Raw genomic sequence first — 57671 nt, forward strand, 5'->3', positions numbered from 1 at the left:
GTGGTCATGATCGAGGACTTCGGCAACGACACGGCCAAGGTCGTCCCGCTCATTGATCTGGCGGTGGCGGATGATCGCTCGCTGCAGCTCTGGACGCTGCCATCGGCCGACACCGGCCCGGTCTCGCTCGGGGTGCTCGATGGCTGGGAGACTGCGACGGTGTCAGGTCCAGATCTGCCACGGCCGGCGGAAGAGCAGCTTTACGAGATCACGGTGGAACCGTTCGGAGGTTCGCCCACGGGCAAACCAACAGGGCCGATCGTCGGCAAGGGCTTCGCCAAGGCGCCGCGTCCCTGACAATGAAAGGTCCGGCATCCGTCGGGCTGACGCGCGGGGGGGCTGAGCAGCAATTGTAGTTCGGTGCTGTCAACGGTCGATGGCAGTCTCGCGGACCCGTGACCGAACCCTTCAGAAGGCAAAGAAACAGGGCCGCGTTTGACCGCGACCCTGTTTGCCATGAAGCGACGGAGACGTCAGAAGAGAACGCTGGCGCCCTGATCTGCCGGACCCGCAATGCGACGGAAGCTGGCGAAAAGTTCCCGGCCCATGCCGAACTCGTTGTCGTCGAGATTGGTCGTGGCAAGCGGCCTTGCGTTGAACTCGGCAGCATCGACCAGAACTTCCAGTGTTCCGGCTATGGCATCGAGACGGACAATGTCGCCGTTCTTGATCTTCGCGATCGGGCCGCCATCAACGGCTTCTGGCGTCAGGTGGATCGCCGCCGGGATCTTGCCCGATGCGCCGGACATGCGACCGTCCGTCACCAGAGCGACCTTGAAGCCGCGATCCTGCAAAACGCCCAGTGGCGGGGTCAGGCGATGCAGTTCCGGCATGCCGTTGGCCTTGGGGCCCTGGAAGCGAACAACGGCGATGAAGTCGCGCTCCAGCTTGCCGGCCTTGAAGGCGTCCTGCAATTCCTGCTGGTCGTTGAAGACGATCGCCGGCGCCTCGACGACGTGACGTTCCGGTTTGACGGCAGAAATCTTGATGACCGCCTTGCCAAGATTGCCGGTCAGCATCTTCAACCCGCCATTCGCCTGGAACGGCTTGTCGATGGTGGTCAGGACCTTCGGATCGGCACTGACCTCTGCTGAGGGTTCGCGATGCACGGTGCCATCGTCGGCCAGCTTCGGATCGATCGTATAGGAAGCGAGACCCTGGCCATAAACGGTGCGCACGTCGTCATGCACGTAACCGGCCTTGAGCAGCTGCTTGATCAGAAAGCCCATGCCGCCGGCGGCGTGGAAGTGGTTCACGTCGGCAAGTCCGTTCGGATAGACGCGGGCGAGCAGCGGCACGATGTCGGAGAGTTCCGAAATGTCCTGCCAGGTGAGCTGGATGCCGCCGGCGCGCGCCATGGCGATCAGATGGATCGTGTGATTTGTCGAACCGCCCGTGGCATGCAGGCCGACGACGCCGTTGACGATCGAGCGTTCGTCGATCATCTCGCCGGCCGGCGTGAACTCGTTGCCGAGGGCGGTGATGGCAAGCGCACGTTTGGTGGCTTCCTTGGTGAATGCGTCGCGCAGCGGGGTGCCCGGATTGATGAAGGAGGCACCGGGCAGGTGGAAGCCCATGATCTCCATCAGCATCTGGTTGGAATTGGCCGTGCCATAGAAGGTGCAGGTGCCCGGCCCGTGATAGGACTTGGACTCGGCTTCGAGCAGTTCTGCGCGACCGACCTTGCCTTCTGCGTAGAGCTGGCGGATCCGCGACTTCTCGTCATTCGGCAGCCCTGTGGTCATCGGCCCTGCAGGAATGAAGACGGCGGGGAGGTGGCCGAAGGTGAGGGCCGCGATCATCAGCCCCGGCACGATCTTGTCACAGACGCCGAGATAGACGGAGCTATCGAACATATTGTGCGACAGGCCGATGGCTGCCGACATCGCGATCGCATCGCGCGAAAAGAGCGAGAGCTCCATGCCGGGCTGTCCCTGGGTCACGCCATCGCACATGGCGGGAACGCCGCCTGCGACCTGCGCTACGCCACCCACTTCGGACGCGGCCTGGCGGATCATCGCCGGATAGGTCTCGAAGGGCTGGTGCGCCGAGAGCATGTCATTATAGGCGGTGATGATGCCGAGGTTCGGCACGACGTCACCGGCGAGCGCATCCTTGTCCCTGGGCGAACAGACGGCGAAGCCGTGGGCAAGGTTGCCACAGGACAGGGTCGAGCGGTGCACGCCCTTCGAAATCGCCCGGCGGGTCCGGTCGAGATAGGCTTCACGGGTCGGCTTGGATCGCTCGACGATCCGCTTGGTGATGGCTTCGATACGGCTATCAGCACTCATAGGAATGGCTCCTCATCTGGCGCGGGCGCTGAGGCGCACATCGCGCAAAGGCCTTCTCGGCCATGAAACTCGTCATAGGTGCGTCGACCTGCCGAAACGCTCCGGCAGACGAGGGCTCCCGCTCAGGGCGCCCAGTAGATCTCAGGCTTGGTCTGAGCGCGTTCGAGAACGGCCCGGATCGGCATGTCTTGCTCGTCGGTGCCGGCAAGCGCCTTCTCCAGCACGGCCTTCTTTTCCGTACCCTCGATGTGAACCGCGAGCAGGCCGGCATCGTGAAGCGCCGAGAAGGAGAGGGTGAGGCGAGCCTCGCCCGCACCCGGTGCTTCCATCGTCATGACGCGGCGCGGCAGCGTCAGATCAAGCGCTGCGGCAAGGTGATCGCCACCGGGAAAGAAGGAGGCCGTGTGCCCGTCCGTTCCCATGCCGAGGATCGCCACGTCGAAGGGTTTGCTCATGCCAGGCACGATCCCGGACGCTGTCCTCGCGGCATCCTCGATCGTTGCCTCGGGACGGTACAGCGGTACGAATTCCGCTGCCGCAGCCTCATTCTTCAGGAGATGCGTCTTCACCAGCAGATGGTTGGAGCGCGGATTGTCTTCGGGCACGAAACGTTCATCGACAAGCGTGACCTTCACCTTGGCCCAGTCGAGAGTCCGTGTCGACAGAGCTTCGAAGAAAGCCTTGGGCGTCGAGCCACCGGACACGGCAAGCGTCGCTTCGCCACGACGCCCAATCGCTGCGGACAAGGCCGAAGCCACGGTTTCGGCGAGATCGGTCGCAAGGGCGGACCCGTTCTCGAATGTCTTCATCTGATGCGCCATCGGTCCGGGCCTCAGTCGATTTCGTGCCAGGTGCGACCGTCACGCTCGATCAGCGCGATGGCCTGGCTCGGGCCCCAGGTGCCGGATGTGTATCCCTGCGCCTTCTGGCCGATTTCTTCCCACGACTTGAGGATCGGGTCGCACCAGTTCCACGCGGCCTCGACTTCGTCGCGGCGCATGAACAGGGTCTGGTTCGAGCGGATGACATCCATCAGAAGGCGTTCATAGGCGTCGGGATTGCGCACGTCGAAGGCCTGCGCAAAGCTCATGTCGAGCGATACGTGGCGCAGGCGCATGCCGCCCGGGCCCGGATCCTTGATCATCAGCCACTGCTTGACGCCTTCGTCCGGCTGCAGGCGGATCACGAGCTTGTTTGCTTCGATGCGTCCCGCATTCTCGCCGAAGATGGAGTGCGGGATCGGCTTGAAGGTGATGACGATCTCCGACATCCGGGTCGCGAGACGCTTGCCGGTGCGCAGATAGAAGGGCACGCCGGCCCAGCGCCAATTGTTGATCTCTGCCTTGATCGCCACGAAGGTTTCGGTGTCGGAGGCAGCCCCCAGTTCTTCCTGGTAGCCGTTGACGGCACCGCCGGCAGAAGCACCGGCGCGATATTGGCCGCGGACCGTCTGCTTCTCGACATTGGCAGGTGTGATCGGCTTCAGCGAACGAAGGACCTTGAGTTTCTCGTCACGGACCGCTTCCGCGTCGAGCGAGGATGGAGCTTCCATGGCCACGAGGCAGAGCAGCTGCAGAATATGGTTCTGCACCATATCGCGCAGGGCGCCAGCCTTGTCGTAATAGGTGACGCGACCTTCGAGGCCGACGGATTCCGCGACCGTAATCTGGACGTGGTCGATATGGGCCGAGTTCCACAGCGGCTCGTAGAGCGCATTGGCGAAGCGCAGCGCCATCAGGTTCTGCACCGTCTCCTTGCCGAGATAGTGGTCGATACGGAAGATCTGGTCTTCCTTGAACACCTTGCCGATTGTGTCGTTCAGGATCTGCGCCGAGGCGAGGTCACGGCCGATCGGCTTCTCGACGACGATGCGGGTCGACTTGGTGATCAGCTTGTGGTCGCGGATCTTGTCGGCGATATCGCCGAAGATCGAGGGCGAGACGGCGAGATAGAAGGCACGAACGATGTCCTTGCCCTGATCGAGAAGCTTCTTCAGATCTTCCCACCCCTGGTCCGCCTTGGCGTCGACAGAAATGTAGTAGATGCGCTCGAGGAACTTGGCGACTTCGGCCTCATCCAGCTCCTCGGCCTTCAGGTGCTCGTGCAGGGCATCCAACGTGAACTTGCGGTATTCCTCATGTGTCATCGCAGTACGCGATGCGCCGATGATCCGGGTCGGCTCGGTCAGCTGACCGGCGAGCTGACGGTGGAACAGGGCCGGCAACAGCTTGCGCTCGGCGAGGTCGCCGGTGCCGCCGAAGACGACATAGTCAAAGGGTTCAACGGGGATGATCTGGCTGCTCATGCGGCATCTCTCGTTCGGACAATTCGTTGAACGGATTCTAATCTAATCGATTTAAAAAAGCCACCCTCACCGCAGCGATTTTGTTTTTGCGGGGCGTTGGCACCCTTGGCGAACGCTGTTCTGCGACAATGAATCACACGCCAGGATGACGGCAGCGCGACGCCCGGGCGACAGAACATGCCGAACGGATGAGAAGGATCGGCAAGGCAGCAAAGATAGTGCCACAGGCGGCGAGAAAAGAGCGTGCCCCGTCAAACCCGGCTGCGTTGAAGACGCTTGTCACGCGCACCGGTGCACACGCCCGCCGAACTGCCATTATCAGAACCGGTCGCGAAGCGCATACCAAGTGAGCGCCAGAAACAGCAGCGGCTTGCGCAGGCTTGCGCCTCCTGGGAAGGGTGGAATCTTCAGCTCTTTGAGCAGGTCGAGTTCTCGCGCATTGCCGGCCACCATGTCCGCATACATTTTGCCGGAATAATTGGAAAGCATCACGCCATGCCCGGAATAGCCGGCAAGCGAGGTTACCCCTGGAAGAACGTCGCGGGCAAAGGGCTTGCGGGGAAGCGTGATGCCGACCGATCCGCCCCATCCGTGTGTAATCTCGATATCTCCGAGATCCGGATAGATCTCCGCGATTTGCCGGCGGATATGGCTGGAAATGTCGCGCGGGCTGTCGGCCGTATAGGCCTCGCGCCCGCCGAAAAGCAGACGCCCGTCACGGCTCTTGCGGAAGTAGCGCACAACAAACCGGCTGTCGGCCACGGCCTCCGAGCCCGGCAGCACCTGGGGAAAGCGGTCGAGCGGTGCCGTCGCTCCGATGAAGGAGCGGATCGGCATGACATGTGCCGCCGTCACCGGTTCCAGATTGCCGATATAGGCATTGGTCGCGATCAACACCCGGTCGGCCGTGATCGTACCCTTCGGCGTATCAATGACGGTCTTGCCGCCCGCCTGGCGAATGGCACTTGCCGGCGTCATCTCGTGGATCCGGGCGCCGGATGCAGCGGCAACCCGAGCCAGACCGACGAGAAGTTTCAGCGGGTGGATATGCCCGGTGCCGGTGTCACGAACGCCGAAGTGATACCGTGTCGAACCGACACGTTCATGCGTCTCCTCCCGATCCATGAACGAGATATGCGGATAGCCGTAGCGCGCCGCCATGGTTTCGGCCTCATGGCGGTAGTCGGATTCCCCGCCACGCTTGTGGGACACGTTCAACTGCCCGGGCAGATATTCAATGTCGATACCGTGCTGTTCGGCGAAGTCGAGCAGGTAGTGCTTGGCATTCTCCGCCATCTCGAACAGAGCCTTCGACCGCTCGAAGCCGAGTTCGGCCTCCAGCTCTGCCGGAGAGGCGCGCTGGCCGGTGCCGAGCTGGCCGCCATTGCGCCCCGATGCACCGTCTCCGAAGCGGCCGCCTTCGATGAGAACGACCGAGACGCCGAGCCGGGCGAGATTGAAGGCGGCCTGAAGGCCGGTGAAGCCGCCGCCGATGATGGCGACGTCAGCCGAGGTGGAGCCATCGAGGGCCGGATATTCCGGCCGCTCGCCCACACTTGCCTCATACCAGGAAATCCCCGGTGCAATCGGGCTTTGCCATGTCATGGGGTCTACTCCCTCACACGTTAAGCAGGAGGAATTCGCGTTCCCACGGGCTGATCACCTGCATGAAGGTCTCGAACTCACCGCGCTTCACGCCGGCATAGAGCCCGACGAATTCGGCTCCGAACACGTCGTTGAAGTCAGGCTCGCCCTCGAGCAGGGCCACTGCCTCCAGAAGGCCGCGTGGCAGATCCACGGACCCTTCATTGGCAGATCCTTCTGCCGCAGCCGTCGGTTCGATTTCCTTGATGATGCCGAGATAACCGCAGGCGAGCGAGGCCGCGAGCGCGAGGTAGGGATTGGCGTCAGAGCTCGGCAGACGGTTTTCGACACGCCGTGCCGCTGCATCCGAAACCGGCACGCGGAAGGCCGTCGTGCGGTTGTCGTAACCCCAGGCATTGTTGACGGGGGCAGCCATGTCCGGGGTCAGACGGCGATAGGAGTTCACGTAAGGCGCCAGCATCACCAGCGAACTCGGCACGTATTTCTGCATGCCGCCGATGAAGTGGAAGAACTCCGGCGAGGCTGATCCGTCGGGATTGGAGAAGATGTTCTTGCCCGACTTGGCGTCGACCACCGACTGGTGAATGTGCATGGCAGAGCCCGGCTGTCCCTGCATGGGCTTGGCCATGAAGGTCGCGTAGATCCCGTGTTTCAGCGCCGCCTCGCGGATCGTGCGCTTGAACATGAAGACCTGATCGGCAAGCTCGATCGGATCGCCGTGGCGCAGGTTGATCTCGAGTTGTGCCGGGCCTTCCTCGTGGATCAGGGTATCGATCTCGAGCCCCTGCTTCTCCGAGAAGTGATAGATGTCGTCGATCAACTCGTCGAATTCGTTGATGGCGGCAATCGAATAGCCCTGGCCTCCGATGATCGAGCGGCCGGAACGGCCCTTCGGCGGACGCAGTGGGTAATCAGGGTCGTCGTTCATCGCGACGAGATAGAACTCGATTTCCGGCGCGACGACCGGCTTCCAGCCCTTTTCGTCATAGAGGCGCAGCACGTTTTTCAGAACGTTGCGCGGCGTATAGGAAACGTTTTTGCCATCGACATCGACGATATCGCAGATCACCTGTGCGGTCGGATCGGTCTCCCACGGCACGACGGAGAGCGTCGAAAGATCCGGCAGCAATTTAAGATCGCTGTCGCGCGGCTCGTAGCGGAAATTCTCCGTCTCATCGGGATATTCGCCCGAGATCGTATGACGATAGAGCGCCGAGGGCAGGGCCAGCGAGGTGTTCGAGGTGAACTTGGACGAAGGCATCATTTTGCCGCGCGGAACGCCGGCAAGGTCGGGCGTGATGCATTCGATGTCTTCGATGCCGCGGGCCTGGAGCCAGGTCGCTGCTTCCTTCCAGTTCGAGACGCCACGCTTCGATCCGGGATCTGGCGGGACAGTCGCCTTTTTGGAAGCAGCGTTCTGGGGTCTCATCATGGATTTCTTCGCGGGCATGTCTCACCGGTTGGCTGTTGATGCTCGCCATCATAGCCAGACTTTGGCCTTTGGCGAGGGGGACGCGTTGACTTTGATCATAAGTTTGTCGAGACAGACAGCGGATCCCCGGGAGAGCAGTATGTCCAGGAAGTATGACGTCGCCATCATCGGAGCCGGTGCCGCCGGCATGATGGCGGCATTCACAGCCGGTCGGCGCGGCCGCTCTGTCGTCGTGCTCGACCATGCCAAGGCGCCTGGCGAAAAGATCCGTATCTCCGGCGGCGGGCGTTGCAACTTTACCAATATTCATGCCGGGCCGAAAAACTACCTCTCTGAGAATCCGCATTTCGCCAAGTCGGCGCTCGCCCGCTACACACCGGCCGATTTCATCGCCATGGTCGACCGCCACAAGATCGCCTGGCACGAGAAGACCCTCGGCCAGCTCTTCTGCGACGATAGCGCCAGGGACATCATCCGCATGCTGCTCGAAGAAATGCGGGCGGTCCATGTCGAGCTGAAACTCTCCTGCGTGATCACCGAGGTTGAAAAGGGGGCGGATGGCTTCCGACTGGCGACGACCGAAGGTCCGATCCTCGCGACAAGCCTCGTGGTCGCCTGTGGCGGCAAGTCGATCCCGAAGATGGGCGCGACAGGATTTGCCTATCGCCTCGCTGAACAGTTCGGCTTGCCCGTCACCGAGACCCGGCCGGCGCTGGTGCCGCTGACCCTTGAACCCAATCTCTTGGGCGAACTGTCGGAACTCGCGGGCGTTGCCGTCGATGCCGATGTCAGCTGCGGCAAGACCCGCTTCAGGGAGGCGCTGCTCTTCACCCATCGTGGGCTTTCCGGCCCCTCGATCCTGCAAATCTCCAGCTTCTGGCGCGAGGGCGACGAGATCCTGCTCACGCTCCAGCCGGATGTGGATTTCCTGGAGACGTTGAAGGCGGCCAAGCGCGAGAATGGCCGCCAGCAGGTCCAGACGGTACTTTCCCAGCAACTCCCGAAGCGGCTTGCCCAATATCTGACTGATGCGGCCAAGCTGGAGCGGCCACTCGCCGACCTGCCCGACAAGGCGCTGTCATCGCTTGCTGAGCGTATCCGTCGCTGGCCCATCAAGCCTGCAGGTTCGGAGGGGTATCGAACGGCCGAAGTGACACTCGGTGGCGTAGACACCGCCGCGCTGGACGGCCGCACGATGCAGGCCAAGACAGTGCCGGGGCTCTACTTTATCGGCGAATGCGTCGATGTGACCGGTTGGCTCGGCGGCTATAACTTTCAGTGGGCCTGGGCCTCCGGTCATGTCGTTGGCGAAAGCCTCTGAAAAAGCTCCCGTTTCGGACAAGCTGCCCTTGGTAATTCAGGACTTGTTAACATGCGTCGGTCATCCTGCCCGAATGCCGGTGTGACATCCTCAAATGTCGCGACATGAGGTCTGGCCGGCGACAGCCCGCAAGGGCATGACCTTCCCCGGCCGCATCAAGGACCGCGCCCCATGAACCGTCAGACCCGCAAGCCTCGCGCCATCGCAATTGCCATCACCCGCGTCCGTGACGAAGAGCGTGCCCGCCTTCGCCATCTGAGCATCGTCTGCCTCTATGCCGTCAGCGCGCTTGCAGCTCTGGCGATCGGCCTCTTCGCCTGACCTCAATCGCCTGATGCCCCCTCTTGGTGAAGCGGATAGCCGCCGGTCTTCCTGTGGCCCTGCCGCCGCCGCGCCTGATCTGATGATCTGCTGTGCCTGCTGCACTTTTGTCCTCGATGCATGAGCTTGTTCAAGGCCGCCCACGCCTGTGGCGCCCTTTAACTCGGTCTTGAGACTTTTACTGCAACTCTTGTTCTCGGAGTGGAGTGCAGACGGCGACGACAACAATCGCAGCCGTCCAGTTTTTTAAGAGGTGGAGCAGCGATGCTCTGCCTTCTTTTGGAGGGACAATGTTGATCGATCATATTCTGTCGCGGTTTTCGATTTCGACCAAGGTCATGGCCTTCGTTCTCCCGTTTGTTCTGTCGATTACTGCGGTCGGTCTCATGGGCCTCTACGCCTCGGGCCTCCTCCAGCAGCGCATGGAAATTTCCAATGGCACGATGCGGTCGCTGAACGGCTTCCGCAACGTGAATGCCGCAATGACGCGCTTCCTTGACGAGACCTCGGAGGAGACGCGCGGCGCGGTCGTCGGCGAACTGTCGACGCAACAGGCAACCCTTACCCAGAACGTGTCCGAGATCGGTGCCGACGGCATGGGGCGCAACTTTCTCGACGAGGCGATCGCAGGCACGGGTGCGGTCAATGAGAAGATCGATGTCCTCTGGCAGCTCTACCAATCCGAAGTGGCGCTGGATGCCTCCATCCAGGAACACCTGAAAGGGCTGATGGCGCAGCAGATCCGCGTCGCCGACGAAGCCCAGAAGCTGCAGCGTGCCGTGCTTGGCGGCGAAAACGAGGCGAAGGGTGTCTTGAAGGAGGCCGAGCGTCTTTCGGCCGGCGCCAAGCATCTGGCCGAAGTGACCAAGGGATATTTTGCGGCAGGATTGCCGGAAGAGCAGTTCCCCTATCTGCAGAAGCAGTTGCCGGAACTCGTGAAGACCCAGCGCAAGATCGCCAACGCCCTGCCATCCGAGCACAAGGATATGGGCAAGACCTTCCTCGCATCGATCAACGAGATCAAGAAGCTGGTCGCAACCGGCGACCTGAGCCTCGAGAATGGACGCGCCGTAGGCTCAGTCCTTTCACGCTTCCGCGGCTTCCAGGACGTCCTGACTGCAGGCGCCGCAACCAAATACAGCGAATCCGTCCAGAAGTTCGCCGCCGTCGAGACCGGAGCCGTACAGGCTGCCGACATCCTGATCGGCAGCCGCAAGCTTGTCGCCGATGTCTACGACCTGCGCATTCTGACGGCGACCTTCCTCAACGTGAAGAACGACAAGACCCGCGAGCCTATTCTGCGCCAGATCAAGCTGATCGGCGACAATCTCGCTGTGCTCGGCGGCAGCATTTCTGACAAGGCCTTTTACGATAGCCTGGCAGGCGCCATCACGCCGCTTCTGGCCTCCCTCACAGCCGATACCGGTGCACTGGTGAAGGCAAGCGCCGATCGCAATGCAAGCTTTGCCGAAGCCAGCCGCACCATGGATGGCATCTGGATGTCATTGACCGCCTTCGCCGATCTGCAGAAGGATGTTGCCGGGACGGAACGCCAGGAGGCGAACCGCATCTCCATCGGCACCACCATCGCTGGCGTGCTTCTCGCCGTCATCGGCGGCATCGCTCTCGTCGTTACCCTGCAGCGACCGATCGCACGCATCACCTCGTCGATGCAGCGCCTGGCCGAAGGCGATCTCGAGGCTGGGATCGTCGGAGACAAGCGCGGCGATGAGATCGGTGCCATGGCCCGGGCACTCGCCGTCTTCAAGACCAATGCCCACACGAAGCTCGAAATCGAATCCGAGCGCCAGCGCGAGCAGATGGAGGCGGAATCCGAACGCCGCCGCAATGATGAGGAAAAACAGGCGCTCGACCAGGAGATTGAACACGCGGTCGGCAAGCTCGCCCAGGCACTCGAACGTCTCGCCAATGGTGACATTTCCTTCGAGATCGAAGGCCGCTTCCACGGCCGTCTCGAACAGCTGCGCAACGATTTCAACCTGTCGCTCTCCCGCCTGCGCGACACGATGCAACAGATCGCCGGCAACGTCGACCAGATCCAGAACAACGGTCGCCAGATGGCCCAGTCCGCCCTCGATCTCGCGCGCCGCACCGAACAGCAGGCCGCCTCGCTCGAAGAGACCGCTGCCGCCGTCGACGAAATCACCGCCGCCGTGCGGTCGTCTTCGGAGCGCGCCGAAACGGTCAACGGTGTCGTCCGCGAAGCCAAGAAGAATGCGGATGAATCCGCCATCGTCGTTGGCAGCGCGATCTCGGCCATGGGCCGCATCGAGGACGCCTCGCGCCAGATCTCCAACATCATCGGCGTCATCGACGAGATCGCCTTCCAGACCAACCTGCTGGCCCTGAATGCCGGGGTCGAGGCAGCCCGTGCCGGCGACGCCGGCAAGGGGTTTGCCGTGGTTGCGCAGGAAGTCCGCGAACTCGCCCAGCGCTCGGCCGGTGCTGCAAAGGAGATCAAGGCTCTCATCAATCGCTCTGCGGAAGAAGTGGCCAGCGGCTCAAACCATGTCCAGCAAACGGGAACGGTGCTCTCGCGCATCGGTGGCCAGATCGCGACGATCAGTGAGCATATTGAGATGATTGCCGAGACCAGCCGCGAGCAGTCAGGTGCCCTGCAGGAGGTCAACGGCGCCGTGGGCCGCATGGATCAGATGACGCAGCAGAATGCAGCCATGGTGGAAGAGGCAACCGCCGCCACCCAGGATCTTTCCGCGCAAACGGATCAGCTGCGGGATCTTCTGCAGCAGTTCAGGATCGAGGCAGATCGCCAGCGTCCGGCCAGCCGCGCGGCCTGATTTCTCTCTCGCAAATTGACAAAGCCCGGACATCGCGCCGGGCTTTGTTGCGTCAGGTTTGGGGCGAACGGCAGGTCGGACCGGGGGCAGGGCGACACGCCGCCCGTGTTCCACGTCTCCACCGCAGCCGCTCGATCAAGGAGCGGCTGAGCCGCGAAACGCGGCTCCAGGGCGCTTCGCCAAATTGAGCGTAAAACTCGTCTTCCGACAATTGGTCGTTCTGACCCAACTTTCTTTTCAGCGCGATGACGGCCAAGGCTGCGTGGACTTCTTGCATGACGGATCTCCTGAAATTGATGCCGTCACCTTTTCTATTCGCCATTTCTGGATGTATGAACAGCCAATGATGCGCTATGTCGTTCATCCATGAAAGACGTTGCCTGGGATTCCTATCAGCTTTTTCTCTCGGTCGCCCGACAGGGTGGGCTTTCGGCCGCTGCTGAAACAACGGGGCTCAGCGCCGCAACGCTCGGTCGCCGCATGGTCGAGCTCGAACAGGCGCTGGGGCGTGAGCTCTTCCTGCGCAGCCAGACGGGCTATCGCCTCACCAGCGATGGCAGCCAGTTGCTGGAGCACCTGGTCGAACTGGAGGCTGGCAGCCAGCGTGTGGAGGAGTGGCGCCGCGGCAAGGCCGGGCAGTCGCTGGTGCGGATCAGTCTTGGGACATGGATCGCCTGGCTTCTCTGCCAGAACATGCAGATGATCCGCACGCCGCGCGACGAGTTCCGCATCGACCTCCATGTCGCGGAGCAAAGATCACGGCTTTCGCATCGGGAAAACGACATCGGCCTGCGTGCCTTCGAGCCGGAGGAGCCCAACCTGGCAGCCATCCCGGTGGGGGAGGTCGCCTATGCCGCCTATCGGGCGCGCAACAGAGAGTGGATCGGCCCGGAGCCGTGGATTGCGGTGGACGATGAAAATGCGGTTTCAGCCTATCTTCGCTGGCCGCGCCAGAATGCCGCCGAGCGGATTGTGGCGACCGTCAACCGGCCGAGATCCCTGCGCGATCTCGTCCGCGCCGGTGCGGGCCTCGGTGTACTGCCTTGTTTCGTCGGAGACCTCGATCCGACGCTGGAGCGGGTCGGCGAGGACATGCCCGAGCTGCGCCACCGGCAATGGATCGTGATGAACAACGATGATCGCCACAGATCCGACATCCGTCTGGTTGCGAACCGGCTGGAAAAACTCCTCAAGTCCCACCGGGACATACTGGCCGGCAAGCGGCCGAGCACGCGCAGCTGACACGTCCCGAAGATAGAAAAAACCCGCACGACGACTGGCACTCCTCCCCAGAGGCCGTCATCGTGCGGGAACCGGTCCGGAGGTCAGGGGCCGGCCGGGGGACAAGATCGTGGATCAGGCCGCCTGATGGCTGCCCTGGGTCACGATGACGGGGATCAGGAGATCACCCCAGTTGCCGTCACCGCCATGGTGGCGGGCTGAGCGGACGAGCTCGACGGAGACGCCGGCATCGACGGCCTTCATGATCGAATGGTTGAGCCGGTGCAGGTCGTTTGCCAACATGCGGATCATCGCCTGCTGATCGGTGCTCATGGCCGAGGACTGTTCTTCGGCGCGTTCCTTGACTCGGGTCTGGGGTGTCATGGCATTTCTCCTCTTGGTGTCTGGGGTTCTTGAACGTTGATATGCGAGAACAAAGCCCTTCGTGCCGGCCCAACGCTTTACGCCTGAGCTGTTGCCGCCTTCGCCCCGCTGCCGGGGAAAACGCAGCCAGGTGCCTCGGTCTCGGGGCTCCCTCTCCCCGCCAGCGGGGAGAGGATCAAGATGAGGGGCAGTTGCCCCGGTCTATTCGGCGGCCGGGCGGAACTGCTCGGTTTCCGTCGATTCCTTCATTGCAGTCGTCGAGGACTGGCCAGCGGTGATCGCGAGCGAGACGGCGTCGAAATAGCCGGTGCCGACTTCGCGCTGATGCTTGGTCGCGGTGTAGCCGTTGACCTCGGCTGCGAATTCCGCCTCCTGCAGTTCCGAATAGGCCGCCATCTGACGATCCTTGTAGCCGCGGGCCAGTTCGAACATGCCGTAGTTCAGCTGGTGGAAGCCGGCGAGCGTGATGAACTGGAACTTGTAGCCCATCGCACCGAGCTCGCGCTGGAACTTGGCGATCGTCGCATCGTCGAGATGCTTCTTCCAGTTGAACGACGGCGAGCAGTTGTATGCGAGCTTTTTGCCCGGATGGGCCTTGTGCACGGCTTCGGCGAACTTGCGCGCCTGCTCGAGATCCGGCTTGCCGGTCTCCATCCAGATCATGTCGCAATGGGGCGCATAAGCAATCGCACGTGCGATGCAGGGCTCGATGCCGTTCTTGACCTGGTAGAAACCTTCCGCCGTGCGGCCGGCATCATAGTCGACGAAGGGCTGGTCGCGCTCGTCGATGTCGGAGGTGAGCAGCTTTGCCGCTTCCGCATCGGTGCGGGCAATGATCAGCGTCGGAACGCCCATGATGTCGGCGGCCAGTCGCGCAGCCGTCAGGTTGCGGATATGGGCGGCCGTCGGGATAAGGACCTTGCCGCCCAGATGGCCGCACTTCTTTTCGGACGCCAGCTGGTCTTCGAAGTGGACACCCGCAGCACCCGCTTCGATGAAGGCCTTCATGATCTCGAAGGCATTCAGCGGTCCGCCGAAGCCGGCTTCCGCGTCCGCAACGATCGGCGCGAACCATGTGTCGACCGAGAGGCCCTTGCCTTCCGCGGTCTCGATCTGGTCGGCACGCTGCAGCGTGCGGTTGATGCGCTTGGCAAGCTCAGGTGCGGCATTTGCCGGATAGAGCGACTGGTCGGGATACATGGAAGAGGCCGTGTTGGCGTCGGCGGCGACCTGCCAGCCGGAGAGGTAGATCGCCTTCAGGCCTGCACGAACCATCTGCATCGCCTGATTGCCGGAGAGCGCGCCGAGCGCATTGATGAAAGGCTCTTCGTTGATCAGCTGCCACAGACGGTTCGCACCCATTTCGGCCAGTGTATGCTTGATCTCGACCGAGCCGCGCAGGCGCTGTACGTCCGCTGCAGTGTAGGGGCGATCGATGCCGTCATAACGGCCCTTGGGGGCATTCGGAACGATGTTGTAAAATTCAGTCATGTCGTGTCTCCCTGTCACTGCTAGGCGCTGACCAAGTGAAGTTCTTCATGTTGGCTTGGCCGCTTCTGGTGTGACTAGATTTACATCGCACCGCAAAATACGGCCAGAAAATTCGGTAAAACAGGGAGATGAAAGAGGTTACGCTGTATTGTCTTTGACAGAGCGTGCGTGTAATTTTGTAAATTCAGTCAAAGCGGACGATGCGCCGAGTTCGGTAAATCTTGTAAAGGAGCTGTAAATGGCAGAGCGCAAGATCTTTGCGGGGCCTCGTGTCCGTCGCATTCGCAATGGCCTCGGCCTCACCCAGACGGCCATGGCCGAGGCGCTGGAAATTTCGCCCTCCTATCTCAACCTGATCGAGCGCAACCAGCGCCCCCTGACGGTCCAGCTGCTGCTCAAGCTGTCTTCCGTGTACAAGGTCGATCTCGACGGGCTGCAAGGCGAGGCTGGTGGCTCGACGAGCCAGTTGCGCGAGATCTTCGCCGATCCGCTGCTTTCGGGGGAATTGCCCGGCGATCAGGAACTGATCGAAGTCGCCGAAGCTGCTCCGAATGCTGCGAGCGGCATCATCAAGCTCTACCGCGCCTATCGTGAACAGGCTGCGCGTCTGTCGGATCTCGCCGATCTCCTGGCGCGGGAGGGGCATGAGACGTCTCTATCGGGTGCGCGCCTGCCGATCGACGAGGTGCGCGAAGTCTTCGAGCGCCGGCCGAATTATTTCGCCCGGCTCGACGAGGCTGCAGAGGCCTTTCATGCCGGCCTTGGCCTGTCGGCCGGAGATGATCTCACGGTCGCCCTCAAGACATGGCTGCGTTCGACCCACGGCATTGTGGTGCGCGCGCTTCCCGTGCAGGCCATGCCCTCGCTCCGTCGCCGCTACGACCGCCACTCCATGCGCCTCTTCCTCTCGGAGCGTTTGTCGCCCTTCGACCAGATGCGCGAGGTGTCGATGGAGGTGGTGCTGCTTGCTCTCGGCGAAGACGTGCAGGCCGAACTCGAGGGGCTTGAACTCTCCTCGGGCGAGGCGCGTCGCATCGCTCGCTTCGAACTGGCGCGCTATACCGCACACGCCCTGATGATGCCCTATGGAGCCTTTCTCTCGGCAGCCATCCGCGCCCGCTATGACATCGACGTATTGCGTGCCCGCTTCAACGTCTCCTTCGAGCAGGTGGCCAACCGGCTGACCATGCTTCAGCGCCCGGGTGCGACAGGCGTCTCCTTCTTCATGATGGAGATCGACAATGCCGGAAACCGTTTCCGCCGCGCAGGCGCGACGGGCTTTCCGCAGGCGAAGTTCGGCGGCGGTTGTCCCAAGCTGAATGTTCACGCCGCTTTCGCTCAGCCGGGGCAGATCCTGGTCGAGCAGGTCGAAATGCCTGACGGTAGCGCATTTCTCACCCTGTCGCGCACGCTGGAGGGCCCACAGGCCAGTTTCGGAGAGCGCATCCGCCGCACCGCGCTGCTGATCGGCTGCGACGCATCGAGCCGGGACGAGGTCGCCTATGCGGCCGCGCTTCCCGACCGCTCGGTGGCCCCGATCGCGATCGGCCCGGCCTGTCGCCTCTGCGAACGGTCAGGCTGTCTTGCTCGAGCGGAGCCCCCGCTGACCCGCCCGCTCGGCCTCGACGAGATGGTCACAGGCCTCTCCGCGTTCGATTTTCAGTGAGCGGGCGCGCGCCGACAAAAGCATTCGCGACTGCGAAGGATTTCGCTTGTCGCCCGTCCAATTCCTTTCTAGTCTCTTAAAAAAACAACGGGAATGGCATCGGGAGCACCTCGCTCCCCCAGCTGGAACAGGAGAAAAAATGAAGGCTCATTTCATCCGTACGGCGTCGGTGGCCCTGGCGACGATCTTCATCGCATCGGCTGTCCAGGCGCAGGAACGCGTCGTCAACGTCTACAATTGGTCCGACTATATCGACGAATCCGTCCTCGCAGATTTTACCAAGGAAACGGGTATCAAGGTCGTTTATGACGTTTTCGATTCGAACGAATTGCTCGAGACGAAACTGCTCGCCGGTGGCTCGGGCTATGACGTCGTCGTGCCGACGGCGCCTTTCCTTGCTCGTCAGATCCAGGCCGGTGTTTTCCAGAAGCTCGACAAGTCGAAGCTGTCGAACCTGACCAATCTCTGGCCGATGGTCAGCGAGCGTCTGTCGAAATATGATCCCGGCAACGAATATGCCGTCAACTACATGTGGGGCACGACGGGCATTGGCTACAATGTCGCCAAGGTCAAGGAAGCGCTGGGCGCCGATTTCACCGTCGATAGCTGGGATACCATCTTCAAGCCGGAAAACGCCGAAAAACTGAAGGCCTGCGGTGTGAACATCCTCGACGCATCCGACGAGACCTTCGCCATCGCCATGAACTATATCGGCAAGGATCCCGACAGCAAGGAAGCCGCTGATCTGGAAGCGGGTGGCGAAGTCTACATGAAGATCCGCCCTTCGGTGCGCACCTTCAACTCGTCCGCATATATTGACGATCTCGCCAATGGCGACGTCTGCGTCACGATCGGCTGGTCAGGCGATATTCTGCAGGCCAAGGCCCGCGCCGAGGAAGCCGAGAACGGCGTCGAGATCAACTATGTGATCCCGAAGGAAGGCACCTACATGTGGTTCGACAACATGGCGATCCCCGCGGATGCCAAGAACGTCGCCGAAGCCCATGAGTTCATCAACTTCCTGATGCGCCCCGACGTGATCGCCAAAGCCTCCAACTATGTGCAGTATGCGAATGGCAACCTGGCCGCCCAGGAGCTTCTGGATCCAGAGGTCAAGGACAACCCGGCCGTCTATCCGCCGGAAGACGTCATGTCCAAGCTCTTCACCATCTCGCCTTACGGCCCACGCGAGCAGCGTGTGTTGAACCGGGTCTGGACACAGATCAAGACCGGTAGCTGACCGGACACGAAATCGCCGGGCGCCCCAAGCGCCCGGCGATTTTCATCATGCTCTGGGTAACAAGAAAAACGGCTGGGATCGGGTAATGGCGAAGACACTGGGGCCTGTTAAGCACAAATTTTCTCCTTGGACCGATGCGAATGCCGTTCCTTTCATCCGCTTCGAAAACGTCACCAAGCGGTTCGGCGATTTCGTCGCGGTCGATAATCTGAGTCTCGATATCTACGAGCGCGAGTTCTTTTCGCTGCTCGGGCCGTCCGGCTGTGGCAAGACAACGCTCATGCGCATGCTGGCCGGCTTTGAAAAGCCGAGCTCAGGTCGCATCCTTCTGCAGGGGCAGGATCTCTCCGGCGTGCCGCCCTACAAGCGCCCCACCAACATGATGTTCCAGTCCTATGCGCTCTTCCCGCACATGTCGGTCGAGAAGAACATCGCCTTTGGCCTGGAGCAGGACAACATGTCGAAGGGCGAGATCGAGGCCCGCGTCCAGGAAATGCTGAAACTGGTGAAGCTGGAGCAGTTCGCCAAGCGCAAACCCAACCAGCTCTCGGGTGGCCAGCGCCAGCGCGTCGCGCTCGCCCGTTCGATCGCCAAGCGCCCCAAGGTCCTGTTGCTCGACGAACCGCTCGGCGCGCTCGATCGCAAGCTGCGAGAGGAAACCCAGTTCGAACTGATGGACATCCAGACCAAGCTCGGCCTGACCTTCCTGATCGTCACCCATGACCAGGAAGAGGCGATGACCGTGTCCGATCGCATTGCCGTTATGGACAAGGGCATTCTCGTCCAGGTGGCAACACCCGCCGAGATCTACGAGGCGCCGAATTCGCGTTATGTCGCTGACTTCATCGGCGACATCAATATTCTCGAAGCCAAGGTGGAATCCAAGCAAGGCGAGGGACCGGCCGAACTGGTGCACATCGACAGCGACGGCGTAAAGATCATCGTCGAGCAGGCCTGCGATGCGACAGGGGGCGACAGCGTCGCCTTCGCCGTCCGGCCGGAAAAGGTGCAGATCTCGTCCACCCAGCCCGAAACGTCGACCGCCAACACGCTGCATGGTGAGGTCCTGGACATCGGGTATCTGGGTGACTTCTCGGTCTTCATTGTGCGCCTGGATGATGGCCGCATGTTCCGGGCCGCTCAGGCCAATGTCTCGCGGCTCGTCGATCGACCGATCACCTATGGCGACATGGTCTGGCTCTCCTGGCCGGCCGATGCCGGCCTTGTCCTGACACGCTGAGGAGGATGCCCCATGGCCGACAGTATCGCCGCCTCCAGATCCGGGTCCGCAAAATGGCTGGTCGTGATCATCCCCTATCTGTGGATGATACTCTTCTTCCTGACGCCCTTCCTGATCATCTTGAAGATCTCGCTGTCCGACACGGCAATCGCCATGCCGCCCTACCGGCCGGTGCTGGAAGGCTTCGCGGTGATCGGCGATTTCATCAGCCAACTCGACTTTGACAACTATGTCTTCCTCACGGAGGACTCTCTCTATTTCAACTCGTATGTCTCGTCGCTGCGCATCGCGCTGATTTCCACCTTCCTCCTGCTGCTCATCGGTTATCCGATGGCGCTCGCCATGGCGCGAGCCTCTGTCAGCATTCGCCCGACCCTGGTCATGCTGGTCATCCTGCCATTCTGGACTTCCTTCCTGATCCGCGTCTATGCCTGGATCGGCATCCTGAAGCCCGAGGGGCTGCTGACGGTGCTACTCCAATCGTTGGGCCTGATGGACGAAGGCAGCCAGGTGCAGATCTTCCGCACCGAGATCGCCGTCTTTATCGGCATCGTCTATTCCTACCTGCCCTTCATGGTGCTGCCGCTCTATTCCGCTCTCGAAAAGATGGATGGCACGCTTCTTGAAGCCGCGAGCGATCTCGGTTGCCCGCCCTGGAAGGCCTTCTGGAAGATCACCTTCCCGCTGTCGATCCCGGGTGTCATCGCCGGCTCGATGATCTGCTTCATCCCGATCACGGGCGAATTCGTCATTCCCGATCTTCTCGGTGGTGCCAACACGCTGATGATCGGCAAGACGTTGTGGACCGAGTTCTTCGGCAATCGCGACTGGCCGCTCGCCTCCGCCGTTGCCGTCCTGCTGCTTCTCATTCTGGTCGTGCCCATCGCCATCTTCCAGAACCAGCAGCAGAAAGCGTGAGGGTGGGCCGATGAGACCCGGAAAATTTGACGCGACGATCCTGACACTCGGTTTCGCCTTTCTCTACATCCCGATCCTGATCCTGGTGATCTACTCCTTCAACGAGTCGAAGCTGGTGACGGTCTGGGGCGGCTTTTCGCTGAAATGGTACGGCGAGATGTGGCGCAATGCCGGGCTGATGAGCGCGGCCTGGGTCACGCTGCAGGTCGGCCTCCTGAGTGCTTCGCTCGGCACGGTCCTCGGGACGCTCGCCGCGCTGACACTAGTCCGCTTTACACGCTTCAAGGGACGCTTGCTGTTTTCGGGCATGGTCTATGCGCCGCTCGTCATGCCTGAGGTCATCACGGGCCTGTCACTGCTTCTGCTCTTCGTGGCGATCGGCGTCGACCGGGGTCTGATGACCGTCGTCATCGCACACACGACCTTCACCATGTGCTACGTGGCGATCGTCGTGCAGTCGCGCCTGCTCACCTTCGACACGAGCCTCGAAGAGGCAGCCCAGGACCTCGGCTGCCCGCCGGTCAAGACCTTCTTCAAGATCACCCTGCCTCTCATCCTGCCCGCCGTCATATCCGGCTGGATGCTGGCCTTCACGCTCTCGCTGGACGATCTCGTGATCGCGAGCTTCACAACAGGGCCGGGTGCGACGACGCTGCCGATCAAGATCTATTCACAGGTACGCCTGGGGGTCACACCCGAAATCAATGCCATCTGCACCATCCTGATCGGCATCGTCACCATCGGGGTGATCATCGCATCTGTCGGCACAAAGCAGCGGGAACTCCAGCGGCAGCGAGACGAGCATGTCGCTGCGCGCGGCACCACGGCCTGATCGGCACGGGAGCCGCCCGCTCAGCCCCGGGGCGGCATCAGCAGATAGGTGACCAGCCAGATAGGCAAGATGACGACGGCGCCTATCAGCATTCGGGGTGCTGCCCAGGCAAAGGCAGACACGATGCCGTTATGCAAATCCTCCGCCGTCACGCCCAGCGTGTCGAGCGCGGCCCTCGGCGTTATGCCGAAGAAGGACAGAAGACTGCCTGCCAGCAGCGAGGCCAGCGCCAATTTGATGAAGCCTGATAGCAATGTCTGCACCTGTCGTCCCCCCCGGCGCCCCGACTCGTTCCATTCTAGTATTTGCAGTCTCGAATGAAACAGCGGGCAAGGGTCAGGTAAGACCTTTATTGACCTGCGGCCGGAAGAGGCGGAATCGGCGAGATGACGGGGTCATGCCACGAGCCACCGATAAAGAAGCGCAAAGGCGCTGTCGTTTGTGCCTTGGGGGCCACTTCTGAGAGCTCTCCCGTCAGCGCCAGAGCCTGACGGCTGTAAGGGATGATGCCGGACAGAACGAGAGTGTCCCGTTCGCCCACGATCCGGGCCTTCTCCACTTCCGCCGAACCCTCCGAGAAGCGGACGGACATGTCGAGGCTTCGGTAGTCGAACTCCCCAGTACCGGCCGCGCTCAGCTGGAAATAGGCCCGGTCGGTCGACATGCGCCGCAGTCCCTCCGCATTCAGCCCGCCGATTTCGCCATTGTCTGCGCGGATGTCGAGTCTGCCCGACATGGCATCGACATTGCGTTGCCATCCGGGCCCGGCAAGCTTGGCATCAAGCGTCAGTGAGCCGGTCCCCTTGAGCGAGAGGCTCCCGGGCGAAAGCCGGGATACCAGCGACCCGAGATCGATCCGATCCATCATCACGGCGATTTCGACGCCTTGGTCGACACCATGGCCACTCACGCTCAGGCGCGCCGAAAGCGCTCCCCCCATGAACCGCGTGTCCCCGATCACCAGCTTCAGCGCGTCGCCGCCACCGGTCAGGCTGGCACCGAGATCGGTCAGTTGGAAATTGCCAGCAGTGGCAGTCGCGGCGGACACCCGCATGTCGAAATCCACCCATCGGGTGAGGCTCGGCAGTCGCACATTGGCGCGATCGCCCAAGTCGATGGACAGGGCCTGAAGGAAGTCGTCGATCTTGAGAAGATCGACCGCCACCGTTCCGATCAGCAGCGGTTTCGCGCCGGTGCGCTTCTTCAATGTGAGGATACCGTCGCCGGGGCTGCCATTGATCTTGAATTCGAGATTGTCGAAGCGCCACTCGTCTCCGGCATTCGTCACCTGCGCCTTCAACGAAGCGGTCTGCCACCGCTCCGTTCCGGCGACACGCAATCCGAGCACGGAGGCCGCCTGCGGCACATCCGAAACGCTCAGATCGACATCGGCTTGTTCCAGTCTGCCCCGGTTGAGGTCGATCACCCCCTTGAGCTGCCCCCGCATACCCGGAAGCGACGCGGAAATGTCGACCTGGCTCGCCGCGCCTCCGAGCAGCAGCAAGGGGGTAGGGGTCTGCAGGGAAAGCGACAGGCCACGGTCTTGCACATTGAACGTCGCCTGCCCGGAAAGAGGGGCCGCCAGGCGCGGCCAGTCGATCTTGGCATTGATCCGGTCGGCGACGATCCTGGCGCCGCTCCGCGCATCGATCAGGGTGATCTCGCCGTCGACGATTTCGACTGACCCGATTTCCGTCTTCTTGGTGTCGCCGTCAGACGCTGCTGTCGTCTGTGTGGCCAGCGCTTCGCGCACGGCCGCGTTCAACAGCCCGTCACCGCTCCAGTCCAGCCGTCCATCGACATCGCGCTCAATCCGGATCTGCGGCTGCTCGAACCGGAAGTCGTTGAAATCGGGTTTGCCTCTCACGGCCGAAAGGAGGCTGAATTCTGCGGACAGGCTCTGGATTTCAACGAAGGGCTCGTCGGGGTGGTCGCCCGCACGCCGAATGCTGACGCCATTGAGGGTCACTTCGGGGCGTGGCCAGAACCGCAGTTGGGCGACATCCTCGATCGACACGGGGTGTCCAGCCCATTGTGCCATGGACGATTCGATCGCCGATCGCACGACGGCACTGGAAATCAGATGCGGAGCGGCGACACGCAGGGAAACGGAGACGAGCGCGCCGAAAACGACCACCGAGAGCACGAGTTTGATCAGCCGCCGGGTCCGCCGACCGGGGCCGGCGCTTCCAGGGCTTTCAGATTGTCCGGCGCGTCGCGAGAATATCATTCTGGCCCGTGTCCAAGAGCTTCATCGAGTACTTGTGGCGGATATAGGAATTCTACCCCGCGTGCAACGAATGGACAGCCCGGCACCGGTTTCCCGGCTTTGTATCGCAGTGCGGTATGCTATAGGGAAAAGCAGAAGAGGAGGAGCATGATGACTGAACTGGTACCCCTTTGGACACCCTCCGACGCCTTTATGGCGTCGCAACCCCTGACCCATTTCATTGAGTGGTGTGCCACCCGCGAGGGCCACAGCTTTGCGGGTTATGATGCGTTCTACGACTGGTCTGTCGAAGACCGCGCGTCCTTCTGGTCGGCGGTCTGGGACTATTGTGGCGTGGTGGGAGAGAAGGGGGACGTGGCGCTTGCCGATGATGGCGACATGCTCAAGGCACGGTTCTTCCCGCAAGCGCAAATCAACTTTGCCGAAAATCTCCTCGCCCATGCGGGGGACGGTGATGCGCTGGTCTTCCGCGGAGAGAACAAGGTGTCGGACCGCTGGTCCTGGTCGCGCCTGACAGCCACCGTCTCACGCCTTCAACAGGCCTTGGCTGCAATGGGCATCGGCGAAGGCGACCGCATTGCAGCCATGATGCCGAACATGCCCGAGACTGTGGCCCTGATGCTGGCTGCGACCTCGCTCGGCGCCATCTGGTCCTCCTGCTCCCCCGATTTTGGCGACCAGGGTGTGCTCGATCGCTTTGGTCAGATTGAACCCAAGCTCTTCATCGCCTGCGATGGTTACTGGTACAATGGCAAGCGGCAGGACGTGGCGGACAAGATCGTCACCGTTGCCGCCAAGCTCGATGTCCCCGTCCTCGTCGTACCGTATGCCGGCGACACCGCAGCACTTCTCGCACGATTGCCGAATGGCCGCAGCTTCGATCAGTTCATCGCGGATTTCTCGGTCAGGGATATCGAATACCGCAGACTGCCATTCTCGCATCCGATCTACATTCTTTTCTCTTCCGGCACGACGGGTGTGCCGAAATGCATCGTGCATTCGGCCGGTGGCACGCTGTTGCAGCAACTGAAAGAGCATCGCTTCCACTGCGGTCTTCAGGCCGGCGAAAAGCTGTTCTATTTCACCACCTGCGGCTGGATGATGTGGAACTGGCTGGTCTCCGGCCTCGCATGCGGCGCGACACTTTGCCTCTATGACGGTTCGCCCTTCTATCCCGACGGCAATGTGCTCTTCGACTATGCGGCCGAAGAGAGTTTTGCGATCTTCGGTACGTCTGCAAAGTATATCGACGCTGTGCGCAAGGGTGGGCTGACGCCCAAGACCACGCATGACCTGTCGAGTCTGCGCCTGATGACCTCGACCGGTTCGCCGCTCTCGCCTGAAGGCTTCTCATTTGTGTATGAGGGCATCCGCGACGACATCCAGCTCGCCTCCATTTCCGGCGGCACCGACATCGTGTCCTGCTTCGTGCTCGGCAATCCGCTGAAGCCCGTCTGGCGCGGAGAGATCCAGGGTCCGGGCCTCGGTCTCGCAATCGACGTCTGGAATGATGACGGAAAGCCGGTGCGCGGCGAAAAGGGCGAACTGGTCTGCACCAAGGCTTTCCCTTCCATGCCCGTGATGTTCTGGAACGACCCGGAGGGCGCCAAATACCGCGCTGCCTATTTCGAGCGCTTCGACAACATCTGGTGCCACGGCGATTTCGCCGAATGGACCGAGCATGGCGGCATCATCATTCACGGCCGCTCGGATGCGACGTTGAACCCGGGCGGCGTGCGCATCGGCACGGCGGAGATCTACAATCAGGTCGAACAGATGGACGAAGTGGTCGAAGCCCTTTGCATCGGTCAGGACTGGGAAGACGACGTTCGTGTCGTTCTCTTTGTTCGGCTCGCTTCCGGGCTCAGCCTGACGGAAGAGCTCGACAGGAAGATCAAGACCAGGATCCGCACCGGCGCCACGCCGCGTCACGTTCCGGCGAAGATCGTAGAGGTCGCGGATATCCCCCGCACCAAATCCGGAAAGATCGTCGAACTCGCCGTGCGCGAAGTCGTGCATGGCCGGCCGGTCAAGAACAAGGAAGCACTCGCCAATCCGGAAGCTCTCTCCCTCTTCGCCAACCTGGAACCACTGCGCTCCTGACGGGAAAGTGTCCCGAAAGGCAGCAATTTCAGAACAATACCTCAAATGTGGGGTAGCTGCAGGGCGTGGCCGGTAAGAAAGCCTTAACCGGCCGCCGGCAACACTGTCGTCAACTTGGAGATGCGTGATCAGACGCGACGAGGACGGGAAAAAATGCCCCGGACCAGAAGTCGATTGCACCTTCACTCCGGTTCGACAGCATTGATTGGGGCGGCTTCGGCCGCCCTGTTTTTTTGCCAGCGCGATCAGCGCTTCTCGTCGAGCGACCGCGAAACAAGGATCACCGGAATAAGACCCGCAGCGATAATGATGATCGCCGCGACGGAAGCGTCCTGCGCCATGCCGCGCGACGCGTCTTCGTAGACGAGCGTGGCCAGCGTATTGAAGTTGAAGGGACGCAGCAGGATCGTTGCCGATAGCTCCTTCAGCGTCTCGATGAAGACGAGCAGTGCCGCTGTCAGCACGGCAGGTCGCAGATTGGGCAGAAGCACCTGGCGGAGTGTCTGCAGGCTCGAGCGCCCGAGGGTGCGGGCTGCCATGTCGAGATGGGGGGAAAGCTTCTGGAACCCGGCATCGACGGTGCCCTCGGCCATGGTGAGAAAGCGCACCGTATAGGCGTAAACGATCGCGAACCCGGTACCGGAGAGCATGAGCCCTGTCGAAATGCCAAGGCTTTCGCGCATCCAGCCGTCCAGCGCATTGTCGAAAGTCGCCAGCGGGATCAAGACCCCGATGCCGAGCACCGTTCCGGGAATGCCATAGCCAAGCGCTGCGAGCCGTCCGGCGCTCACGGCCAGGCGCGAGCGATCCGTCCGCGCCGCATAGGAGAGCACGAAGGCGAGCAGCACGGTGATCACGGCTGCCGCCGACGAGACAAGGGTGGAATTCCAGAGCGCATCCAGGAGGCGGGGCTCAAGGAAGTCTTCGACCCGTCGGAGTGCAAACCCGCCAAGCACGAAAACCGGCACGACGAAACCGACCAGGATCGGGAGGAGGCAGATCAGGGTTGCGACCGCCGCCTTCGCGCCCGAAAGGCGCAGCCGCACCGCATCGGTCACGATCGCCGTCGTCTTGTGGCTGCTGAAGCGCTGGCGCCTTCGCGCCCGCCGTTCGACAACGAGAAGTCCCGCGACGATCAAAAGCATGAAGCAGGCGATCTGCGCTGCACCCGCAAGGCTGCCGCGGTTCAGCCAGGTGTCATAGACCGAGAAGGTGAGCGTCTGCACGCCGAGATATTCGACCGCGCCGATATCGTTCAGCGTTTCCATCATGACCAGCGTCAGGCCGATCATGATCGCCGGCCGCGCCATCGGCACCTGGATGCGGGCAAAGACGCGCAAGGGGCTGGACCCGAGGGTCCGGGCGACGTCGGCGGCCGCGCGCCCTTGCATCAAGAACATCGAGCGGCAAGCGAGATAGACGTAAGGGTAAAGCACGGCCGACATGACCAGCACGGCACCGGGAAGCGATTTCACGTCGAAGAAGCTGTAGTCGCGCGAGGAGGTGAAGCCGAACAGCGCCCGGTATCCGGTTTGCACGGGGCCGGTGAAGTCGAGAAATTCGCCGAACGCATAGGCCGCCAGATAGGAAGGGATGGCCAGCGGCAGGACGAGTGCCGGGGAGAGAAGACGCCGCAACGGGAATTCGCAGGACGCGACCAGCCACGCGGAGCCGATTCCGACCGTGGCTGTGACCAGGCCTGTGAAGAGCAGCAGCCAGAAGGTGCGCATCCCTGCCCGCGGGATGACATTGGTCATCATGTGCTGCCAGTTGTCCGGATCCGCCGAGAAGCCGATGACGAAGATTGCCGCGATCGGCATGAAGACGATTGCAGCCGTGATCAGCGCGGCCACGGTCGCATAGCCGGGCCGTTTGCTGAGCGGCGTGCCGATGGTCGAAACGGAATGGGCTGTGCCCGGGTAAGGACGAGTGGACAAGCGGTCGGCCCTTGCGAGGTGCGGCAAAGGCTTTCCTCTATCCGAAAGCCGACGCGATGAAAACCGCTGCTGTCGTCGCGCCTCCGGTCATCTGCGAAGAACGGCGAGGCTTTCCCCGATCAGCCGCAGGCCGAGCGCACCGATCACGGCGCCAGCCAGCCGGTCCACCCAGACTTTGCCGCCGAGATAGGCTCGCTGCGAGCGAGGGGTCGAAAAGACCAGGGCCACAATGGCATACCAGCCGGCCTCGATGAGGAAGATCAGCGGAGGTAGAGCAAGGATCAGCGCCAGCGGCGGGTCCTGCGGCATCACGGCGGCGAAGATGCTGGCATAGACGACGGCTGTCTTGGGATTGCTGACCTGTGTGACGATGCCGAGGAAAAATGCACGCGATACGGCAAACCTGCTGCGTCCGTCCGCTGGAGTGACAGAAATCGGTTCGCGCGCGCCGCGCCAGATCGCTATGCCGAGATAGGCGAGATAGAGCCCGCCTGCACATTTCAGCACGAGATAGAGCCAGTCCACCTGCTGCAGCAGCGCAACGAGACCCGCGAGTGCGAGAATGGCGAAGAAGGCGCCGCCGAAGGCCATCCCGATGGCGGCTGCGAGCCCGTGCAGGCGCGAATTGCTGACCGAGATCCGCGAGACGAGCACGAAGCTCGGCCCGGGGCTCATCGCGCCGATCGCAATCGCAACCATGATGCCGACGGACATGCTGAAGGTGGCCATGTCGGTGTTGTCTCTACCTTCCGGCGCCTCAGTTTCAATCCGCGAGCACGCGCGGCGAGGGGAACATTACCTCGACCAGCGTGCCCTCGTTGGGCGTCGACGAGATGGCGAACTGCGCCCTGTTGGCATCCACCATGGCCTTTGTCAGCGGCAGGCCGAGACCGGTGCCGTCGCCGCGGCTGCGCGGAGTGCCGGTCGAGACCTGGCGGAAAGGCTTCATCGCCTGCTCCAACTCGCTGCGCGACATGCCGACGCCGGTGTCCCGGATCCGGAGAACCACGCTGCCGTTTGGCTCATAGGCCGTGGAGACGATGATCTGGCCACCGGAGGGCGTGAAGCGGATCGCATTGGCGAGGATGTTCAGCACAATCTGCTTGATCGAGCGACCGTCGGCCACGACATTCGGCACGGCCTGCGACAGCGCGGTGCGGATGATGACCCGCTGGCCGTTCGCCTGCGGCTGCACGATCGAGACCGCTGCCTGCACCATCTCGTTCAATCCGACGGAGGAAAAGTCCAGCTCCATCTCGCCGGCTTCGATCTTGGATATGTCGAGCAGGTCGTTGACGATGTCGAGCACATGCCGTCCGGACCGCACGATGTCATGCGCATATTCGCCGTAGCGCGGATGGCCGACGGGACCGAAATGCTCGTTCGCCATCATGTCGGCAAAGCCGATGATCGCGTTGAGCGGTGTCCGGATTTCGTGGCTGACGCGGGCAAGGAAATCGGTCTTGTGGGCGTTCGCCGTCTCGGCCGCGCGCTTGGCGTTGCGCAGTTCCTCTTCGGTTCGCTTCCACTGGGTGATGTCGCGGATCACTGCACAATAGCCGTTCGAGGAATTCAGCTTCCCGATCGTCATGAACATGGGCAGGAAGCCGCCGGAGGCTTCGCGTCCGATCACTTCGCGCCCGTCGTTGAGAACGCTGGCGACGCCATGGCCCGAAAGCCCGTTGAGATAGTCAAGGATCGACTTCTGGCTTTCATGGGCAAACAGCATGACGAAGGGCTTGCCGCGCGTTTCCATGTCGTCGAAGTTGAACAATGCACTCGCCGCCCGGTTCATCGACCGGATATCGCCGTCGGAATCGAGGATCACGACCCCGTCGGTCGCCGTTTCCAGGATCGAGCGCATTTCCTCGACCTCCACCTTGACGCGGGCGAGTTCTGCCGCCTGGGCCGGTGTCGCGCCGCCTGATGCGCCCGACGCGGTGACCAGCGCCGGCATGGCAGCCGGAGACTCGGCGGGGGTGTCGGCGCGCGTACGGTCTTCCGGCTGGGCGATCAGTGCCAGCATCAGCGCACTCGTCTCCTCGAAGCGCACCGATTGCAGGCGTGCGGTCACCGGCAGCAGCCGGTCGTCGGCGCAGAGCGCAACGACCTGGCCCGCTTCGTCGCCGGGCGTTTCGAGATCCTGCCGCTGGATGAGTGCGTCGAGGCCACCGGCTTCATCGAGCTCGGCCAGCGTCTTGTAGCCCGTCAGGCTGAAGAATTCGGGATTGGCATGGATCAGCCGGTCACCGACATGCACGAGGAGGGCAACCGGCATCAGGTCGATGATCTCGGCGGTCAGGCTGCGTCCCCGCGTGGGCGCCGGGCGATCGCTCGCCGGTTCCGGCTGTGTGGCCTCGACATCCGGCTCGGATGCCGGCGGCTCAACAGCTTCAACCGGGGGCGCGGTATCCACCGGTTTGGGGGCCTCGGGGGCAGGGGGGAGGCTTTCGGTGCGCAGAGCGGGCGGTTCGGACGGCGTGAGCGATTGTTCGACCTTGGCACGCAGCCCGAGCGGATCGAGCTTGCGCGCAATCTCCTGGAAGGCCGCCTGTTCACCCGGTGTCAGGGCGTCGCGCTGGCGAGTGCGACGATCCTGCAACTGCACGACCTTGTCGGGCAGGCTCGGCTTGCGCGGTTCCATGATCCGCAGGACGGGTGGTTCGAAGCCGCCTGGCTGCGGCACCGGCGCCTCCTCATCGGCAACGGGCGCAAAATCGTCGGCGTCGGTGTCCGGTTCAGGCGTCTCATCCTCGTCCTCAGCGGAATGCAGCAGTGCGTCGAGCACATCCTCGCCGGCTTCGGCGATCTGCTCCTCCTCGAAGTCTTCCGGCGGGTGGCGCTCGCCTTCGGCGAGTTCGGTGAGAAATTCGACCAGATCCTCGTCGGGATTGCTGGCAACCTCATCCGCGGGCTCGATCAGGTCGTCCATAACCGGCTCTTCGCGCAGGAAGGTCATGCCGATTGCATCCGGATCGTCCTGGGCATCGGCTACACGCACGATGCCGAATCCGCGGAAACCATCGAAGTCGCGGTTGCGGGTATAGGTCGGAAGCGCCGCGAGATCGACCGGGACCACCAGCCGTGTGCCTTCGACGGGCCAGTAGATCGTCTTGCCGGACCAGGTATCCCGCTTCTTCAGCAATTCGCCGATCTTGCCTTCGGGGTCGAGGTTGAAGAGGGCTGCCAGATCGGAAAAGGCAACGCCATTGATGTCGGCGGCCCGCGGACCGACGGCCTGGGCAAATTCGGAGGATACTTCGCTGAACCGGCCTTCGGCGTCGATCTTCCAGACGAATCGGGTCGCGCGGCGATCCTGGCTGAAGATGAAGCGATCAGCGATAGGCGCGCTGGCTGGCGTCTGGGGAAGAGCCGGTCCTGCAACGGCAGGCGCCTCCTTAACGACCGGGGCTTGTTCGGCAGGGGGCTCCTCGGTCTCTGTCAGGGTCGTTTCAGAGATGGGCCCGTCCTTGTCCACAGTCGGTGCGGGATCAGGCGCGGCGGCATGATCATCCGCTTCGGCGCCCTGAGCGGTCAGCGTCTCCTTGATATCGTCGTTCTCGCTGAGATCGACTGTTTCCGGCTCGATTTCCTCGATGTCACCGATCGCCGCGATCACGCTTTCGAACGGTGCGGCAGGCGAGGGCATTGCCTCGTCCGCCACTGCCGGTTCGGGTTCGAACGCCTCAGCCTCAGCCTCAGCCTCAGCCTCAGCCTCAGCCTCGGTGTCTGTCTCTGTCTCTGTCTCGGGCGTATCCTCGACCGTGTCGTCGGCGCGAACGGGCATGGGCTCAGCTGCAGGCAGATCGGCATCGTCTTCATCGACAAGCTCGGTGCTCGGATCCATCTGGCCGAGGATCGTCTCGACTGCGAAGAGCAGGTGCAGCGCCGGCTCATCCGAAATCTTGCCGATCGCCGCCGGCAATTGGCCGAGAGCGGTCGGGATCGGCCGCTTGACCAGCCGACCGGCATCCGCATCGACGAAATTGACCAGCGTGCGGGCAGTCTGCGGCGATATACCGAGACCGGGGAAACCCTCGGAATTGGCAACGACGCGGCCTTCGCCGTCGAGCACGGCCATGTGGGTATCCGGATCGTCGAAACCGCTCATCAGGTCCAGGCTGAGTTGCTGCACGGTCCCGCTGGATGGCTTGATCGGGGGCACGGCAAGCAGGATCACCGCCTCGCCGCTGCGAACCTCGAGACACTCCGTCGTCGCTGTGACAGGCACTTTCTGGAAGCCGGCCGTGATGCGCAGCATCAGATTGCGACTGTCTCCGACATTGGCCAGCTGCCGCGCCGCGGTCTCGATCTGGCGGAAGGTGATGTCGCTGCGCTGAGGCCCTTCCTCCAGGAAGTCGTAGATCGAGGTGGCCCCGAAAAAGCGCGCCCCTGCGCCATTGCACCAGAGCACGCGCTCCAGTCCCGGCGCAAACAGCACGAGCGCTTCGCCACGCGCAAGGCGCGGACGGATGAGGTCGTGCACAGCGACGTCGATGAACGGATATTGAGCGGGCATATTGGGGACCTGCACTTCATGGCCTGCGAGTAAATTAACAGATTTTTAATAGCTAGGCAGTGCCCTCGGGTCCAGAAAATGGGGCGCCTTTCGGTCGATAAGGTTAATCCGACAGGATTATTAACATGCAAAAAATCTAATTGTGCAGTGCACAACGATATTGCAATGCACAATAATCGATGCTATATGGGGTTCAGGAATGAAACACAGGGGTCTCCAAGATCCCGCGACAAGAGGAAATACGCTATGAACACCAAGGATATGTTCTCTTTCTCGACCTTTGACCCCTCGAAGATGCAGGAAAGCTTCCGTGACTTCGCCGAAAAGGGCGCAGCCCAGTCGAAGGAAGCCTATGCCAAGATGAAGACCGCGACGGAAGAAGCCACGAAGACCGTGGAAGCCACTGTCCAGACGGCCCAGGCCGGCACGGTTGAACTCGGCCTCAAGGCCATCGACGCCATGCGCACCAACACCGAACTTTCGCTCGCCCACATGGAAGCGCTCCTCGGCGTGAAGTCGGTTGCCGAACTCGTCGAGTTGCAGACCGCGTTCATCCGCAAGCAGGCGGAAGTGACGATCGAACAGGCCAAGTCCATTCAGGAAACCGCCAAGAAGGTGACCGAGACTGTGACGAAGCCGGGCAAGGAAGCCGCTGAAAAGGCCATGTCCTCGCTCAAGGTCGCCTGATCGCCCGACGCGACCAGAAAAATCCTCCCAAGGATCTTGGGCCGGGCGTCGAGCCCGGCCTTTTCCCTATCCCGAGCCTTTTTACGCGATGCGCAGAAAGGGCTTGAAAAAAAATCCATCTGCTCGTATGTGACCCCTCGACGGCGTCAGCGACGCAGTCATGTGCGGTTGTAGCTCAGTTGGTTAGAGCGCAGGTTTGTGGCACCTGAGGTCGGAGGTTCAATTCCCCCCAACCGTACCATTTTTTCTTTCAATAGGCCCATATTTCACAATGGGTTATAGTGATGAGAAGGTTTTCTCTTCGCTTATCTGCTACAGCAATTCGCACTGACGCAGCGTTGCAGAACACCTTTGGAACATCTTCGACCGTGATTTAAGTGCGCGTTCATTTTGATGCTGGAGCTTCGGTGTGGAATTTGGGCCACTTGCCAAGCAGCGCCGGGTAAAAAAGCGATTCGTTACCGAGGGCTCATTTGTAAGAGCTAATAAACCTAGACTTGGAACCTGGATATTGGATCATCTGGACCTGGCCCCATATCTTCTGACGGGAACAGGTCGAGCTCCATTTGACGTGAACGTTTCACCTCCACGACCAGAGTTGCTACCGGAGGGTAATAGAAATCCTTCACAATAACGGACAACGCTGACGCCACTTTTTCGACTGCGGTGTCCTCGCAAAGTGCTAATCGAAGACCGAGGTCCTCTGGATCAGATGTGATGTTGAGGCCGATAGGCTGCTCCAATAGTTGCCCTGGGGCGCTGTGGAATGGAGCGATCCTCTCGCTTGTTTGACTTAATAGGGCGCAGATATTTGCGATAACGAACCAGCCAAAAGGAAGGTTTGCGTCAAACGCATTTCGATGAAGAGCCGCAGCCGTGTGTATACGAGGCGATATTGGCGTCATCCAATTTCCCGATGACTGAACACGCCGATGAGTGGCCAGTTCGGCTGCAAGAGCGAGACCAAATTGAGTCCCAGTGTATATGTAGCCAGTATTAGCCTCATGAAGGGCTCGGATGGCAGCTTGAGAATTTACGTCAAATTTGTCCAACCGCGGTGAGAACGCCATGTATTTCGCAAAATTTTTCCCAATAAGCTGAGAAATGTTGAACAAGCCGAGACGCTGGTCGTCGTCAGAAGCGCCAAATTTGTCGTTTGCCCCAAATGTTTTTGCCGACTTGTAGGTCTTGTAAAGCCTTTTCGCCTGTACGACGTAAGGGGCTGAGAACTTAATACGAGTTGCTTTATCCTCGTAAACAATGACCAACCCAAAGTCGGCATATGTGATTTGATGCTCCAGCCCAGCATGATGTCGCATCTTTACGTTGAAGTTGATGTCAAGTCCGTCGGCGGAAAGAGATTTCCGGAGCCAAGCAACCGGTGCTTCGGGAATATTTTCAATGTGCCAGAGCTCTGAGCCCTCCAGCATTTTCCAGAATGTTCGAGTAATCTCAATTTCATCGGGTGGAATAGCATCGGTCATCTGACTGACCAGATGTTTGTCAAATCCATCGAAGAAAGCCGCTATCGTCCTAATTTGGCGTAAGGAAAGCAAGGTAAATGGCCTCCGAAAAATTCAAATAGTCGCCCGACTAGGCCATCCAGAAGTGGTGTTATGCAAACACACGCGATTGTAATAAAGGGTAAATGGCTTGGCCGAATAAATTTGATGTTTCGCAAGGCTAATTTAGTAGGAATTAATTTTGCCACGCTTGCGTAATGGCAATATTTTCGGAGAGCCGATGCTTAGTAGCCGCAGGCGGATAAGCTGTATTCGGTCCATACAACTCACTTTTTTTTGTTCTCCTGACCGCCGGCAGGCAGACTTTGGGTATTCTCCCGAGGGCTTTCCTTGGCATACCAGTTCGCGCGCATTGAGCTCTACAGCCGCTCCGGCAAGGCGGGACGGACGACCGACTATATCTTCGACGAAGTCACACGAGTCCCGTCTGCCTCTGTCCATGTGCCGTCTCCGAAGCCACCAGAAGTAGTTTACGGTCTTCACCCCGACGCGCTGCGGGTGCTGCACGACGAACGCGCAGCGGCTGCAAAGACTTCGAGGACGGATAAGTCTGGCAAGACAACGCTGAAGGCGATCCGCAAAGACCAAAACACTCTGGCCGGCCTGATCTTTTCTCACCCCGTGAGCATGGACGAGTATCGCGCCAGCATAGATGTGCGGCGTGACGTTGCTGAGTGGGAGCAGCGTTCTATCGCCTGGCTTCGAGAGCAACACGGCGACAGGCTGGTGTCTGTCGTTCGCCACACCGACGAGAGCCATCCCCATCTTCACGCTTATCTGCTTCCCGATGACACCGAGATGCGCGCCGGTCTTCTGCACCCCGGATACCCCGCGAAGAACGCAGTCCTCGCCGCTGGACCGCAACCAGGGGAAGACAAGAAGGCAATGGGGAAGCGCGCTGACCGTGCCTACGTGGCGGGCATGCGGGCATGGCTGGACGATTATCACGCGAAAGTGGCGATCCCAGCCGGCCTTACGCGCCTCGGTGCTGGCAAGCGCCGCCTGACGCGAGCGCAGTGGCACCAGGAAAAAGCCCAGGCGGCGGCGCTCAAGGAGGCTCTGGAGCGGGCGAGAGTCGTCGAGGCCAAGGGACGCGCCTACATCGATCGCACGAAGAAGAAGGCTGCGGCGATCAAGTCGGACGCTGCGAGGGCAAAGGCCTCGGCGGACCGGTTCAAGGGCGTCGGTGGCGCTGTCCGCGCCGTCGTCGATGGCGCACGCGAATCCGCCCTACGAGACAGTGTGCGACAGAAATACGCCGCTGCCGTCACCGCCACGAAGGCTGCCCTCGACAAGGCGAGGTCCGAAGCTGACCGCGAACGGATTGCACGACGTGAGATCGAAAAGAAGGCTGCCGAACAACGCCACGCGCTGCGGCTCCAGGCACAGCGTCTCGCCTCGGCTCAACAGGAAATTCGGAATTTGTCGCGCGCCCTTGCCGCTGCGGTGGACGAGCCACGACCAATATCGGGAGGGATGACGCTATGACGGTGGGCGAAGAGATTTTCTTGCAGAATGCTCGGGCGATCCTGCGCGACATTGGCATGCCCCATCTCGATTGGGCGCACGGAGCGGCGGTCAACATCGTGCGCCGATCCATGAACGTCAGGGACAGGCCCACTCACCACCAGCAGGCCTTTCTGGAAGCCGAGGCTCCAGCGCTACTGGCGTATTTGGAGACCTTGGCTGAATCTGGAGAAATCGCGGCCTGGAGGACGCTGCACGCCCGTGTCAGGCTTCATGCTGAAGTCCTCCAGGAAAGCGGTATGCATCCATGCGCTCGCCCGCGGGTGGCAGCCATATGGCACGCGCTCCCGGAGCTCGCGGCCCTCGGACAGCTCATCATCGACCGCGTTGCCAAGAAAGAAGGACACGCACCATATGCTGAACCTGTCTTTTTCGACGTCACGACGGAAACAAGTGGCGATGGAGAGAAAGGCAGCGCCGGAAAAGCAGGTTCAGCGACGTCGCATAGACCTCGACCGTCGCCACGTCTTGCATTTCCGACTGTAACCGTGACGCCAACACCTGCCGAGGAAAAGGCGCTCGATCTCGAAGACCAGAAATCGGACGACGACATCTCGTCTCCCGTTGGTCCCGAGACGCAAAACGGTGTGACGGGGCCGCGACCTGATGGAGGTCTCAAATGATGGACCTGTTTGTCGAACCATCTGCCTCTAACTTGGCCTGGCGTCTGATCACCGCTGTCCTGCCGTCTGACGCGTCATCGGCTTGGGGGCAGACGCTGCAGGTGTTCACTGCGACACTGTTTGCATTCTGTGCAGTCCTGATCGCCTACAACACGATTTCAGGCATCGTGCAGAGCGCCTATACTGGCAGGACACTCGGAGACCGCTGGCATCAAATATGGACGCCCTTGCGGATCATCGTCGGTGTAGGTCTCTTGATACCGATGCCATCAACCGGATTTTCACCGGTCCACTACCTGTTGAGAGACGTCGTTGCGCGCGGCGGCATCAATTTGGCTGACGCTTCCTGGAACGTCTTTGTCAAAACAGTTGCCTCTGGCGAGGCGACAATCCTGCCAACATCGTCTTCGGGGTCGATGGTTGCTATGACCATCCTCCAGCATGAGATTTGCGCTGCCGTCTACAATCATGCCGGTTCGACTTGGGGCTGGGATGCACGCTTGCCTCAGCCGGGCGGAAATGTAGGGGGGCTCGGAATCCCCGGCTATGCGCAGAAGGTAACGTGGAGCTACGGCCCGACATGTGGTCATTTCACGTACACAATTCCGGATGACCGGCTTCCGTTCGCTAACACACGGCGTGAGGCAGTGGCGGAAATTGTTTCCGCATATCGGATTGAGGCGCAGCGTTACGCGAAGCTAGCGGCGCATACGTCAGGTCTTTCATCCGCCGAAGCCGTGACCAAGGCAATCTCCGGAAAGGTGCTCTCCTCCACGATCGTTCAAGATGTCCGTGCGCGTGGTGCGGCGTTCGATGCCAATGTCTCCGCCGCCGCGAAGTTAGAGGCGGCGAAAGTGCAGGCGGAATCACGGGACAAACTGGTTGAGAATGCGAAGCAGGACGGATTCCTTTCGGCCGGTTCGTACTTCCGGGCACTGGGTCAGATCAGCGAACTCACGACGGCGATGACGAATGAATTGCCCGAAGACGTCGCGCCACGAACGGACGGCGATTTCGGTGGGGCATTGGATCGGGCGTTCTCGATCTTGAGGCTGCAGGTATCCGGGGAGGCGGACAGAGCCAGCCTTTCAGCCAATGATTTCGCGGCTGCGGGTGATGATGGATCGAACTTCCTGGTGAAGCTGCTCGCGCCGATAACGCGTGGCCTTGCCGAATGGGGTGCATCGTCAGCGTCGGAATCGGGTGACGCGATGTCGAACCAAATCTCATCGGGTCACGCGATGTTGTCCATTGCCTGGACATCTATCGCCGCAGGAGCTGCCCTGATGGTGGCGTCATCGAACTGGTTCTCATCGGCCGTCGGCGCGGGCGGTGCGGCAGATTTTCTGTTGGGTTGGGGGAACTGGGCGATCGGAGGCATCATGTTCATTGGTGCGCTGCGCGCGTATGTGATCCCAATCCTTCCATTCCTGTTTGTTCTGGCCGCTGGTATCGCTTTGATTGCCGCCTTGCTGGAGGCCATGATCGCACTGCCGTTGTGGTGCGTGAAATGGATGAAGATGGAAGGCGGCGAAGACTTCGCCAGCGAAGGTACGCGCATGGGAATGTTGCTGACCGTCAATATTTTCCTTCGTCCTTCCCTTGCGATACTGGCCTACTGTGGTTCCTACCCGGTCTTCGACGTCGTGCTGAGGACCATGGATTCGATGTGGGCAACGACGTTCCTAGCCCAGACCGGTGGCGCAGTCGTCGGCCTGATCGGCTTCCTTACCATGTCCATTATCCAACTGTTCCTCACTTGGTACATATCGCTGAAACTGTTTGGTCAGTCCTGGGCGTTGCCGGATCGCATTCTCGGCTGGCTGGGTCTTCCCGGCACGGCTGGCGAGGCGGGCATAGCATCTGGGGCGATCGGCGGAATGCTTTCCCTTGCCGGACGCGGGCTTCTGCCCAAGACTGGAATGGTGATGTTGGCCAAAGGAGGAAAGTCGAAATGAAGGTGCGAACGAAATTGAGCCTGGCTGTTACCTTCGGGACGATCCTCATCGAACTATCCCTGTTTGGCGCTCTGTGGCTTCTAGTCCTATTTGCGTGGCCGTTGATGGCGGCATTCGACCGCGACTGGATGCATGGCTCTCTGAGCGTGTTGGAACAGGGCGTAGGCTTCTCACTAACGGTCGCAATCCCGATTTTTTTGTACTGGGCGTACCCTCGGGTGTCTGACTTTCTGCGGACACAGATGTGTTGGGCGCTCGTGCGTCGATTCTACGGAAGGGTCTGACGCCATGAAAAAGGTAGTCCTCTGGGCAATTGGCGGCTTTGGTCTGGCGGTCATCTGCGGGCTGATGGGGCTGGCACACCTGTCAGCATCGATCGTCACGCTCACCGTCTTCTGCGCGACGCCTGCGATATTGTTCCATTTTTCGGCTTGGTGTTTCGGCTTCATCGGGTCGTTGCCGGGCCGTGTAATCAGTTGGTTGCATCCCCCTGGCGCAGTTACGCGTCTTGGAGAGGAGCGCGATAGATGAAGTCCATCTTGATTGCCTCCCTGATTCTGTCGGCGTCAATTGCAGGGGTAGCGGAAGCGGCCTCAGTTGATCTCCGATACATGGCCCCTGATATCCATATTGAAATCGTGCCCCAGCCAGCGCGCACGATTACTAGGCCAAACGGAAGGCAGTACCAATTCTTTGGTTGGGCAGATCGGGTTACCTACACCACGGGCTTGCCCGACAGAAAAATACACGGCTTCTGGGGATTTCACGGATTGGAGTTTCGTGGCCTGCCGTCCTGGCTACGAGAGGTTAAAACCAGCGCTGGAAGAGACCTGGTAGGATCGCCTCAGCCAGGAACGTTCACGATCCAGATGTACCGGGATGGCAAGCACATTCCAACGTTGGATAATGTTATGACTTTCATTCCAAGGTAGGATCGACTGCATAGTATATCGAAGCCCCCCGAAATCCTTGGCGCTCTCGACCACCGAGGGGATTTTGGCGTTCCGCTCGGTTCGCGTCGGTCTATCGGTGTGGTGGTTATGAGAATGTCGGCACATGCCAAAAGCCGGTCCGGTTCTGGCGTTCGATGTTGTCCAAGGGCATCGAAAAATACGAAGAAATCACAATTTGTATTTTGTAACTTCTTATTATTGCTCAATAATTTCGAATATCTGTTGACGGGAGCATAGGTCCGGTGCATTATCAATTCATCGAAGGGACGCAAGGAACTTCGTGGATTGAAACAACAGAAAGCCGGTATTCGCTCCCTGTAAGGGATTAGGATAGATCAGGTCTTCGGGCCGAAATATCTGGGTATCGTTCCCGCATGAGGGATAGTTTCGACCGCCATTGAGGTGGCTCTGAAATATACGTGTTTCTCGTTGACCGCCGTCTGGCGGATAGGAAAGGGTGGCAGAGATGCCGCCCTTTTCATTTTTCGTCGATCATGGATGCCATCTTGTCCTTGATCTGGTCGCCGTCGAATCCTTTCTCGAAGAGAACCATACTTACGAGGCTCCGGACGATCTTGATGACGTCCTGGCTACGGGCATTGACATCGGCATCTGGCGCGAGTTTGCCGATGTAGACCTTCATCATTCGCTCAAGACCGCCATCTTCTACGGCAGCCAAATAGGCGTCAGCGACGGCGCGGGCGTCAGGGCGGCGGAGAGCTTTCGCTTTCCGCCGATTTTTGGCTGCATATGCCGCCTGACGGGCTCTATAGTCCCGGGTGTCGGTCATGAATTATGGTCTGTGTTTATAGGGGCGTGCGAGCCCTGCCATCGCCGCCAGCGTGTTTGCCGGTTCGTCCAGGCGCTTGGGAACGATATCCTCGTCCACCTGAGCTGAAAATGCGTATCCGCATCGCTCATAGTAGAGCTGGGCATACAGGCGCTCGTCAGAGCCTGAACTACCTTCAAGGTGACATAAGTCGTGGATGAACTGCTGGAGTACGTGTTCTGGGGTGACCTGATGCCTCTCGCACATCTTTACGAATTTCTCGGGTACTGGAATATTTGCAGTTGTCATTGGATAGTTCCTTTCCGGTTATTGTGATCGTTTCCCAGCTTAGATCAGTGCAGGCTTGCTCTGACGCTTCGTGGGTCTGTTGATTTCTTGCAGTTAGCCGTAGACGAGCCACGAGTCGGGACGATCTCGTGAAATCCAACGCTCGTAATAGTGTTCTGCTCGCGCTGCGGCAGCTGCAATGTCCTGGCAGATGCCGGAGGCGATCTCGCGCCCGCCAGCTTGGATCGCCCACATGCAGTCCCGGCCACGACCAGGCAGATGGCAGATGTAGAGGAGGTAGTTAGATCGGCGGTGACGCTTTCTGCAAATCTCGTAGCCGTCTTGTCTAAATTCATTCCAGCGGTACGTCGTCATTCTTTGAGTTCTCCGTTGTGAGGGTTGTTCACTTGAAGTTCAGACCGTCGAAATCCATGAATTCCGCCTGGTCGCGCACCCGCTCGGACGCCGTCATCACGTAGATGCGATGGCGTCCACCGAGGCCGTACTCTTCCCGGACATGGATTTCCGTTCCGCCGACGCGGTGTTCAGAGACGAATGCACCCATTTGCCGTTCCGCCATCCGCTTGCCCCGAGGATCACCATCCCGCTGTAGTGCGTGCGCTTGCGGCAAGCGCCTGAGAAAGCCGATGTCGTTCGATGCGCCGATCGAGCCGGTGCTTACAAGAACCTCTATATTCATGCGTAGTCCTTCTGTTGGCATGGCTTCGCCGTTCGCGCCGAAGCCCGTTTCAGTTCTTGTTGATGTCTCGCTTGTTTAGTCGTTGCTCACTGTTGCGATGACGACCAAGGGTGATGTGAGTCGCTTCCGATCGCAACGATTCTTTTTCAGCTAAGCAACTGAAAATCTTGAATTAAAGACTCCGATGCGGTGTCTTGAATTTCCGGTCAAACTTAACGACGACGCCGTGAGAATTTCCATGCGAGGGCGACCGGCAACAAAATCCAGACGACAATGTTGGTCGTTTCGACGGTTGCGGGTGCCTTGTTGGCGATGACGTAGAGAGCGGTGAAAACCATCAGACCGATCGGGAGGGAGAGGATACGCAGCGCGACCATGGTGAAGTCTTTCTTTTAGGCGGTTGCCTGATCTAGACGTCGGAAAGCCTGAATGCCGTCACGGTGAAATTCGTTGCGCATTTCGGCAGCGGACCCCGGAATGCGGGAACGTCGGATGAGGTGTCGAGCAGAGGTTTGCGGATCGAGCCGGTATAGCGATGCCAGGTAGCAGATGAGGCCGCCGACGGCGTCACGGTCGTTAACTTCCTCGATCTGCACCGAGAAGGTTAGGCCCGGAATGGTTGTGACTTTCACCTGCATCTCTTGGCCCTTTCCGCTGATTTCTATGCCTTAATCAATATCATTCCGTGAGAAAGGTGCCCAGGCATAAACGCGGCATGGTTGCGTCGTGCCGGAGGGAGAGTTAATGGAATTGGTGGGGTTTTAATGAAATGAAGATGAGAGGCATGTTCCAGTTCGATGCGGGCCGCAGGCCAAGCTTCGAACCCGCCCGCAGGGCGGCCTTAGATGTTCCCGTCCCGATGCCCTCAATTGACCGGCACGCGCAACGGCAGTCATCCGGAGGATCGAAGCAACGCGGAGGACGGCATCGCCGTTGACAGAGGGAGCATGGCGGCAGGCTTGGCGCTGAGGGTGCGGAAACATCATGGGAGCTAGTTGGCCCATTCCAGCGTATATTAGTGCTGTATCGGGCTGTATTCTTCACCGTACAGCACCGAAGTCTCTCCGAATGGCTCATGGGCCAGTCGAATGCGGGAACCGCATCAGGCAATGAAATTTGAGCATATCGGAGCGGCAAGCATAGCGACCCCGTCAACGGGGATGACGCGGGAATTCGCGCATGCGGAGAGCGGTTAATTGGGTCGCCGCAGGAGGTTCAGCATCGCGCCCCCATCTGCGGGAACCGGGACCGACCACCCCCGCCGAGCATTCCGGTTCGAGCCTTATTGAAAGCTCTGACTTATCTGTCCCCATGATTGCAAATCGTTGGCGGAAAAAGGACGGGATAACGTTGCTCGCGTCTCCATGCCTGGTTGTCCTTTTGAGGTCCTTCATTTTTCAGTAGCGGCAATTTGAAGAAGAGACGCATGTTGAAAGACAAACCCTTTGCCGCCCTCACTCAGAAGATGCTGGATGCATGGATCGAGACTGACCCCGCCGATCCTGCAGAGCCGCAGCGCGTTTATGCCGGTGTTATAGAGCTGCTCTCGATCAAGATGCGGTTGACCGTATTCCGCATCGAAGGTGATGATCCGCTGGCGTGGCAGATGACGCCCGTGCGCCATTCTGGCTTCACGTCGAGCTTGTTCAACGTGAACAAGATTTTTGAAGATCAGCGAATTGGCGACTTCAAGGACCAGGACTACATGGCGTCCGCCGTGATCCCCCGCCTTCGCCAGGTCATCGAAAACCAACAGCCGTCGATGGAGCTGGTCAAGACCAAGCTCTTCGGCATCAATCTCGGCTACGACCGGATTCTGATACCGCAGCGGACGCTTGGCCGCCCACGGTGGGTAATTTCGTCATCACACGCCCGTTTTCTGCTGGATGCACCGAAGGTCCCGGGGAAGTTTGACGTAGACGACGAGGCCGTCGTCCAGCTCCTGCTGGAAGGGTGTACAGCCAAGGAAATCGCAGCCCAACTGGGGCTATCACACCGAACTGTCGAGCATCGCCTTGACCGGCTCAAAGTGCGGTTCGGCGCGCGCAACCTTGTGCATCTGGTCGTCATGTTACTCGGCGGCCATGTCAATCGGGAGAACGGTGCCAGTATCACCTGAATAGTTGCAGGAGGCTGTCAGGGGACGCGTTCGCAATGGATAGCGCCTGCACAGCCAGTTGTTGCTGGCTTTCAAGAGCGCGAAGCCTTGTCGAGGCCTCGTTCATGTCGGCATCCACTAATCGCCCAACACCGCTCGTAACCGCATCCATGCGCCGCTTGTTGAGTTCCTCATGCCTTTCCAACGAGTTCTGGATCGACCCGAGGTAGGTCATCCTGTCGGCCAGTGCCTGGAGTTTCGTCTCGATGTTATTCACGAAGTTGGAATACATCTCCTGCCTGTCCCCACCGAACCTCGCAAGGGTGTTTTCCAGGCGCATCAAGTTGAACGACGGATTTACATCGTAGGCTTCTGGCATCCCCGTAGACGGATTACTCAGCAGAATATTGTACCAGGTTACGGAAGTGGGGGTGTATGAACCTGTTGTATAGACAACAGAGAAAAGGTCGAAAAGCGCCATCTCTGGATTGGGATCAAGCCAGTGGGTCATCGGATAGCCGGAGTCGTCGTTCAGCAGAAGAAGGTCCATAGCCTTCACGTCGATCGTCTGAACACTAGCCTCTCCGTACCCAACCACGAAGGAATATGTACGCTCGCTGGCCTTGTCTGGCTGGCCCTTGGAATTGTAGAGCAGGTTCACACCAGAGAACGATGCCGAAACCATCGCATCGCGCGCCTGGTCCACTAGTTGTTGCATCTGTTGCTCGACCTCTGCGACCTGCGATTTTCCGTAGTATTCGTCGAGACGGTATCCTCCGATGATCAGGTCCTTGAATTCTGGCTGTGGCATATCGCTCGCGATGATCACAAGGTTCCTGATTTCGACGAAGCTCTTGTGGACCGTCTCCATTGCGGCATAGGCCGTATCCACGATCGCGGATGCAAGACCTATCGAGTCCGTGACCGCAGACATCGCCTTGGTCTCGGAGTGCATCGTAGTCGATATCGACCAGTAGGCCGCATTGTCGGCTGCTCTTGAGACACGTAAACCGGTCGAGACCCGGCTTTGCTCGGCATCTAGTTCAGACCCGATGTTACGTAGGATGCCCAGTGCGGCAATCGCGGCGTTGTTCGTGATGATGCTTGTCATGAAATAGAGCCGTCGAATACGATTGGGTCATGGCTCTTCATGTGCCGCCGGCGAAATTGCCGCGAAGGCAAGATGGTTCATAAGGTCTTAATTTTTGCCCGACTTAGTTTGGGTAAAAATACTGACGCCGATCGCCTTTTCGCCGAATGACCGTGGTAGGACGCGTTTGGCTCGCCTGTCTGCCCAAGCCGGCCTCCACTAAGAATAATCTCTTACTATATAAAGAAAACGGGACAATAAAATCCAAGGCACTGATATAAATGACATAATCAGTATGGAATGTCGTTTTCGTCGCCCACTTCAACCTCCCGCACTACCTCTGGGAGATACTGAGACAGAGTCTCGCTGTCGGGCGCTTGCCATTCGCCTGACTTTTCCAGCTCCAGCATCCGCGAAAGGCGGCCTCTGGCTTCAAGGTAATCCTCGCCGGTCGTCGCGAACCATTCTCGGATGTATGCAAGTTTGGCAAAGCTCTCAGGCGACGCTTCGGCTGTCTTGTCCATGACGCCGAGGACCATGTCGACATTTTGGAAAGCGTCGAAGCATGTCGGCCACGGCCCCATGAAGTTTTTGAGGTCTCGCATGATTGTGGCAAGACGTCGGGTCGCCTTGCGTACGGACGGATCGTTGATCTTGTCCGCCAGCGTTGAGAGGTTATCCGCCATGTCATCGCCAGCAAAGGAATGATAGGCGCGCTCCAGCCATGGCAGAACCGGCGTCGTGTCGATCAGCAGGCGCTCGAACCGGTAGATGGGGTCCAGTTTTTCGACCGGGTAGAAATGACCGGTTACGCCCATCTCGATGATAGTCATGACGTCCACGACAAAGGGGTCGACCCAGAAGTAATCCCGTGCGGCCGGTACGGTGATAGGTTCAGGTTGACGGATGGCGGGATAGCGTCCCAGGCGCTGTGCTTCCGCTATCCAAGTGCTCGCCTCCCCCAGTGAGTGGAAACGACGTCCGCGGAAGACGCCGCAAACATCCCCGATCGTAACGATGCTGTAGCCGACGCCTGCACCGGAAATCTCGGTCAGCAGCGTAGTGAGCTTCTTCTGGCGTGAGGCCTGCGTTGTCGGTGGAACGCGGCGTGTTTCGCCTGCGTCCCACAAAGCCGTTCCCAGCCTTTCAAGCTGAAGAATACCCGCGGCCTGCCGATCAAACGTCGCGTCGAGGATGCGCACGAGCTGTTGCGTAGTCTTGGTCAACTTCTTGATTTTGGCATCGCGGCGCGGAGCGATGCCGTGGCGCACAAGGTGCCGGCCAACCGTGCTCTTCGATTGACCGGTTATCCGGGCCGCGTTTCGAACTGACGCCCGACCGAAGTCTTCCTCTGACATCTGGTACGCTGCCGGAGTCAGGAGAAAAGTGGACGCACGCTCTTCACGACTGCGCTTGGGCTGGTAGCGGGGTCGATTATACCGGTTTATCGTCCAACGCACGACGTCATTGATCAGGCTACGATCATCGCTACCGCGCGATCCTCGTTTCGCGCGCCAATTGCGCATGAAGTCTTCGCAGAAGCTGCGGAGCCGCTCTGCGTCCTTGCCGTGTTCGTTGACGAAGGGGTAGACCGCTTTGCGCAGCGCGTCGAATTCTTCCTGGTTGTCGCTCAACTCTGTCGCCCGGTTACTAAATGACTCAACTAATCAATGCTGAGAGAAGGGTGCGCAGGAATCAAGCGGTCCGTAGCCAGTGACTTGACGCAGAATTTAAGTGGGCGTTAGCCAGACTCGTCAACAAAATTGTAGTAATCGGGCGGTATGCGATGGAAGTTATGCATCATGGAGTCGCACGTGGCCACCAATTGGAATAAAATTAACATACCTGAGAAATACATCAGCTGGATTTCTAACTCAGCGACGCTTGGCGGTATTATTCTTGGATTTATAAGTCTATTCGAGGCAAGAGCGGATCAGGATTCTCAGATTTGGGTGATGTTCTGTTTTTCTGTAGGCTATCTCAGCACCGTAAAGCTTGTTGACGATGTAACTCAGAAAATTGGCCCTGCTTCCGGTGCGCGAGCAACCGTTATGAGCTATATGATTGTGTTGTTTTTGTTTTTTGCGGGTTTGGTGGCATATCTGTTTGCAAAGTAGTTTAGCGATTCAATCGCTTTCAGTATTGGAAGATTTTTCTGACCGAAGCCTTGAATACGTATCCAGTACTGCGTCCGTCCAAACCAGCATCGCCTTGCGCTTTAAATGCAGGTGTTGCGCGCCGCCGTAGGCGAGCCTCGTAATCCGCGCGATCCGCTGCTCCCGTGAATCGTCGTCTTCGACGTCTAGCTTGTCGGTGCGTCTCATCTCGTGAGCAAGGACCACCGATGCGCCCCCCGGAATACCGGCCTGATCCAGTGTCTTGGTGATGGTTGTCCGCAGATCGTGTGGTGTCCACCATTTTATGCCGTTCGCCGCGAACAGGTCTACCGCCGTCTTGCGCTTCTTCGTGAGCGTGTCTCTTGCGGCCAGCCGCTGGCAGACGGCAAGTGTAGACGATCGGTGGATATGGATGTCTTCCTCGCCTCGCTCAGAGGGGAAAAGCCATTGGCTGTCTGGCCTGTCCACGAGCGCGAACTTTGCGGCCATGTGCTGGGCAAGTCTTGGGGGAATGGGGAGGATGTGGGCGACGCCGGCCTTCATGATCCCTTCTCCCCATGCCGCCAGATACCAGCCTTCATTTTCCGGGTCTGGAACGTAGTAGGCTTTGCGAATTGCCAAGGCGGCTCCCTGCCTCTGAGCCGTCAGGCATACCCAGTGGAAGGCGGCGGCAACACCGTCTCGAATTCCGTACTTGTGGTCATGCTTGGCGTCCATGCGCCCAGGCAGGCGTCTCGTCGTGTAGGTGTCAACGAGGACTAGCGTTTTCGCCAGCCCTTCTAGCCCCGGATTTCTGGTCCGGGGTTTCACCGTCCGCCCAACCGTTAAAAGTTTCCACCAAGGCTCAACCCGATCCAACCCCGACAGTCCGCCGTGGACGGACTGGCAGTGGCTGAGAATGGTACTGACGTTCGAAACCGCTTTTCCTGCGGGGGAGGGAGATGCATGCTTCTTCAGCATGGCGTCGCGAATGCTCTCGATATCGGCGCGCTTGATATTGACGGCCGGCATGTCGAGGAGGTCTTTGAATTCGGGTTTCGCGAATGTCGAATTCAATGTGGAGATGGTCGTCGCTCTCCACGGCTTCGATGCGTTTTCCGCCGTCTTGTCCTCGATGGTCTTCTCGATACAACGACGTAAGGTCCACGTACCGGCCTTGGGGCGCATTTCTCGAATGATGTCATCGTGAGAGAGGCCAAGGTTGTTTTCGACGGCGTGGTGATGCTGCCGAAGGAATTCGTCAGCGTGGGCGTCTCCGCCGAAATCTATCTGGCGCTTCACCTTCTCGGCAAGTTCTCGCGCCGCCTTGATCGACGGGATGTACCAAGCTTCCCCTTCGTGCGCCCAGCCGAGAGTTTTGTTGATCCCCTTATATCGCAGAAAGAAGGCGACCTTCTCATTCTTGAGGCGGAGGGAGAGGCCGGTGCACTTCAGGTCCGTGATGTAATGGCTCCCCTTATGCCCTGGGCTTGCCTTCTTGAGGAAGTCGGCGAGGTGAGAGGGGCGAAGATCGGCTTTGTCGGAAATGGTGGCCATTGAAGTCGTTAGCTCGTTTCTGGAACACGTCTGGAACATCTTCCCCTGCGATTTGAGCTCTTTTAATAGGCGAGCGGCGGGGTGGTCGATGTCTTGAATTGACGGCAGATAACGAAAAATATATATGTATGTCAACAAATTAGCGAGAAAATAAAAGACCTCAATATCGATCGGAATCTTGCGATAACGCTAGGCTTTAGGTTTGTGGCACCTGAGGTCGGAGGTTCAATTCCCCCCAACCGTACCATTTTTCCATTGTCCATACCGAAGACAGGCGTAACATCTCGTACCCGGGACATGGGTGGCGAGGTTTAGGTCGACGTCAGGTCTTTCCGGCGTCTCTGTTTGCGCCACCTTCGGTAGAATGCGACCAAAGCCGTTAACCCGACGGCGACAACTTCCGCAATCCAGGCTTTGCCTCTTCCCGAATCGATGCTCTGACTGCCGCCTGCCCAACGGAGGTCTGATGGAGCGTCGAGATTATGTGCGTCAGTCCTGCGGGTCGAACTCGCTGATCCTCCTGTTCGGCTGCTATTTCTGCGGCTGGATCTGCGACTGGAGTCCAAGGGGCATAAGGCTGCTTCTCGCTGACGACCTCAGGCTCGATGCAGCCGAACATTTCATCATGTACAGCGACCGTTTCGATGTCCTGCACGCCGAAGTCGTCTGGCGCAGGGACGACCTTGTCGGCGCCCGCATCCACAATTGGCGAACGGCGGCAGCGCGCAATCTCCTCGGTCCACGCGTCTCTCACAGAACGCAAGCGGATGACGAGGCGGCCGGTCGGCGGTCTTCTCCCGCTGAAGCGAAAAACCCCGCCACGCTGCCGTGACGGGGTCCCGAAGCCTTGGATCTCCGCTGGCCGCTCAGGCGCGGGCCACTTCCTTTACCCAGCCATGCGTGTCGGCAACAGAGCCGCGCTGGATGCCGGTCAGCTGGGTGCGCAGCTTTTCGGTTTCCATGCCGGTGCCGGCATTGCCGATGACGAATTCACCGCCGGGATGCCGTACGGTGCCGATTGCGGCCACAACAGCTGCCGTGCCGCAGGCAAAGGCCTCGCGCAGCTTGCCGCTCTTGGCATCGGCCGTCCATTCGTCGAAGGAATACGGGCGTTCGATGACATCAAGGCCATTGTCGCTTGCAAGCGTGATGATCGAATTGCGCGTGATGCCCGGCAGGATCGTGCCAGACAGGGGCGGTGTCACGACCGTGCCGTCATCCATGACGAAAAAGACGTTCATGCCGCCGAGTTCCTCGATCCACTTGTGTTCGGCGGCGTCGAGGAAAACGACCTGGTCGCATCCGCGGCTCGCCGCTTCCTTCTGGGCAAGCAGGCTGGCTGCATAATTGCCGCCGCATTTGGCCGCTCCCGTGCCGCCCGGCGCCGCACGCGTATAGTGTTCGCTGACCCAGAGAGTGACCGGCTTGCTGCCACCCTTGAAGTAAGGTCCGACCGGCGAGGCGATGACGCAGAAAATGTATTCGCGCGAGGGGCGAACGCCGAGAAAGGCTTCGCTCGCAAACATGAAGGGACGCAGGTAAAGGCTGCCTTCGCCTTCCGGAACCCATTTGGCATCGATTTTCACCAGTTCCTCGACCGCCTTGAGGAAAAGCTCCTCCGGCACGTCGGGCATCGCCATGCGCTCGGCCGACCTGTTGAAGCGACGGGCGTTTTCTTCGGGGCGGAAAAGCGTGATGCGCCCGTCCGCTCCCTTGTAGGCCTTCATGCCTTCGAAGATTTCCTGGGCGTAATGCAGTACGCTTGCGGCCGGATCGATCTGGAAAGGCTTGCGGGCTGAGACCTCCGGGCTGTGCCAGCCCTTGTCGACATGCCAATGCACCACCGCCATATGGTCGGTGAACAGCGTTCCGAAGCCCAGGTTTTCGAAAGCCGACAGCCGCTCGGCCTCCGGCATGGGCGAGGCATTCGGGACGATCTGGAAGTCGAGGAGTGCGGTATTCGTGGTCATGGAGAGCCTGTGCCTGAGCTGTTCACGGTTTCGCTGGCCGCGCTCGGATGGACGGCCGCGGCGCTCTCGTCGTTTGTGCGGTTTGATCGGGAATTGTCAACAGAAACCGTGCTTCTGCGATGCAGCAAAACGCTTGAGCCTCAAGGCCGGCAGGCTGTTCAGCCCGTGATGAGCCCGAACAGGAACCAAAGGCCGGCGAGTGAAATGGCGGCACCAAGCGCCTGGACCAGCCGCCCACCGCCCATCGGCTTGAGCGTGGCACCGATCGTTATGCCGATGATGTGGATGACGCCGGTGGAGACGACGAAACCGACGGTGAACGCGGCGGGGTCGCTGGCCCGGGGGGCAAGGACGCCATGCGGATAGCCATGTAAAAGGGCGAAGGCTGAAATCAACACCAGTGCGGCCCATTCGGGCGCCCGCCAGGCCGCAGCGATCGCGCCGCCGAGAACGATGACGGAAACGGCAATCCCGTATTCAATCGGCTGGTCTGGCAGAACGCCGGTCATTCCGATGATCCCGCCGGCGCACATGATCATCGGGAAGGTTGCTGGCAGCGTCCAGACCGAGCGCCCGCCCATTTGCGCACCCCAAAGGCCGACCGCCAGCATGGCAAGCAGATGGTCGAAACCGGCGAGCGGATGCCCGAAACCCGCACCGAAACCTCCAAGCGGCCCGTCCATGACATGGGCACTGGCCGGCATGGCGGAGAAAAGCGCGAGCAGAAATGCAGGAAGTCCGAGACGGGCGAGGGGATGGCGCATGGGAATATCCAATGGTGATGCGATTGTGCAGTCTATCCGCGCCGATCGCGGCAGAAAAGCGCCGCAGCCCGGAGGATGGTCCCCTGATGTGCATCAGCCAAAGATCGCCCGATCCTGTTCCACAGCATCCTGCAGAAATTGCACGACCGCTCGAACCCGCACAAGTTCGCGGGCGCTTTCGTGGAATGTCGTCCAGTAGGCGCGCCGGATTGTGATGTCTGGCATCACCCGCACGAGGCTATCGTGCTGGCGCGCGATATAGCTGTGAAGGATGCCGATGCCGGCCCCGGCCAGCACCGCTTCGGTCTGGCCGATCGCCGAGGAAATCTCGAAGCCTGCATTCCAGTCGCGCATCACCTCGCCGGTGAAGTTGAGCGACGGGGTAAAGATCAGGTCCTCGACATAACCGATCCGGCGGTGTGCCTTCAGCGCCTCCGGGCTTGCTGGAAGCCCGTTCGTTTCGGCATAGGATTTCGAGGCATAGAGCCCGAGCGTGTAATCGACGAGTTTCGACGAGACGAGCCGTCCCTGCTCCGGACGTTCCAGTGTCACCGCGATATCGGCCTCTCGCTGCGACAGCGAAAAGGAACGCGGCACCGGCACGAGCTGGATCTTGAGTTCCGGATGCCGCTCGATCAACGCCCCAAGGCGCGAGGCAAGAAAAAAGACACCGAAACCATCGGGTGCGCCGATGCGCACAGTGCCCGCCACTTGCGTATCGGTTCGCCCCAGCCGGGCCTGCACCTCCAGCATTTCCGTTTCCATGCGCTCGGCGGAAGAAAGAAAAGCCTCGCCCTCGGCGGTCAGCTCGCAGCCATTGGTGCGGCGGATGAAGAGCCGTGTCTTCAAGGCTGTTTCCAGCGCCGTCAGGCGGCGCGAGAGCGTGGCATGATTGAGCCCCAGACGGCGCGAGGCGGCCAGGATCTGGCCGGTTCGCGCGACGGCCAGAAAGATGCGAACGTCATCCCAGTTCATGGCAAGGCATCCTCAATTGCAAGGGGCCGGGCATCAGATGTCGAAATCCTGCATGCCACTGCCCAGACCGAGCATCTCCAATCGCTTGTCGAAGTCGCCGGCGATATCCGAGAGCTTCAGTGTCGCGAAACGCGAGAGCAGCACGGCCTCCGCCTCCCGTCGCGCATCTTCCAGTGCCTCGTTGACCGAGATCTCGACGAGGCAGCCCGCATGGTCGGATGCGCTGACGAGACAGAAGAGTTCCGGCCGCTCAAGCGCCTCGTAGACATCAAGCAGGCTGATCTGATCCAGGCTCCTGGTGAGTTTCCATCCGCCGCCATGCCCCTTCTCGGATTGCACATAGCCGCGCTCGCGCAAGCCCGCCATCGTCCGACGCACGACGACGGGATTGGTGTTGAGCATCCGGGCGATCACCTCGGAGGTCGCCGCTTCCTTCCGGCGCCCGAGATGGATCAGCACATGCAGCATACGGGAAAGGCGGCTATCCCCGCGCATCGGCATTCCTCCATTGGGACATGATCCGTAGCGCAGCACGCGTCATGCAACAAGTCGAGTGGCATGACTTGACGCCGCGCTTCACGTAACTTAACAAGATACATAACATTAAAAGTTACATGAGGTCTCGCATGAAGTACGATGCTGTCGTCGTGGGTGGAAGTTTCGCCGGTCTCTCGGCTGTCATGCAGCTCACCCGCGCCCGCCGCAAGGTTCTGCTGATCGATGCGGCGCTCCCGCGCAATCGCTTTGCGCAAGCCTCGCATGGCTTCCTCGGACAGGACGGAGTGGCGCCATCAGAAATCCGCCGCCGGGCTCTGGAGCAGCTTGCCCGCTATCCGAACTTTGCCCTTTTGGAAGGGGAGGCGCAGCGTGCCGAGCGCTCCCTCGGCGGGTTCAGGGTCGAAATGGCTGACGGCCGTGTCGCCGAGGCGCAGGTCCTCGTGCTCGCCCTTGGCGTCACCGATACCCTGCCGTCGATCCCGGGACTTGCCGAGCGCTGGGGCCGCACGGTCCTCCATTGCCCCTATTGCCATGGCTACGAAATCGGCGGGCGCGCGATCGGCATCCTTGCCTCGTCACCGCTCGCGGCCCATCAGGGCGGGCTTCTGCCGGATTGGGGCCCGACCACCATGTTCGTTGAGCCCGGCGTCACGTTCGACGAAGAGCAGCAGGCCATGCTGGTCGCCCGTGGCGTCACGATGGAGACGGAACGCGTGGTTGAACTGGTCGGCGAGGGACAGGGGCTGGAAGCCGTACGGCTGGCGGACGGCCGGATCGTGGAAGTGCATGCCCTCTTCGCCCAATCGAAAGTGTCCATCGCCTCGCCGCTGGCATCCCAACTCGACCTGGAACTGGAGGAGGGGCCCCAAGGCTTTCATATCAAGGTCGAGATGGGCTGCACCAGCATGGCGGGCGTTTTCGCCGCCGGCGACGCGGCAACTCCCATGCACAATGCCACGCTCGCCAGCGCGTCCGGCGTCATGGCTGGGGTTTCCGCCCATCGCGCATTGATGGAGGCGTCCCTGTGGGCGTGAAATCGACCGATTGCTTTAATCTGCGCACAACGGATGCGGAAATCATCGCGTTGATTTGTGAAAATCAAAGCGCATACTACCTCCACAACAATTCAGGAGGAAACCCATGTACCAGGTAGGTCATTTTATCGGCGGCAAGCACGTTGCTGGCACCTCGGGCCGCAAGCAGCCCATCTACAATCCGGCAACCGGCGAAGTGCAGGGCGAAGTCTCGCTCGCCAGCGCCGACGAGCTGAACGCCGCCGTTGAGAACGCCAAGGCCGCTCAGGCAAAGTGGGCCGCCACCAACCCGCAGCGCCGGGCCCGCGTCTTCATGAAGTTCGTCGCCCTTTTGAACGACAACATGGATGCGCTGGCGGAAATCCTGTCGCGCGAACACGGCAAGACCATTGAAGACGCCAAGGGCGACATCATCCGCGGCCTGGAAGTCTGCGAATTCGTCATCGGTATTCCGCATCTGTCGAAGAGCGAGTTCACCGAGGGGGCCGGCCCGAACATCGACATGTATTCAATTCGGCAAGCGGTTGGCATCGGCGCCGGCATCACGCCGTTCAACTTCCCGGCGATGATCCCGATGTGGATGTTTGCCCCGGCCATCGCCTGCGGCAATGCCTTCATCCTGAAGCCGTCGGAGCGCGATCCGTCCGTTCCGATCCGCCTCGCCGAACTGATGATCGAGGCAGGCCTTCCCGCCGGCATTCTCAACGTCGTCAATGGCGACAAGTCGGCCGTCGATGGCATTCTCACCCACCCGGACGTCTCAGCCGTCTCCTTCGTCGGCTCGACTCCGATTGCCCGCTACGTCTATGGCACGGCTGCAATGAACGGCAAGCGCGCCCAGTGCTTCGGCGGCGCCAAGAACCACATGATCATCATGCCGGACGCCGATCTCGACCAGGCCGCCCAGGCTCTGATGGGCGCAGGTTACGGCTCGGCCGGCGAACGCTGCATGGCAATCTCCGTGGCTGTTCCGGTCGGCGAGGAAACCGCCAATCGCCTGATCGAAAAGCTGACCCCGATGGTCGAATCCCTGCGCATCGGCCCCTACACCGATGACAAGGCCGATCTTGGCCCCGTCATCACCAAGGAAGCCCAGGCGCGCATCCGTGGTCTGATCGACAGTGGCGTCGAAGCCGGCGCCAAGCTCGTCGTCGATGGCCGCGATTTCAAGCTGCAGGGTTACGAGAACGGTTACTTCGTCGGCGGCTGCCTGTTCGACAACGTCACGCCCGATATGGACATCTACAAGACCGAAATCTTCGGCCCTGTCCTCTCGGTTGTCCGCGCCAAGACCTATGAGGAAGCCCTCGACCTGCCGATGAAGCACGAATACGGCAACGGCGTCGCGATCTACACCCGCGACGGTGACGCCGCCCGCGATTTCGCTTCGCGCATCAACATCGGCATGGTCGGCATCAACGTGCCGATCCCGGTTCCGCTCGCCTACCACTCATTCGGCGGCTGGAAGTCCTCGTCCTTCGGTGACCTCAACCAGCATGGCACGGACTCGATCAAGTTCTGGACCCGCACCAAGACGGTCACCAGCCGTTGGCCGTCGGGCATCAAGGACGGCGCCGAATTCGTCATGCCGACCATGAAATAAGCAGCAACAGCGCTGGCTCTGAATTGCGCCACCCGGTCGAAAGACCGGGTGGCGATTTTGTTTGTGCGGGGAACCTCACCACGCCTCCTGCACCCATGGCCAGATCGACTTCGAGAGTGTCGCAACGCACTTGAGTGCGCGGATGTCTCGTGATCAATGTTCAGGCGCGTGTCGCCGGGGATAGCGGCGTGCTCGATTTGATTTCACGAAGGACATTTCATGCAACAGGCAGTTTTCGGGCGAGCGAATGCTTTGCGTCGCGGCGAGTTTCGCGGCAGCGCCGGTGAGTATTTCGGCATCTGGATCGTCAATATCCTGCTCACCATCATCACGCTGGGCATTTATTCGGCCTGGGCAAAAGTGCGTCGAAACCGCTATTTCTACGGCAACTCCTTCGTCGATGGCCATTCCTTCGACTACCACGCCCGCGGCCTGCAGATCTTCATCGGCCGCGCAATCGTCTTCGGCTATATCATCGCCTACAATGTGCTTCTGACGATCAGCCCGATCGCCGGCGGCATCCTGACCCTGCTGATGTTCTTCCTCCTGCCCTGGATCGTCATGCGCAGTCTGCGTTTCAACGCGCGGGTCACGAGCTACCGCAACATCCGCTTCGACTTTGTCGGCAAGACCTGGGCTGCATTTGTCGCGATCATCTTCGGTGGCTTGATCGCCTTCTTCTCGCTCGGCATCCTTGCGCCTTTCGCCAGCCGCTGGCTCTATCGCTACATCTTCAACAACCTGCGCTACGGGGGCCGCGCCTTTGAGACCGACCCGAAAATCGGCGCGCTCTATCGCGTCTGGCTGCCGGCCTTCCTGCTGATGGTAGTGGGTGCAGCCGTCGCCGGCCTTCTCGGCGTGATGGCCTATTACAGCGTGGTGGAAGGCGCCGATGCGAGCACGGATCCGGAAATGCATCTTCTTCTCGGTATCTACGGAGCACTGGTCCCCGCGCTCGTTTTGTGGGGCGTGGCCGCGATTTTCTACCGCATCGGGGTCCGCAACGTGGTGATGAACGCCACCCGCTTCGACGCCCGCCATACCCTGTTCTCCGATCTCGGCCGGCTGCGCTACTTCTGGATCGTCATTTCGAATCTCGTTGTCACGGTCCTCACCCTCAGCCTCATGCGCCCCTGGGCAGCCGTACGCGAGCACCGCTATGTGATCGAGCATTCCGGCATCGTGGTCGATGGCGAGCTTGGCGAAGTGGTAGCCTCCATGCAGAATTCCGGCTCGGCCGTGACGGCCGAATATCTCGATCTCGAAGGGTTCGACTTTGGCTTCTGACACCAAGCCTATCGCCTCCGGCCGCTGGCATCCGCCGGGCTCGAGCCGCGCGGAGCCGGCAATCTTGCTGGGGGAGGGCAAGACGCTTTATGTCCGGCTGGCGGCAGGGGGCGATCCGGTCTCTGTCGGAGACATGGCCCGCATGGAGATATCCGCAAGGGTCGGTCGCATCCCCCGCAGGATCAGCTTTGTCGATGGTTCCTTGTTCGAGACCGAAGACAACGACGCCGTGGATCTCTGGCTGAAACGACAGGGGAAAAGCGGCTTTGTCCACGAACTCGAACGCTTTCACCCGCGTTTGCTTGCATTCGTGCTCGCCGTCTTCCTGTTCGCAGGTCTGATCTACCGTTATGCGGTACCGGCGCTGGTCGAACTTGCCGTGCTGGTCACACCGCCGGCGGTGACCCATTGGATGGCAAGCGGCACCTTGCTCTCGCTTGATCAGGCGGTTTTTGACGACAGCACGCTGCCGGATGCCCGGCAGGCCGAAATCCGCGCGGCCTTCAACGGCATGGCCGATCACGCGTCGCGCGGGCGCGCGGGCTACAATCTGAATTTCCGCCATGGCGGTGTCATCGGCCCCAATGCCTTCGCATTGCCGGATGGCACGCTCGTCATCACCGATGAACTCATCGAACTGGTGGATGGCGATCTGGATATGATCATCGGGGTGCTGGCGCATGAGATCGGCCATGTCGAGCGGGATCATTCGCTGCGCCAGCTCTATCGTGCCGCCGGTATGGCCGGGTTGATCATGCTGATCGCGGGCGATGTTGGCGCCGCCGGCGAGGATATCCTGACCAATGGTGCAGCCCTGATGACGCTCTCGCACTCGCGCGACGCGGAAAGCGAGGCGGACCGTATTTCGGTCGAGCTTATGGCGAAGGCGGGACGCGACCCGCGGGCTATTGGCAAGTTCTTTGCGCAACTGGAGGAAAAGCTCGGTACCGGCGGGGATTCGTCATTTCTGTCCACCCATCCGGGCACGGCCGAGCGGCGCAAGGCAATCGACGATCACGCCCGGTCTGTCGGATCAGGCGGGTCCTAGTCGCCAGCATCGGATAAACCGAGACGACGATATGGTGTCCTGAAATGCGAGAAGGGCGGTCGAGACCGCCCCCTTCTGCTGTTTTTTCTCTTGCCGGACGCTTACTGCGTCGGGCCTTCGTTCAGGCCGACCTTGTCCACCAGTTCCGAAGCCGTCTTGCGGTTTGCCGCGATGTCGACGAGCGGCAGCGTATCGGCCTTGATCGCGCCGAAACCGGTGACAATGTCGGAGGCCTTGGCCTTCGGGCCGACCGGATATTCGAAGACCTGTTCGGCATAGATGGTCTGTGCTTCGTCCGAGGCCAGGAATTCCATCAGCTTGACGGCATTGTCCTTGTTCGGAGCATTCTTGGTCAGCGCCATGCCGGAAATGTTGACATGGGTACCGCGATCAGCGGCATTCGGGAAGAGAACCTTGACGGACTTGGCCCATTCCTTCTCTTCCGGCTCCTTTTCGTTGGTCTGCATCAGGCCGAGATAATAGGTGTTGGCGAGGCCGAGATCGCACTCGCCGGCATGGATCGCCTTGGCCTGGGCGCGGTCGTTGCCATCAGGCTTCTTGACGAGGTTCTGCTTCAGGCCCGCCAGCCACTTCTCGGTGTAGTCAGCACCGTGATGGGCGACCATCGAAGCGAAAAGGCCGATATTGTAGGAGTGCTGGCCGTCACGCATGCAGATGCGGCCCTTCCACTTCGGATCGGCGAGCTCTTCATAGGTGATCGCATCTTCGGAGACGCGGTCCTTGGAGG

Annotated in this window: 50 protein-coding genes and 1 tRNA gene (2 of these 51 running past the window's edge); 25 read left to right on the plus strand and 26 right to left on the minus strand. The window is 60.3% G+C overall.

Features of this window, described 5'->3' with window-relative positions:
- Nucleotides 1-297, plus strand: the 3' portion of a protein-coding gene (locus QTL56_RS18855; RefSeq protein WP_245134765.1) for an anti-sigma factor. 411 nt of this gene lie to the left of the window's left edge; the window shows 297 of its 708 coding nt (coding positions 412-708); its start codon lies off the left edge, out of view; the stop codon is at nucleotides 295-297.
- 176 nt (nucleotides 298-473) lie between these two features.
- Here the strand turns inward: QTL56_RS18855 and edd are convergent, their stop codons facing one another.
- The 5 genes from edd to QTL56_RS18880 form a co-directional block, all read right to left on the minus strand.
- On the minus strand, nucleotides 474-2291 hold the full coding sequence (gene edd, locus QTL56_RS18860; protein ID WP_245134766.1) for a phosphogluconate dehydratase: 1818 nt from the start codon (nucleotides 2289-2291) through the stop codon (nucleotides 474-476).
- A 122-nt stretch (nucleotides 2292-2413) separates the two neighbouring features.
- Nucleotides 2414-3112: a 6-phosphogluconolactonase gene (pgl, locus tag QTL56_RS18865; protein ID WP_245134768.1), complete on the minus strand. Its 699-nt coding sequence runs from the start codon at nucleotides 3110-3112 to the stop codon at nucleotides 2414-2416.
- An 11-nt stretch (nucleotides 3113-3123) separates the two neighbouring features.
- Entirely contained in the window at nucleotides 3124-4596 is a 1473-nt protein-coding gene (gene zwf, locus QTL56_RS18870) for a glucose-6-phosphate dehydrogenase (protein WP_229573044.1), read from the minus strand.
- Nucleotides 4597-4914: 318 nt separating this feature from the next.
- Entirely contained in the window at nucleotides 4915-6201 is a 1287-nt protein-coding gene (locus QTL56_RS18875) for an NAD(P)/FAD-dependent oxidoreductase (protein ID WP_245134770.1), read from the minus strand.
- Nucleotides 6202-6214: 13 nt separating this feature from the next.
- The gene (locus QTL56_RS18880) at nucleotides 6215-7651 is read right to left on the minus strand and encodes a glutamine synthetase family protein (RefSeq protein ID WP_229573042.1); all 1437 of its coding nucleotides are present in this window, start codon (nucleotides 7649-7651) and stop codon (nucleotides 6215-6217) included.
- A gap of 121 nt (nucleotides 7652-7772) precedes the next feature.
- Between QTL56_RS18880 and QTL56_RS18885 the strand changes: the two genes are divergently transcribed.
- From QTL56_RS18885 to QTL56_RS18900, 4 genes are all read left to right on the plus strand, one after another.
- Nucleotides 7773-8954, plus strand: a complete 1182-nt coding sequence (locus QTL56_RS18885; RefSeq protein WP_245134772.1) for a BaiN/RdsA family NAD(P)/FAD-dependent oxidoreductase — start codon at nucleotides 7773-7775, stop codon at nucleotides 8952-8954.
- 171 nt (nucleotides 8955-9125) lie between these two features.
- Complete coding sequence (locus tag QTL56_RS18890) at nucleotides 9126-9275, plus strand: hypothetical protein (protein WP_245134773.1); 150 nt, start codon at nucleotides 9126-9128, stop codon at nucleotides 9273-9275.
- Between the two features lie 290 nt (nucleotides 9276-9565).
- Nucleotides 9566-12094: a methyl-accepting chemotaxis protein gene (locus QTL56_RS18895; protein WP_245134774.1), complete on the plus strand. Its 2529-nt coding sequence runs from the start codon at nucleotides 9566-9568 to the stop codon at nucleotides 12092-12094.
- Between the two features lie 366 nt (nucleotides 12095-12460).
- Nucleotides 12461-13336 (plus strand): LysR family transcriptional regulator, encoded by an 876-nt coding sequence (locus QTL56_RS18900; RefSeq protein WP_245134776.1) that lies wholly within the window; start codon nucleotides 12461-12463, stop codon nucleotides 13334-13336.
- Nucleotides 13337-13450: 114 nt separating this feature from the next.
- Here QTL56_RS18900 and QTL56_RS18905 read toward each other — a convergent pair whose 3' ends face one another.
- On the minus strand, nucleotides 13451-13699 hold the full coding sequence (locus tag QTL56_RS18905; protein ID WP_203019758.1) for an SMc00767 family acetate metabolism repressor: 249 nt from the start codon (nucleotides 13697-13699) through the stop codon (nucleotides 13451-13453).
- Nucleotides 13700-13900: 201 nt separating this feature from the next.
- Nucleotides 13901-15190: an isocitrate lyase gene (gene aceA / locus QTL56_RS18910; protein ID WP_229573037.1), complete on the minus strand. Its 1290-nt coding sequence runs from the start codon at nucleotides 15188-15190 to the stop codon at nucleotides 13901-13903.
- 238 nt (nucleotides 15191-15428) lie between these two features.
- Between aceA and QTL56_RS18915 the strand changes: the two genes are divergently transcribed.
- The 5 genes from QTL56_RS18915 to QTL56_RS18935 all read left to right on the plus strand — a co-directional run bounded on the left by QTL56_RS18915 (nucleotide 15429) and on the right by QTL56_RS18935 (nucleotide 21086).
- The gene (locus QTL56_RS18915; RefSeq protein WP_245134778.1) at nucleotides 15429-16856 is read left to right on the plus strand and encodes a helix-turn-helix domain-containing protein; all 1428 of its coding nucleotides are present in this window, start codon (nucleotides 15429-15431) and stop codon (nucleotides 16854-16856) included.
- A 139-nt stretch (nucleotides 16857-16995) separates the two neighbouring features.
- Complete coding sequence (locus QTL56_RS18920; protein WP_229573035.1) at nucleotides 16996-18096, plus strand: polyamine ABC transporter substrate-binding protein; 1101 nt, start codon at nucleotides 16996-16998, stop codon at nucleotides 18094-18096.
- A gap of 85 nt (nucleotides 18097-18181) precedes the next feature.
- Nucleotides 18182-19336: an ABC transporter ATP-binding protein gene (locus QTL56_RS18925; protein ID WP_229573034.1), complete on the plus strand. Its 1155-nt coding sequence runs from the start codon at nucleotides 18182-18184 to the stop codon at nucleotides 19334-19336.
- A gap of 12 nt (nucleotides 19337-19348) precedes the next feature.
- Complete coding sequence (locus QTL56_RS18930) at nucleotides 19349-20254, plus strand: ABC transporter permease subunit (RefSeq protein WP_229573033.1); 906 nt, start codon at nucleotides 19349-19351, stop codon at nucleotides 20252-20254.
- Between the two features lie 10 nt (nucleotides 20255-20264).
- Nucleotides 20265-21086 (plus strand): ABC transporter permease, encoded by an 822-nt coding sequence (locus tag QTL56_RS18935; RefSeq protein ID WP_245134781.1) that lies wholly within the window; start codon nucleotides 20265-20267, stop codon nucleotides 21084-21086.
- 20 nt (nucleotides 21087-21106) lie between these two features.
- On the opposite strand, the gene QTL56_RS18940 is transcribed toward QTL56_RS18935, so the two are convergent.
- Both QTL56_RS18940 and QTL56_RS18945 read right to left on the minus strand, forming a co-directional pair.
- A complete protein-coding gene (locus tag QTL56_RS18940; RefSeq protein WP_229573031.1) occupies nucleotides 21107-21349 on the minus strand; it encodes a DUF6460 domain-containing protein in 243 nt (80 codons plus the stop codon).
- 86 nt (nucleotides 21350-21435) lie between these two features.
- Entirely contained in the window at nucleotides 21436-23316 is a 1881-nt protein-coding gene (locus tag QTL56_RS18945) for an AsmA family protein (RefSeq protein ID WP_245134783.1), read from the minus strand.
- Between the two features lie 150 nt (nucleotides 23317-23466).
- Between QTL56_RS18945 and QTL56_RS18950 the strand changes: the two genes are divergently transcribed.
- Complete coding sequence (locus QTL56_RS18950; protein ID WP_370660309.1) at nucleotides 23467-25419, plus strand: acetoacetate--CoA ligase; 1953 nt, start codon at nucleotides 23467-23469, stop codon at nucleotides 25417-25419.
- 245 nt (nucleotides 25420-25664) lie between these two features.
- On the opposite strand, the gene QTL56_RS18955 is transcribed toward QTL56_RS18950, so the two are convergent.
- The 3 genes from QTL56_RS18955 to QTL56_RS18965 all read right to left on the minus strand — a co-directional run bounded on the left by QTL56_RS18955 (nucleotide 25665) and on the right by QTL56_RS18965 (nucleotide 31875).
- Entirely contained in the window at nucleotides 25665-27239 is a 1575-nt protein-coding gene (locus QTL56_RS18955; RefSeq protein WP_245135493.1) for an ABC transporter permease, read from the minus strand.
- A 204-nt stretch (nucleotides 27240-27443) separates the two neighbouring features.
- Nucleotides 27444-28085 (minus strand): LysE family translocator, encoded by a 642-nt coding sequence (locus QTL56_RS18960; protein ID WP_245134786.1) that lies wholly within the window; start codon nucleotides 28083-28085, stop codon nucleotides 27444-27446.
- A gap of 34 nt (nucleotides 28086-28119) precedes the next feature.
- Nucleotides 28120-31875 carry an ATP-binding protein gene (locus tag QTL56_RS18965; protein ID WP_245134788.1) on the minus strand — a complete coding sequence of 1252 codons (3756 nt, stop codon included), beginning with the start codon at nucleotides 31873-31875 and terminating at the stop codon, nucleotides 28120-28122.
- Between the two features lie 246 nt (nucleotides 31876-32121).
- Here QTL56_RS18965 and QTL56_RS18970 point away from each other — a divergent pair, with 246 nt between their 5' ends.
- A complete protein-coding gene (locus tag QTL56_RS18970) occupies nucleotides 32122-32562 on the plus strand; it encodes a phasin (protein ID WP_229573026.1) in 441 nt (146 codons plus the stop codon).
- A 164-nt stretch (nucleotides 32563-32726) separates the two neighbouring features.
- Nucleotides 32727-32803: transfer RNA gene (locus QTL56_RS18975), tRNA-His, on the plus strand.
- Between the two features lie 250 nt (nucleotides 32804-33053).
- On the opposite strand, the gene QTL56_RS18980 is transcribed toward QTL56_RS18975, so the two are convergent.
- Entirely contained in the window at nucleotides 33054-34046 is a 993-nt protein-coding gene (locus tag QTL56_RS18980; protein ID WP_245134790.1) for a hypothetical protein, read from the minus strand.
- A 369-nt stretch (nucleotides 34047-34415) separates the two neighbouring features.
- Between QTL56_RS18980 and QTL56_RS18985 the strand changes: the two genes are divergently transcribed.
- The 5 genes from QTL56_RS18985 (at nucleotide 34416) to QTL56_RS19005 (ending at nucleotide 39125) form a co-directional block, all read left to right on the plus strand.
- Nucleotides 34416-35573 (plus strand): hypothetical protein, encoded by a 1158-nt coding sequence (locus QTL56_RS18985; protein WP_245134792.1) that lies wholly within the window; start codon nucleotides 34416-34418, stop codon nucleotides 35571-35573.
- Nucleotides 35570-36235: a hypothetical protein gene (locus tag QTL56_RS18990; RefSeq protein WP_245134795.1), complete on the plus strand. Its 666-nt coding sequence runs from the start codon at nucleotides 35570-35572 to the stop codon at nucleotides 36233-36235. Before QTL56_RS18985 ends, QTL56_RS18990 begins: the two co-directional genes overlap by 4 nt.
- The gene (locus QTL56_RS18995; RefSeq protein WP_245134798.1) at nucleotides 36232-38193 is read left to right on the plus strand and encodes a DotA/TraY family protein; all 1962 of its coding nucleotides are present in this window, start codon (nucleotides 36232-36234) and stop codon (nucleotides 38191-38193) included. Before QTL56_RS18990 ends, QTL56_RS18995 begins: the two co-directional genes overlap by 4 nt.
- 288 nt (nucleotides 38194-38481) lie before the next feature.
- On the plus strand, nucleotides 38482-38724 hold the full coding sequence (locus QTL56_RS19000) for a hypothetical protein (RefSeq protein WP_245134801.1): 243 nt from the start codon (nucleotides 38482-38484) through the stop codon (nucleotides 38722-38724).
- Nucleotides 38721-39125, plus strand: a complete 405-nt coding sequence (locus tag QTL56_RS19005) for a hypothetical protein (RefSeq protein ID WP_245134803.1) — start codon at nucleotides 38721-38723, stop codon at nucleotides 39123-39125. Before QTL56_RS19000 ends, QTL56_RS19005 begins: the two co-directional genes overlap by 4 nt.
- A gap of 499 nt (nucleotides 39126-39624) precedes the next feature.
- Here the strand turns inward: QTL56_RS19005 and QTL56_RS19010 are convergent, their stop codons facing one another.
- From QTL56_RS19010 to QTL56_RS19030, 5 genes are all read right to left on the minus strand, one after another.
- Nucleotides 39625-39936, minus strand: coding sequence for a hypothetical protein (locus QTL56_RS19010; protein ID WP_289393330.1), 312 nt, complete (start codon nucleotides 39934-39936; stop codon nucleotides 39625-39627).
- Nucleotides 39937-39939: 3 nt separating this feature from the next.
- Nucleotides 39940-40224 carry a hypothetical protein gene (locus QTL56_RS19015; protein ID WP_245134807.1) on the minus strand — a complete coding sequence of 95 codons (285 nt, stop codon included), beginning with the start codon at nucleotides 40222-40224 and terminating at the stop codon, nucleotides 39940-39942.
- A gap of 382 nt (nucleotides 40225-40606) precedes the next feature.
- Complete coding sequence (locus QTL56_RS19020; protein WP_245134808.1) at nucleotides 40607-40903, minus strand: hypothetical protein; 297 nt, start codon at nucleotides 40901-40903, stop codon at nucleotides 40607-40609.
- 212 nt (nucleotides 40904-41115) lie between these two features.
- The gene (locus QTL56_RS19025; RefSeq protein ID WP_245134811.1) at nucleotides 41116-41280 is read right to left on the minus strand and encodes a hypothetical protein; all 165 of its coding nucleotides are present in this window, start codon (nucleotides 41278-41280) and stop codon (nucleotides 41116-41118) included.
- Between the two features lie 15 nt (nucleotides 41281-41295).
- Nucleotides 41296-41535: a hypothetical protein gene (locus tag QTL56_RS19030; RefSeq protein ID WP_245134813.1), complete on the minus strand. Its 240-nt coding sequence runs from the start codon at nucleotides 41533-41535 to the stop codon at nucleotides 41296-41298.
- A 794-nt stretch (nucleotides 41536-42329) separates the two neighbouring features.
- On the opposite strand from QTL56_RS19030, the gene QTL56_RS19035 reads away from it, so the two are divergent.
- The gene (locus tag QTL56_RS19035; protein ID WP_245134815.1) at nucleotides 42330-43022 is read left to right on the plus strand and encodes a helix-turn-helix domain-containing protein; all 693 of its coding nucleotides are present in this window, start codon (nucleotides 42330-42332) and stop codon (nucleotides 43020-43022) included.
- Here the strand turns inward: QTL56_RS19035 and QTL56_RS19040 are convergent.
- Together QTL56_RS19040 and QTL56_RS19045 are read right to left on the minus strand one after the other, a co-directional pair.
- A complete protein-coding gene (locus QTL56_RS19040) occupies nucleotides 43015-44112 on the minus strand; it encodes a flagellin N-terminal helical domain-containing protein (protein WP_245134817.1) in 1098 nt (365 codons plus the stop codon). The genes QTL56_RS19035 and QTL56_RS19040 overlap by 8 nt on opposite strands.
- Before the next feature lie 269 nt (nucleotides 44113-44381).
- Entirely contained in the window at nucleotides 44382-45725 is a 1344-nt protein-coding gene (locus tag QTL56_RS19045; protein WP_245134818.1) for a hypothetical protein, read from the minus strand.
- A gap of 180 nt (nucleotides 45726-45905) precedes the next feature.
- Here QTL56_RS19045 and QTL56_RS19050 point away from each other — a divergent pair, with 180 nt between their 5' ends.
- Entirely contained in the window at nucleotides 45906-46208 is a 303-nt protein-coding gene (locus QTL56_RS19050; protein WP_245134819.1) for a hypothetical protein, read from the plus strand.
- Nucleotides 46209-46217: 9 nt separating this feature from the next.
- Here the strand turns inward: QTL56_RS19050 and QTL56_RS19055 are convergent, their stop codons facing one another.
- On the minus strand, nucleotides 46218-47744 hold the full coding sequence (locus QTL56_RS19055) for a site-specific integrase (RefSeq protein ID WP_245134821.1): 1527 nt from the start codon (nucleotides 47742-47744) through the stop codon (nucleotides 46218-46220).
- Between the two features lie 466 nt (nucleotides 47745-48210).
- On the opposite strand from QTL56_RS19055, the gene QTL56_RS19060 reads away from it, so the two are divergent.
- The gene (locus QTL56_RS19060; RefSeq protein WP_245134823.1) at nucleotides 48211-48576 is read left to right on the plus strand and encodes a hypothetical protein; all 366 of its coding nucleotides are present in this window, start codon (nucleotides 48211-48213) and stop codon (nucleotides 48574-48576) included.
- 34 nt (nucleotides 48577-48610) lie between these two features.
- Here the strand turns inward: QTL56_RS19060 and QTL56_RS19065 are convergent, their stop codons facing one another.
- From QTL56_RS19065 to QTL56_RS19080, 4 genes are all read right to left on the minus strand, one after another.
- Nucleotides 48611-49714 (minus strand): branched-chain amino acid aminotransferase, encoded by a 1104-nt coding sequence (locus tag QTL56_RS19065; RefSeq protein WP_229573024.1) that lies wholly within the window; start codon nucleotides 49712-49714, stop codon nucleotides 48611-48613.
- A gap of 158 nt (nucleotides 49715-49872) precedes the next feature.
- A complete protein-coding gene (locus tag QTL56_RS19070) occupies nucleotides 49873-50478 on the minus strand; it encodes a HupE/UreJ family protein (protein WP_245134825.1) in 606 nt (201 codons plus the stop codon).
- Nucleotides 50479-50571: 93 nt separating this feature from the next.
- Complete coding sequence (locus QTL56_RS19075) at nucleotides 50572-51453, minus strand: LysR family transcriptional regulator (protein ID WP_229573022.1); 882 nt, start codon at nucleotides 51451-51453, stop codon at nucleotides 50572-50574.
- Between the two features lie 33 nt (nucleotides 51454-51486).
- Nucleotides 51487-51948 (minus strand): Rrf2 family transcriptional regulator, encoded by a 462-nt coding sequence (locus QTL56_RS19080; RefSeq protein WP_229573021.1) that lies wholly within the window; start codon nucleotides 51946-51948, stop codon nucleotides 51487-51489.
- 131 nt (nucleotides 51949-52079) lie between these two features.
- Between QTL56_RS19080 and QTL56_RS19085 the strand changes: the two genes are divergently transcribed.
- The 4 genes from QTL56_RS19085 to QTL56_RS19100 all read left to right on the plus strand — a co-directional run bounded on the left by QTL56_RS19085 (nucleotide 52080) and on the right by QTL56_RS19100 (nucleotide 56923).
- Entirely contained in the window at nucleotides 52080-52985 is a 906-nt protein-coding gene (locus QTL56_RS19085; protein WP_245134827.1) for an NAD(P)/FAD-dependent oxidoreductase, read from the plus strand.
- A gap of 106 nt (nucleotides 52986-53091) precedes the next feature.
- Nucleotides 53092-54588 (plus strand): CoA-acylating methylmalonate-semialdehyde dehydrogenase, encoded by a 1497-nt coding sequence (locus tag QTL56_RS19090; protein ID WP_229573019.1) that lies wholly within the window; start codon nucleotides 53092-53094, stop codon nucleotides 54586-54588.
- Nucleotides 54589-54807: 219 nt separating this feature from the next.
- On the plus strand, nucleotides 54808-55875 hold the full coding sequence (locus QTL56_RS19095; protein ID WP_245134828.1) for a YjgN family protein: 1068 nt from the start codon (nucleotides 54808-54810) through the stop codon (nucleotides 55873-55875).
- Nucleotides 55865-56923 (plus strand): M48 family metallopeptidase, encoded by a 1059-nt coding sequence (locus QTL56_RS19100; protein ID WP_245134830.1) that lies wholly within the window; start codon nucleotides 55865-55867, stop codon nucleotides 56921-56923. The genes QTL56_RS19095 and QTL56_RS19100 overlap by 11 nt, the downstream gene beginning before the upstream one ends.
- Nucleotides 56924-57024: 101 nt before the next feature.
- Here the strand turns inward: QTL56_RS19100 and QTL56_RS19105 are convergent, their stop codons facing one another.
- Nucleotides 57025-57671, minus strand: partial view of a Fe(3+) ABC transporter substrate-binding protein gene (locus QTL56_RS19105; RefSeq protein WP_229573016.1) — the 3' portion only. Its footprint extends 391 nt past the window's final position; the window shows 647 of its 1038 coding nt (coding positions 392-1038); its start codon lies beyond the right edge, outside the window — the gene reads right to left on this strand; the stop codon is at nucleotides 57025-57027.

The sequence above is a fragment of the Peteryoungia algae genome, from assembly GCF_030369675.1.
Classification (GTDB): Bacteria; Pseudomonadota; Alphaproteobacteria; order Rhizobiales; family Rhizobiaceae; genus Allorhizobium; species Allorhizobium algae.

Bases quoted from the DNA above. Each gene is read 5' to 3' on its own strand.
- edd (WP_245134766.1), bottom strand. From the start codon at position 2,291: ATGAGTGCTGATAGCCGTATCGAAGCCATCACCAAGCGGATCGTCGAG.
- pgl (WP_245134768.1), bottom strand. From the start codon at position 3,112: ATGGCGCATCAGATGAAGACATTCGAGAACGGGTCCGCCCTTGCGACC.
- zwf (WP_229573044.1), bottom strand. From the start codon at position 4,596: ATGAGCAGCCAGATCATCCCCGTTGAACCCTTTGACTATGTCGTCTTC.
- QTL56_RS18875 (WP_245134770.1), bottom strand. From the start codon at position 6,201: ATGACATGGCAAAGCCCGATTGCACCGGGGATTTCCTGGTATGAGGCA.
- QTL56_RS18880 (WP_229573042.1), bottom strand. From the start codon at position 7,651: ATGCCCGCGAAGAAATCCATGATGAGACCCCAGAACGCTGCTTCCAAA.
- QTL56_RS18885 (WP_245134772.1), top strand. From the start codon at position 7,773: ATGTCCAGGAAGTATGACGTCGCCATCATCGGAGCCGGTGCCGCCGGC.
- QTL56_RS18890 (WP_245134773.1), top strand. From the start codon at position 9,126: ATGAACCGTCAGACCCGCAAGCCTCGCGCCATCGCAATTGCCATCACC.
- QTL56_RS18895 (WP_245134774.1), top strand. From the start codon at position 9,566: ATGTTGATCGATCATATTCTGTCGCGGTTTTCGATTTCGACCAAGGTC.
- QTL56_RS18900 (WP_245134776.1), top strand. From the start codon at position 12,461: ATGAAAGACGTTGCCTGGGATTCCTATCAGCTTTTTCTCTCGGTCGCC.
- QTL56_RS18905 (WP_203019758.1), bottom strand. From the start codon at position 13,699: ATGACACCCCAGACCCGAGTCAAGGAACGCGCCGAAGAACAGTCCTCG.
- aceA (WP_229573037.1), bottom strand. From the start codon at position 15,190: ATGACTGAATTTTACAACATCGTTCCGAATGCCCCCAAGGGCCGTTAT.
- QTL56_RS18915 (WP_245134778.1), top strand. From the start codon at position 15,429: ATGGCAGAGCGCAAGATCTTTGCGGGGCCTCGTGTCCGTCGCATTCGC.
- QTL56_RS18920 (WP_229573035.1), top strand. From the start codon at position 16,996: ATGAAGGCTCATTTCATCCGTACGGCGTCGGTGGCCCTGGCGACGATC.
- QTL56_RS18925 (WP_229573034.1), top strand. From the start codon at position 18,182: ATGGCGAAGACACTGGGGCCTGTTAAGCACAAATTTTCTCCTTGGACC.
- QTL56_RS18930 (WP_229573033.1), top strand. From the start codon at position 19,349: ATGGCCGACAGTATCGCCGCCTCCAGATCCGGGTCCGCAAAATGGCTG.
- QTL56_RS18935 (WP_245134781.1), top strand. From the start codon at position 20,265: ATGAGACCCGGAAAATTTGACGCGACGATCCTGACACTCGGTTTCGCC.
- QTL56_RS18945 (WP_245134783.1), bottom strand. From the start codon at position 23,316: ATGATATTCTCGCGACGCGCCGGACAATCTGAAAGCCCTGGAAGCGCC.
- QTL56_RS18950 (WP_370660309.1), top strand. From the start codon at position 23,467: ATGACTGAACTGGTACCCCTTTGGACACCCTCCGACGCCTTTATGGCG.
- QTL56_RS18955 (WP_245135493.1), bottom strand. From the start codon at position 27,239: ATGCCGATCGCGGCAATCTTCGTCATCGGCTTCTCGGCGGATCCGGAC.
- QTL56_RS18960 (WP_245134786.1), bottom strand. From the start codon at position 28,085: ATGGCCACCTTCAGCATGTCCGTCGGCATCATGGTTGCGATTGCGATC.
- QTL56_RS18965 (WP_245134788.1), bottom strand. From the start codon at position 31,875: ATGCCCGCTCAATATCCGTTCATCGACGTCGCTGTGCACGACCTCATC.
- QTL56_RS18970 (WP_229573026.1), top strand. From the start codon at position 32,122: ATGAACACCAAGGATATGTTCTCTTTCTCGACCTTTGACCCCTCGAAG.
- QTL56_RS18980 (WP_245134790.1), bottom strand. From the start codon at position 34,046: ATGACCGATGCTATTCCACCCGATGAAATTGAGATTACTCGAACATTC.
- QTL56_RS18990 (WP_245134795.1), top strand. From the start codon at position 35,570: ATGACGGTGGGCGAAGAGATTTTCTTGCAGAATGCTCGGGCGATCCTG.
- QTL56_RS18995 (WP_245134798.1), top strand. From the start codon at position 36,232: ATGATGGACCTGTTTGTCGAACCATCTGCCTCTAACTTGGCCTGGCGT.
- QTL56_RS19000 (WP_245134801.1), top strand. From the start codon at position 38,482: ATGAAAAAGGTAGTCCTCTGGGCAATTGGCGGCTTTGGTCTGGCGGTC.
- QTL56_RS19005 (WP_245134803.1), top strand. From the start codon at position 38,721: ATGAAGTCCATCTTGATTGCCTCCCTGATTCTGTCGGCGTCAATTGCA.
- QTL56_RS19010 (WP_289393330.1), bottom strand. From the start codon at position 39,936: ATGACCGACACCCGGGACTATAGAGCCCGTCAGGCGGCATATGCAGCC.
- QTL56_RS19015 (WP_245134807.1), bottom strand. From the start codon at position 40,224: ATGACAACTGCAAATATTCCAGTACCCGAGAAATTCGTAAAGATGTGC.
- QTL56_RS19020 (WP_245134808.1), bottom strand. From the start codon at position 40,903: ATGAATATAGAGGTTCTTGTAAGCACCGGCTCGATCGGCGCATCGAAC.
- QTL56_RS19025 (WP_245134811.1), bottom strand. From the start codon at position 41,280: ATGGTCGCGCTGCGTATCCTCTCCCTCCCGATCGGTCTGATGGTTTTC.
- QTL56_RS19035 (WP_245134815.1), top strand. From the start codon at position 42,330: ATGTTGAAAGACAAACCCTTTGCCGCCCTCACTCAGAAGATGCTGGAT.
- QTL56_RS19040 (WP_245134817.1), bottom strand. From the start codon at position 44,112: ATGACAAGCATCATCACGAACAACGCCGCGATTGCCGCACTGGGCATC.
- QTL56_RS19055 (WP_245134821.1), bottom strand. From the start codon at position 47,744: ATGGCCACCATTTCCGACAAAGCCGATCTTCGCCCCTCTCACCTCGCC.
- QTL56_RS19060 (WP_245134823.1), top strand. From the start codon at position 48,211: ATGGAGCGTCGAGATTATGTGCGTCAGTCCTGCGGGTCGAACTCGCTG.
- QTL56_RS19065 (WP_229573024.1), bottom strand. From the start codon at position 49,714: ATGACCACGAATACCGCACTCCTCGACTTCCAGATCGTCCCGAATGCC.
- QTL56_RS19070 (WP_245134825.1), bottom strand. From the start codon at position 50,478: ATGCGCCATCCCCTCGCCCGTCTCGGACTTCCTGCATTTCTGCTCGCG.
- QTL56_RS19075 (WP_229573022.1), bottom strand. From the start codon at position 51,453: ATGAACTGGGATGACGTTCGCATCTTTCTGGCCGTCGCGCGAACCGGC.
- QTL56_RS19080 (WP_229573021.1), bottom strand. From the start codon at position 51,948: ATGCGCGGGGATAGCCGCCTTTCCCGTATGCTGCATGTGCTGATCCAT.
- QTL56_RS19085 (WP_245134827.1), top strand. From the start codon at position 52,080: ATGAAGTACGATGCTGTCGTCGTGGGTGGAAGTTTCGCCGGTCTCTCG.
- QTL56_RS19090 (WP_229573019.1), top strand. From the start codon at position 53,092: ATGTACCAGGTAGGTCATTTTATCGGCGGCAAGCACGTTGCTGGCACC.
- QTL56_RS19095 (WP_245134828.1), top strand. From the start codon at position 54,808: ATGCAACAGGCAGTTTTCGGGCGAGCGAATGCTTTGCGTCGCGGCGAG.